The 57,208-nt window shown below is 69.6% G+C and carries 52 protein-coding genes, 2 tRNA genes and 1 pseudogene (2 of these 55 only partly in view); 34 read left to right on the plus strand and 21 right to left on the minus strand.

The annotated features are described in order from the left end of the window. The 4 genes in view from NAG42_RS20020 to NAG42_RS20035 are tightly spaced (at most 25 nt apart) and all read right to left on the minus strand, a layout consistent with a single transcriptional unit that may run on beyond the window. A protein-coding gene (locus tag NAG42_RS20020; protein WP_250031914.1) for a DsbA family oxidoreductase crosses the window boundary here: on the minus strand, positions 1-276 show its start. The gene continues 366 nt to the left of window position 1, outside the view; only the first 276 of its 642 coding nucleotides appear in the window; it begins with the start codon at positions 274-276; its stop codon lies off the left edge, out of view. 16 nt (positions 277-292) lie between these two features. Then, positions 293-727 (minus strand): SufE family protein, encoded by a 435-nt coding sequence (locus tag NAG42_RS20025; RefSeq protein WP_250031916.1) that lies wholly within the window; start codon positions 725-727, stop codon positions 293-295. Between the two features lie 25 nt (positions 728-752). Next, positions 753-1,145 carry a CBS domain-containing protein gene (locus NAG42_RS20030; protein ID WP_250031918.1) on the minus strand — a complete coding sequence of 131 codons (393 nt, stop codon included), beginning with the start codon at positions 1,143-1,145 and terminating at the stop codon, positions 753-755. 25 nt (positions 1,146-1,170) lie between these two features. Continuing rightward, entirely contained in the window at positions 1,171-2,904 is a 1,734-nt protein-coding gene (locus NAG42_RS20035) for a proline--tRNA ligase (protein ID WP_250031920.1), read from the minus strand. 138 nt (positions 2,905-3,042) lie between these two features. Here NAG42_RS20035 and NAG42_RS20040 point away from each other — a divergent pair, with 138 nt between their 5' ends. From NAG42_RS20040 to NAG42_RS20095, 12 genes are all read left to right on the plus strand, one after another. Then, the gene (locus tag NAG42_RS20040) at positions 3,043-3,813 is read left to right on the plus strand and encodes an SGNH/GDSL hydrolase family protein (protein ID WP_250031921.1); all 771 of its coding nucleotides are present in this window, start codon (positions 3,043-3,045) and stop codon (positions 3,811-3,813) included. Between the two features lie 28 nt (positions 3,814-3,841). Beyond that, a complete protein-coding gene (locus NAG42_RS20045) occupies positions 3,842-4,741 on the plus strand; it encodes a sulfurtransferase (protein ID WP_250031922.1) in 900 nt (299 codons plus the stop codon). 66 nt (positions 4,742-4,807) lie between these two features. Beyond that, a complete protein-coding gene (locus NAG42_RS20050) occupies positions 4,808-6,535 on the plus strand; it encodes an HSP90 family protein (RefSeq protein WP_250031923.1) in 1,728 nt (575 codons plus the stop codon). Then, positions 6,532-9,564 (plus strand): tetratricopeptide repeat protein, encoded by a 3,033-nt coding sequence (locus tag NAG42_RS20055; RefSeq protein ID WP_250031924.1) that lies wholly within the window; start codon positions 6,532-6,534, stop codon positions 9,562-9,564. The genes NAG42_RS20050 and NAG42_RS20055 overlap by 4 nt, the downstream gene beginning before the upstream one ends. Before the next feature lie 44 nt (positions 9,565-9,608). Next, the gene (locus tag NAG42_RS20060; RefSeq protein ID WP_250031926.1) at positions 9,609-10,214 is read left to right on the plus strand and encodes a TetR/AcrR family transcriptional regulator; all 606 of its coding nucleotides are present in this window, start codon (positions 9,609-9,611) and stop codon (positions 10,212-10,214) included. Positions 10,215-10,546: 332 nt separating this feature from the next. Further along, a complete protein-coding gene (locus NAG42_RS20065; RefSeq protein WP_250031927.1) occupies positions 10,547-11,881 on the plus strand; it encodes an acetyl-CoA carboxylase biotin carboxylase subunit in 1,335 nt (444 codons plus the stop codon). A gap of 7 nt (positions 11,882-11,888) precedes the next feature. Further along, positions 11,889-12,767, plus strand: coding sequence for a hydroxymethylglutaryl-CoA lyase (locus NAG42_RS20070; protein WP_250031929.1), 879 nt, complete (start codon positions 11,889-11,891; stop codon positions 12,765-12,767). Positions 12,768-12,913: 146 nt separating this feature from the next. Further along, a complete protein-coding gene (locus NAG42_RS20075) occupies positions 12,914-13,951 on the plus strand; it encodes a hypothetical protein (protein WP_250031931.1) in 1,038 nt (345 codons plus the stop codon). A 256-nt stretch (positions 13,952-14,207) separates the two neighbouring features. Beyond that, a complete protein-coding gene (locus tag NAG42_RS20080; RefSeq protein WP_250031933.1) occupies positions 14,208-15,572 on the plus strand; it encodes a chaplin family protein in 1,365 nt (454 codons plus the stop codon). Positions 15,573-15,803: 231 nt separating this feature from the next. Then, complete coding sequence (locus NAG42_RS20085; RefSeq protein ID WP_250031935.1) at positions 15,804-17,330, plus strand: acyl-CoA carboxylase subunit beta; 1,527 nt, start codon at positions 15,804-15,806, stop codon at positions 17,328-17,330. A gap of 13 nt (positions 17,331-17,343) precedes the next feature. Then, complete coding sequence (locus NAG42_RS20090; protein WP_250031937.1) at positions 17,344-18,501, plus strand: acyl-CoA dehydrogenase family protein; 1,158 nt, start codon at positions 17,344-17,346, stop codon at positions 18,499-18,501. 100 nt (positions 18,502-18,601) lie between these two features. After that, positions 18,602-21,040 (plus strand): ATP-binding protein, encoded by a 2,439-nt coding sequence (locus tag NAG42_RS20095; protein ID WP_250031939.1) that lies wholly within the window; start codon positions 18,602-18,604, stop codon positions 21,038-21,040. 296 nt (positions 21,041-21,336) lie between these two features. On the opposite strand, the gene NAG42_RS20100 is transcribed toward NAG42_RS20095, so the two are convergent. Further along, on the minus strand, positions 21,337-21,831 hold the full coding sequence (locus NAG42_RS20100) for a MarR family winged helix-turn-helix transcriptional regulator (protein WP_250031940.1): 495 nt from the start codon (positions 21,829-21,831) through the stop codon (positions 21,337-21,339). A gap of 94 nt (positions 21,832-21,925) precedes the next feature. Here NAG42_RS20100 and NAG42_RS20105 point away from each other — a divergent pair, with 94 nt between their 5' ends. Both NAG42_RS20105 and NAG42_RS20110 read left to right on the plus strand, forming a co-directional pair. Next, positions 21,926-22,504, plus strand: coding sequence for a YceI family protein (locus tag NAG42_RS20105; RefSeq protein WP_250031942.1), 579 nt, complete (start codon positions 21,926-21,928; stop codon positions 22,502-22,504). Between the two features lie 162 nt (positions 22,505-22,666). Next, entirely contained in the window at positions 22,667-24,130 is a 1,464-nt protein-coding gene (locus NAG42_RS20110; RefSeq protein WP_250031943.1) for a glutamate-cysteine ligase family protein, read from the plus strand. A 54-nt stretch (positions 24,131-24,184) separates the two neighbouring features. On the opposite strand, the gene NAG42_RS20115 is transcribed toward NAG42_RS20110, so the two are convergent. Next, positions 24,185-25,432, minus strand: coding sequence for a Hansenula MRAKII killer toxin-resistant protein 1 (locus NAG42_RS20115; RefSeq protein WP_250031945.1), 1,248 nt, complete (start codon positions 25,430-25,432; stop codon positions 24,185-24,187). Between the two features lie 358 nt (positions 25,433-25,790). Between NAG42_RS20115 and NAG42_RS44935 the strand changes: the two genes are divergently transcribed. Continuing rightward, positions 25,791-26,618: a Stk1 family PASTA domain-containing Ser/Thr kinase gene (locus tag NAG42_RS44935; RefSeq protein ID WP_250031947.1), complete on the plus strand. Its 828-nt coding sequence runs from the start codon at positions 25,791-25,793 to the stop codon at positions 26,616-26,618. On the opposite strand, the gene NAG42_RS20125 is transcribed toward NAG42_RS44935, so the two are convergent. After that, complete coding sequence (locus NAG42_RS20125) at positions 26,615-26,914, minus strand: hypothetical protein (RefSeq protein WP_250031949.1); 300 nt, start codon at positions 26,912-26,914, stop codon at positions 26,615-26,617. The two genes, NAG42_RS44935 and NAG42_RS20125, sit on opposite strands and share 4 nt — an antisense overlap. 391 nt (positions 26,915-27,305) lie before the next feature. Here NAG42_RS20125 and NAG42_RS20130 point away from each other — a divergent pair, with 391 nt between their 5' ends. From NAG42_RS20130 to NAG42_RS20140, 3 genes are all read left to right on the plus strand, one after another. Then, on the plus strand, positions 27,306-28,187 hold the full coding sequence (locus NAG42_RS20130; protein ID WP_250032149.1) for a helix-turn-helix domain-containing protein: 882 nt from the start codon (positions 27,306-27,308) through the stop codon (positions 28,185-28,187). Then, positions 28,157-28,375: a DUF397 domain-containing protein gene (locus tag NAG42_RS20135; RefSeq protein WP_374271526.1), complete on the plus strand. Its 219-nt coding sequence runs from the start codon at positions 28,157-28,159 to the stop codon at positions 28,373-28,375. The genes NAG42_RS20130 and NAG42_RS20135 overlap by 31 nt, the downstream gene beginning before the upstream one ends. A 157-nt stretch (positions 28,376-28,532) precedes the next feature. Further along, on the plus strand, positions 28,533-28,979 hold the full coding sequence (locus tag NAG42_RS20140) for a hypothetical protein (RefSeq protein WP_250031951.1): 447 nt from the start codon (positions 28,533-28,535) through the stop codon (positions 28,977-28,979). A gap of 7 nt (positions 28,980-28,986) precedes the next feature. Here NAG42_RS20140 and NAG42_RS20145 read toward each other — a convergent pair whose 3' ends face one another. From NAG42_RS20145 to NAG42_RS20155, 3 genes are all read right to left on the minus strand, one after another. Continuing rightward, complete coding sequence (locus NAG42_RS20145) at positions 28,987-29,583, minus strand: hypothetical protein (RefSeq protein ID WP_250031952.1); 597 nt, start codon at positions 29,581-29,583, stop codon at positions 28,987-28,989. A 96-nt stretch (positions 29,584-29,679) separates the two neighbouring features. Then, positions 29,680-30,504, minus strand: coding sequence for a WecB/TagA/CpsF family glycosyltransferase (locus NAG42_RS20150; protein ID WP_250031954.1), 825 nt, complete (start codon positions 30,502-30,504; stop codon positions 29,680-29,682). A 436-nt stretch (positions 30,505-30,940) separates the two neighbouring features. Then, positions 30,941-31,023 (minus strand) — tRNA-Leu (locus NAG42_RS20155). A 199-nt stretch (positions 31,024-31,222) separates the two neighbouring features. Here NAG42_RS20155 and NAG42_RS20160 point away from each other — a divergent pair. The 7 genes from NAG42_RS20160 to pknB all read left to right on the plus strand — a co-directional run bounded on the left by NAG42_RS20160 (position 31,223) and on the right by pknB (position 40,212). Further along, a complete protein-coding gene (locus tag NAG42_RS20160; RefSeq protein WP_250031956.1) occupies positions 31,223-32,026 on the plus strand; it encodes an FHA domain-containing protein in 804 nt (267 codons plus the stop codon). A gap of 5 nt (positions 32,027-32,031) precedes the next feature. Continuing rightward, positions 32,032-32,517, plus strand: coding sequence for an FHA domain-containing protein FhaB/FipA (locus NAG42_RS20165; protein ID WP_250031958.1), 486 nt, complete (start codon positions 32,032-32,034; stop codon positions 32,515-32,517). Next, complete coding sequence (locus NAG42_RS20170) at positions 32,514-33,974, plus strand: protein phosphatase 2C domain-containing protein (protein WP_250031960.1); 1,461 nt, start codon at positions 32,514-32,516, stop codon at positions 33,972-33,974. The genes NAG42_RS20165 and NAG42_RS20170 overlap by 4 nt, the downstream gene beginning before the upstream one ends. A 79-nt stretch (positions 33,975-34,053) precedes the next feature. Continuing rightward, positions 34,054-35,517, plus strand: a complete 1,464-nt coding sequence (locus NAG42_RS20175) for an FtsW/RodA/SpoVE family cell cycle protein (protein WP_250031963.1) — start codon at positions 34,054-34,056, stop codon at positions 35,515-35,517. Next, complete coding sequence (locus tag NAG42_RS20180; protein ID WP_250031964.1) at positions 35,514-37,010, plus strand: penicillin-binding transpeptidase domain-containing protein; 1,497 nt, start codon at positions 35,514-35,516, stop codon at positions 37,008-37,010. The genes NAG42_RS20175 and NAG42_RS20180 overlap by 4 nt, the downstream gene beginning before the upstream one ends. Before the next feature lie 2 nt (positions 37,011-37,012). Next, on the plus strand, positions 37,013-38,368 hold the full coding sequence (locus NAG42_RS20185) for a serine/threonine-protein kinase (RefSeq protein ID WP_250031965.1): 1,356 nt from the start codon (positions 37,013-37,015) through the stop codon (positions 38,366-38,368). Then, the gene (gene pknB, locus NAG42_RS20190; protein ID WP_250031966.1) at positions 38,365-40,212 is read left to right on the plus strand and encodes a Stk1 family PASTA domain-containing Ser/Thr kinase; all 1,848 of its coding nucleotides are present in this window, start codon (positions 38,365-38,367) and stop codon (positions 40,210-40,212) included. Before NAG42_RS20185 ends, pknB begins: the two co-directional genes overlap by 4 nt. Before the next feature lie 47 nt (positions 40,213-40,259). On the opposite strand, the gene NAG42_RS20195 is transcribed toward pknB, so the two are convergent. The 4 genes from NAG42_RS20195 to NAG42_RS20210 are packed head-to-tail and all read right to left on the minus strand — an operon-like array spanning position 40,260 to position 43,530. Next, positions 40,260-40,910 carry an aminodeoxychorismate/anthranilate synthase component II gene (locus NAG42_RS20195; RefSeq protein ID WP_250031967.1) on the minus strand — a complete coding sequence of 217 codons (651 nt, stop codon included), beginning with the start codon at positions 40,908-40,910 and terminating at the stop codon, positions 40,260-40,262. 1 nt (position 40,911) lies between these two features. Continuing rightward, positions 40,912-41,223: a hypothetical protein gene (locus tag NAG42_RS20200; protein WP_250031968.1), complete on the minus strand. Its 312-nt coding sequence runs from the start codon at positions 41,221-41,223 to the stop codon at positions 40,912-40,914. A 1-nt stretch (position 41,224) separates the two neighbouring features. Then, entirely contained in the window at positions 41,225-42,718 is a 1,494-nt protein-coding gene (locus NAG42_RS20205) for a class E sortase (protein ID WP_250031969.1), read from the minus strand. After that, positions 42,718-43,530, minus strand: a complete 813-nt coding sequence (locus NAG42_RS20210) for a DUF881 domain-containing protein (RefSeq protein ID WP_250031970.1) — start codon at positions 43,528-43,530, stop codon at positions 42,718-42,720. The genes NAG42_RS20205 and NAG42_RS20210 overlap by 1 nt, the downstream gene beginning before the upstream one ends. Positions 43,531-43,709: 179 nt before the next feature. Here NAG42_RS20210 and NAG42_RS20215 point away from each other — a divergent pair, with 179 nt between their 5' ends. After that, positions 43,710-43,973 (plus strand): cell division protein CrgA, encoded by a 264-nt coding sequence (locus NAG42_RS20215; protein WP_250031972.1) that lies wholly within the window; start codon positions 43,710-43,712, stop codon positions 43,971-43,973. Between the two features lie 163 nt (positions 43,974-44,136). Beyond that, positions 44,137-46,266, plus strand: coding sequence for a (Fe-S)-binding protein (locus tag NAG42_RS20220; RefSeq protein ID WP_250031974.1), 2,130 nt, complete (start codon positions 44,137-44,139; stop codon positions 46,264-46,266). A 3-nt stretch (positions 46,267-46,269) separates the two neighbouring features. Here NAG42_RS20220 and NAG42_RS20225 read toward each other — a convergent pair whose 3' ends face one another. Continuing rightward, positions 46,270-46,938: a GOLPH3/VPS74 family protein gene (locus NAG42_RS20225; RefSeq protein WP_250031976.1), complete on the minus strand. Its 669-nt coding sequence runs from the start codon at positions 46,936-46,938 to the stop codon at positions 46,270-46,272. A 100-nt stretch (positions 46,939-47,038) separates the two neighbouring features. On the opposite strand from NAG42_RS20225, the gene NAG42_RS20230 reads away from it, so the two are divergent. From NAG42_RS20230 to NAG42_RS20240, 3 genes are all read left to right on the plus strand, one after another. Beyond that, positions 47,039-48,373: a hemolysin family protein gene (locus NAG42_RS20230; RefSeq protein WP_250031978.1), complete on the plus strand. Its 1,335-nt coding sequence runs from the start codon at positions 47,039-47,041 to the stop codon at positions 48,371-48,373. Further along, positions 48,366-49,439 carry a hemolysin family protein gene (locus NAG42_RS20235; protein ID WP_250031981.1) on the plus strand — a complete coding sequence of 358 codons (1,074 nt, stop codon included), beginning with the start codon at positions 48,366-48,368 and terminating at the stop codon, positions 49,437-49,439. Before NAG42_RS20230 ends, NAG42_RS20235 begins: the two co-directional genes overlap by 8 nt. A 129-nt stretch (positions 49,440-49,568) precedes the next feature. After that, positions 49,569-50,435: a LamG-like jellyroll fold domain-containing protein gene (locus NAG42_RS20240; RefSeq protein ID WP_250031983.1), complete on the plus strand. Its 867-nt coding sequence runs from the start codon at positions 49,569-49,571 to the stop codon at positions 50,433-50,435. A 172-nt stretch (positions 50,436-50,607) separates the two neighbouring features. Here the strand turns inward: NAG42_RS20240 and NAG42_RS20245 are convergent, their stop codons facing one another. The 3 genes from NAG42_RS20245 to NAG42_RS20250 all read right to left on the minus strand — a co-directional run bounded on the left by NAG42_RS20245 (position 50,608) and on the right by NAG42_RS20250 (position 51,843). Next, positions 50,608-51,069: an HIT family protein gene (locus NAG42_RS20245; protein WP_250031984.1), complete on the minus strand. Its 462-nt coding sequence runs from the start codon at positions 51,067-51,069 to the stop codon at positions 50,608-50,610. A gap of 266 nt (positions 51,070-51,335) precedes the next feature. Next, positions 51,336-51,554 (minus strand): GNAT family N-acetyltransferase, encoded by a 219-nt coding sequence (locus tag NAG42_RS45330; RefSeq protein ID WP_369077101.1) that lies wholly within the window; start codon positions 51,552-51,554, stop codon positions 51,336-51,338. Further along, positions 51,538-51,843 carry a hypothetical protein gene (locus NAG42_RS20250; protein WP_250031986.1) on the minus strand — a complete coding sequence of 102 codons (306 nt, stop codon included), beginning with the start codon at positions 51,841-51,843 and terminating at the stop codon, positions 51,538-51,540. Before NAG42_RS20250 ends, NAG42_RS45330 begins: the two co-directional genes overlap by 17 nt. Before the next feature lie 489 nt (positions 51,844-52,332). Here NAG42_RS20250 and NAG42_RS20255 point away from each other — a divergent pair, with 489 nt between their 5' ends. Next, positions 52,333-54,078: a hypothetical protein gene (locus tag NAG42_RS20255; protein ID WP_250031988.1), complete on the plus strand. Its 1,746-nt coding sequence runs from the start codon at positions 52,333-52,335 to the stop codon at positions 54,076-54,078. 47 nt (positions 54,079-54,125) lie between these two features. On the opposite strand, the gene NAG42_RS20260 is transcribed toward NAG42_RS20255, so the two are convergent. Then, a complete protein-coding gene (locus NAG42_RS20260) occupies positions 54,126-54,377 on the minus strand; it encodes an HAD family hydrolase (RefSeq protein ID WP_308201164.1) in 252 nt (83 codons plus the stop codon). A 22-nt stretch (positions 54,378-54,399) separates the two neighbouring features. Between NAG42_RS20260 and NAG42_RS20265 the strand changes: the two are divergent. Continuing rightward, a pseudogene (locus NAG42_RS20265) lies at positions 54,400-55,170 on the plus strand (tyrosine-type recombinase/integrase); the annotation flags it as partial. Between the two features lie 90 nt (positions 55,171-55,260). Here the strand turns inward: NAG42_RS20265 and NAG42_RS20270 are convergent. Beyond that, positions 55,261-55,334: transfer RNA gene (locus tag NAG42_RS20270), tRNA-Gly, on the minus strand. Between the two features lie 51 nt (positions 55,335-55,385). Continuing rightward, complete coding sequence (locus NAG42_RS20275; RefSeq protein WP_250031992.1) at positions 55,386-55,886, minus strand: pyridoxamine 5'-phosphate oxidase family protein; 501 nt, start codon at positions 55,884-55,886, stop codon at positions 55,386-55,388. Between the two features lie 128 nt (positions 55,887-56,014). Here NAG42_RS20275 and dcd point away from each other — a divergent pair, with 128 nt between their 5' ends. Then, positions 56,015-56,593, plus strand: a complete 579-nt coding sequence (dcd, locus tag NAG42_RS20280; protein ID WP_250031994.1) for a dCTP deaminase — start codon at positions 56,015-56,017, stop codon at positions 56,591-56,593. A gap of 312 nt (positions 56,594-56,905) precedes the next feature. Then, on the plus strand, positions 56,906-57,208 hold the start of the coding sequence (locus NAG42_RS20285; protein ID WP_250031999.1) for an inositol monophosphatase family protein. It continues 513 nt past the right edge of the window; the window shows 303 of its 816 coding nt (coding positions 1-303); the start codon lies at positions 56,906-56,908; its stop codon lies beyond the right edge, outside the window.

The following is a 57,208-nucleotide window of genomic DNA, read 5'->3' on the forward strand; positions in this document are numbered from 1 at the left end:
CGCGGCGACGGCCCGGTCGAAGTCGAGCCGCAGACCGTCGCCGGCCGCGATCGAGGTGACGTGGGCCAGCATCTGGCCGGCGCGCTCGCGGCCACCGACCTTGGCCGCCATCGCCTCCCGGAGAAGCAGGCCACGGGGCACCGGGGACGGGTCGAGCTGGTAGGCCCGGAACGTCACGGTGACGTCGCCGCCGTACTGGGCGATCGCCGACCCCAGTCGCCGCCGGCCGAGGTAGCACCAGGGGCAGACGACGTCGGACCAGACCTGGATGTCCATCAGCGCTCCGGCGGGCTCAGCGGGTGGCCAGCTGGGCGGCGACCTGACGCTTCAGGCGGCCCAGGATGGCCGAGCCGCCGCGGATGCGCAGCGGGCTGATCGCCTGGGCCAGCCCCATCCGGGCGTAGAGGTCGTCCGGCACGGCCAGGATCTCGGCGGTGGTGGCGCCCTCCAGGCCCTCGGCCAGGATGCCGGCGAAGGCCCGGGTCGTCGGGGCCTCGGGCGGGCAGTCGAAGAACGTCTCGACGGTGTCGTCCGGCCGCACCACGGCCTTGAGGAAGAACTGGGTCTGGCATTCCGGCACCGACTCCATGCCCTCGTGCGCGGCCAAGCCGGCCGGCAGCGAGGGCATGGAGTCGGCGAACTCGAGCAGCATCTCGAGCACCAGCTCGCGCGGCGCCGAGGCGAACTCATCGACGATCTCGGCCAGTTTCGGCGGCATGTCGGTCACGCCACCGACCCTAACGCGGTCGCCGTCAGGCGTGTGCCGACGTCGGCAGCAGCGCGACGTCGCTGAGGCTCAGGATGCCGACCACCTTGCGGTCGGCGTCGCAGACCAGCAGCCGGCGGACGCCGCGCTCGCGCATGGCCTGCACGGCCTCGTCGACCGTGGCCGACTGCTCGACCATGATGAGCTCGTGCGAGGTGATGTCGCCGAGTGAGGTCGACCGGGGCGGCAGATTTTCGGCGATCGCCCGCACCACGACGTCGCGGTCGGTCACCACGCCGACCATGGTCGGGCCCCGGGTCACCACCACGTCGCCGATGGCGCGGTCGCGCATGACCTGCGCCGCCTCGTCCAGCATCGTCGCCTCGGGCAGATAGACCACCTGCCGGGTCATGACTTCAGCGACCGAAACCCGCGCCATGCGCTCACCTCCCGTGGTAGTGGCGTTACCCGAGTGCGGCAGTGATTACACCTGGTATGTCCGTGACGAGCACGTCCTGTCGTTCCCCGGTGCGGCGATCGCGAATTTCGGCGTACCCCTCGCCCAGACGGCGACCGATCACGACGGACCGGGCGATGCCGATCAGCTCGGCGTCGGTGAACTTCACGCCGGCCGAGACCTGGGGGCGGTCGTCGACGAACACCCGCAACCCGGCCGCCGCGAGCTCCCCCGCGAGAGTGAGGGCCGCCTCGACCTGACCGTCCTTGCCGGCCGCGACGATGTGCACGTCGGCCGGTGCCACCTCGTCCGGCCACAGCAGGCCCCGCTCGTCGTGGTGCTGTTCGGCGATGGCGGCGACCGCCCGGGAGACCCCGATCCCGTACGACCCCATGGTCGGCCGGATCGGCTTGCCGTCCACCCCGAGGACGTCGACCTGGAACGCGTCCGTGTAACGCCGGCCCAGCTGGAAGATGTGCCCGATCTCGATGCCGCGCCGGATGGTCAGCGTCCCCGTGCCGCAGGCCGGGCACGGGTCACCGGCCAGGACGACGGCCGCCTCGATCGTGCCGTCCGGCGTGAAGTCACGCCCGGCGGCCACGTTGACGGCGTGCCGTCCCGGCTCGTTGGCGCCGGTCAGCCAGGCCGTGCCGGGGGCGACGCGCGGGTCGGCCAGGTAGCGCGCCTCGAGACCCTGCGGACCGAGGTAGCCCTTGACCAGGTCGGGCCGGGACGCGAAGTCGTCGAAGAGGGTGGCGGTGGCCGGAGCCAGGGCGGCGTCGAGGCGCTTGAGGTCGACCTCGCGGTCGCCGGGCACGCCGATCACCAGCAGCTCGTCGCCGGCGCCGGGGCGATGCACGGTCACGACCACGTTCTTGAGGGTGTCGGCGGCGGTCCAGTCGGTGCGGCCGCCGAGCGCCCGGGCATTGGCCAGCTCGACCAGGGAGGAGATGGTCGGGGTGTCCGGGGTGTCGTGGACCTCGAGCGGCGGTGCCGTCACCGTCGTGGCCGGCGGGGCCGGAGTCACCACCGCTTCCGTGTTGGCCGCGTAGGCACAAGCCGTGCAGCCGACGAATGTGTCCTCGCCCACCTCGGCTGTGGCCAGGAACTCCTCGGAGGCCGAGCCGCCCATCGCGCCCGACATGGCCGAGACGACGGTGTGCGCCAGCCCCATCCTCGCGAAGGCCCGCTGATAGGCGGCCCGGATCGACGCGTACGTCTCGACGAGCTCCTCATCGGTGAGCGTGAACGAATAGGCGTCCTTCATCAGGAACTCGCGCCCGCGCAGCAGCCCGCCCCGGGGACGCGCCTCGTCGCGGTATTTGGTCTGCACCTGGAACAGCACCATCGGGAAGTCCCGGTACGAGCTGGTCAGGTCCTGGACCAGCAGCGTGAACATCTCCTCGTGGGTGGGTGCGAGCAGGTAGTCCGAGCCCCGCCGGTCCTTCAGCGTGAAGATGTCGTCGCCGTACTCGGTCCAGCGGTTGCTCACGTCGTAGGGCTCGCGCGGCAGCAGCGCCGGGAACGACACCTCCTGCCCGCCGACGGCCACCATCTCCTCGCGCACGATCGCGGTGACCCGGTCGAGCACGAGCTTGCCGAGCGGGAGCCAGGTGTAGCCCCCCGGAGCGGCGCGGCGGACATAGCCGGCGCGCAGCAGCAGCCGATGGCTCGGCACCTCCGCGTCCGCCGGCTCCTCACGCAAGGTCCTGAGCAGCAAGGTGGACATTCGCAGCAGCATGCGAAGCAGCGTAGGGAGGATCACCGGGGAAAGCAGTCCATTAACGGGGTGTCGCCACCGTCACGCTACCGGTGACTTCCATTCGGTGCTTATGTGTTGTTCACGAGCCAACACTGAGCGCGCGTTAAGGGGGCGGCGATGGCCTGGCAGAGCTTCGTTGCTATGGGGGACAGCTTCACCGAGGGCCTGAACGACGCCTACCCGGACGGCACGTTCCGGGGCTGGGCCGACCTGGTGGCCACCCGGCTGGCGGTCGACTCGGGACCGGACTTCGGCTATGCCAACCTCGCCATCCGCGGCAAGGTGATGCACGAGGTCGTCGACGAGCAGCTCGGGCCGACGCTGGCGATGCGGCCCGACCTCGTCAGCATCGCCGCCGGGGGGAACGACGCCTTACGCGTACGGGTCGATCCGCACGCGCTGGTGCGGGAGCTCGACGCGGTGGTGAGCCGGCTGCGCGACACCGGCGCCGAGGTGATCCTGTTCCGCTTCGCCGACGTGACCGTGAACCTGCCGGCCATCCTCGGCCGTCGGGCGGCCGTGCTCAACGACGGCGCCCGCCTGATCGCCAACCGCTACGGCGGCTGCCATCTGGTCGATCTCTTCGGTGACGACGGCTTCCGCAACCCGCACATGTGGGCACCGGACCGGCTGCACCTCTCGCCGGCCGGACACCGCCGGGTCGCCGGTCAGGTGCTCAACGTGCTCGGGGTCGGCGTCGACGAGGACTGGATGCTGGTGCCGCCCGCTCCCGAGCCGACGCCGTGGTTGCTCGCCCGCAGCGCCGACCTGCGCTGGGCCCGTGAGCACCTGGCGCCCTGGGTGAGCCGGCACCTGCGGGGCCATTCGTCGGGCGAGCTGGTCACGGCGAAGCGCCCGGAGCTCCTGCCGATCGGGAGCACTGAATAGCCGCCGGGGACGGGCTAGCGTGGCAGACATGTCTGTTGAGAACGATCCGGCGCCCGCACTGCAGGCCTACGCGCATCCCGACAAGCTCGTCACCACCGAATGGCTCGCCGCCCACCTCGACACCCCGGGCCTGGTCGTCGTCGAGTCGGACGAGGACGTTCTTCTCTACGACACCGGGCACATCCCGGGTGCGGTCAAGGTCGATTGGCACCTCGAGCTCAACGACCCGGTCACCCGCGACTACCTCGACCCGGCCGCCTTCGCCGCGATGTGTGAGGCCAAGGGCATCGGCCGCGACGACACGATCGTGTTCTACGGCGACAACTTCAACTGGTGGGCCTCGTACGCCCTCTGGGTCTTCAGCCTCTTCGGCCACCGCGACCTGCGCCTGCTCGACGGCGGACGGCAGAAGTGGGCGGCCGAGGGCCGGGAGCTGACCCGGGAGCGCACCGAGCGACCGGCCGCCACCTATCCGGTCCCGGTTCGCAACGACGCCGAGATCCGGGCGTTCCGCGACCAGGTCATGGGTCACATCAGCAGCGGTCGCCCGCTGGTCGACGTCCGCTCGCCGCAGGAATACACCGGTGAGCTGACCCACATGGAGGCGTACCCGCAGGAGGGCGCCCTGCGCGGCGGTCACATCCCGGGTGCGGTGAGCAAGCCGTGGAAGTCGGCGGCGAACGAGGACGGCACGTTCAAGCCGGCGGACGAGCTCGCCAAGATCTACCGCGACGAGCTGGGCCTCGAATCGGGCGACGACATCATCGCCTACTGCCGCATCGGCGAGCGGTCCAGCCACACCTGGTTCGTGCTGCGTCACCTGCTGGGCTATCCGCAGGTCCGCAACTACGACGGTTCCTGGACGGAGTGGGGCAACCTGGTCCGCGCCCCCATCGCCAAGGGCACGGAGCCCGGCGGCCTCAGCTAGCCGACGAGATCAACGGGGCGGGAGACCGCCCCGTTCTTGTCGGTCGTTCGCGGTACCTTCTCCGCCGTGAGCAACACGTTCCAGGTCGACCTCCGGGGCATCGTCGACCTCCTCAGCCATCACCTCTACGCGAGCCCTCGTGTCTACGTCCGCGAGCTGCTGCAGAACGCGGTCGATGCGATCACCGCAGCCGGCGGGCCCGGCCTGATCGCGATCACCACGGGCCCCGGCGAGCTGCGCGTGACCGACAACGGCGTCGGTCTGACCGAGGTCCAGGTGCACGAGCTGCTGGCCACCATCGGCCGCAGCTCCAAGCGTGACGAGCTCGGTTTCGCCCGCCACGAGTTCCTCGGCCAGTTCGGCATCGGCCTGCTCTCGTGCTTCCTGGTGGCCGACGAGATCCGGGTGCACACCCGCCGGGCCGGCGCCGAGCCGGTGCTGTGGACGGGTTACTCCGACGGTCGCTACGCCGTCGCCGCCGGCGACGACCGCGAGCCGGGCACGACGGTCACCCTGCTGCCGCGCCGCGGCTCCGAGCACCTTCTTTCCGGTACGACGGTGCGCGAGCTCGCCGAGCTCTACGGCTCACTCCTCCCGGTCCGGGTCGAGGTCGACGGGGTCGCGGTCACCACCGGCGCCCTGCCGTGGCCCGATGGCGACCTCCCGGCGTACGCCCAGGAGATCTTCGGTTTTCGCCCGCTCGACGTGGTGCCGCTCGACGTGCCCGAGGCCGGCCTGACCGGGGTCGCCTTCGTGTTGCCGACCCCGGTCAACCCGGCCGCCCGCGGCGGCCACCGCGTCTATCTCAAGAGGATGCTGCTGGCTGAGAACGTCGAGGGGCTGCTGCCCGAGTGGGCGTTCTTCGCCCGCTGCGTGGTCGACAGCACCGAGCTGCGGCCGACCGCGAGCCGCGAGGCGCTCTACGACGACAGCCTGCTCGCCGACACCCGCGAGGCGATCGCCGACCAGCTGCGCGGCTGGCTGGTGCGGCTGGCCTCGACCGACCCCCGTCGCCTGGGCGAGTTCCTGGCCATCCACCACCTCGGGGTCAAGGCCCTCGCCCTGCACGACGACGAGATGTTGCGGCTGGTCGAGCAGTGGGTGCCGATGGAGACGAACCTCGGCCACCTCACCCTGGCCGAGTTCCGCCAGCGGCACGGCGTCCTGCGCTACGCGGCCGGCGACGACGAGTTCCGCCAGCTCGCCCCGGTCGCCGCCGCCCAGGATCTGGGTGTGATCAACGGGGGCATCGTCTACAACGCCGACATCGTCGAGCGTCTGGCCACAGTGGATGCCGAGGTTCGGGCCGAGCGGCTCGAGCCGGCCGACGTCGCAGCCCGCTTCTCGGCCCTCGACGCCGAGACCGAGCTGCGGCTGCGCCCGTTCCTGACCGTGGCGCAGCGCCGCCTCGACCGGCTCGGCTGCGAGGTCGTGGTGCGCGGTTTCGACCCGGCCGGCGTCCCCGCTCTCTATCTGGTGAGCCGCGCCGCCGCCTTCAACGAGCAGTTCACCGCGAGCCGCGACGCCGCCGACGACCTGTGGGGCGGCGTCCTCGACGCACTGTCCCGCACGGTGCCGACCGACCGGCCGCAGCTGGTGCTCAACCACCGCAACGCCCTGGTCCGCCGGGTCACCGCGATCGGCGACCCCGAGCTGGCCGGCCTGGCCGTCGAGTCGCTCTACGGGCAGGCGCTGATGATCGGCCACCACCCGATCCGCCCGGCCGACGCCGCGTTGCTGACCAGTTCGTTCATGGGCCTGCTCGACCGGGCCGTCCCGGGGGAGGATCGATGAAGACCGCCGACGAGCTCTGGGATCTCTTCGAGCAAGCCCGCACACTGCCGCACGGGGCGGCCCAGATCGCGCTGACCGAGGAGGTGCTGCGGCACGCCGACACGACCGGCGACCCCCAGCTCGCCTTCGCCGTCCGCCAGCTGGCGACCAATTCCTACATCTACGGCGGCGAGCCGGCCAAGGCGTTCGTGACCTTCGCCTGGGCGCTCAACGACTTCGACCGCAACCCGGGCCCGCATCACGCGCAGGGCAAGCACACGCTGCTGTGGCACTTCAAGACCATGGTCAACGCGATGCTCAACTTCCCCGAGATCCCGCTGCCGCGCACCCGGGCCGTGCTCGACGACATGGAGCGGCGTTACCGCGAGGACGGCCACAGCCTGCAGGCGGTCTATAAACACCGCTACCTGATCGCCGACCACGTCGGCACCCCCGACGCCGACGAGTGGTTCGCCCGGTGGCAGGCCGCGCCGCGCGACGATCTCTCCGACTGCATCGGCTGTGACCCGTCGTCGGTCGCCGTCTTCTATGCCGAGCGCGGCCGGTGGGCCGACGTGATCGCCACCGCCGAGCCGGTGCTGGCCGGCGAGCTGAGCTGCAGCGAGCAGCCGCAGGGCATCCTCCGTCAGCTGATGGTGGCCTATCTGCGCACCGGCCGGCTCGACGAGGCAGCCGACGCGCACCGCCGGTCCTACCGTCTCGAGCGCGGCAACCTGGCCGACCTGTGGAATCTCGGCACCCACCTCGCGTTCTGCGCCCGCACCGGCAACGAGCACCGCGGCCTCGAGATCCTGCAGCGCCACCTCGACTGGCTCGACAAGGCACCGTCGCCCGCAGCCGAGATGCACTTCTCGGCCGACGCGGCGATGCTGTTGCGCCGGCTCACCGAGCTCGGGCACGGCGACGCGGTGATCCGCCGTCGTGACCGGGGAGACAGTTCCGCCGCCGAGCTCGGCACCGAGCTGTCGGCCCGGGCCATCGAGCTGGCCCAGCTCTTCGACAAGCGCAACGGCACCGACCACCAGAGCCGCTTGATCACCGCCGATCTCAGCACCGAGCCGTACGAGGTGACGCTGACGCTGTCGCCGACCGCCCGCCGCCCGGCCGCGGTCACCGTCCCGGCGCCGGCCGCGGAGTCCGCCGGGCCGTCGGCCGCGCTGGCTCCCGCTGTGCCGGCTCCCGCTGTGCCGGCTCCCGCGGTGCTGGCTCCGGACGTGCCGATTCCCGCTGAGGCCACCGCCGCCGAGCTGCTCGACCTGGCCCGACAGCTCGACCAGGCCGACGACGACGCGGGACTCGCCGCCGCCCTCGAAGCGCTCGACGCCCGCTTTCCCCAGCTCGCTTATGTGCAGCTCGGTGACGCGCAGGCTGATCACGTGCAGGGCGGTGACGCGCGGGCTGGTGACGTGCAGGGCGGTGACGCGCGGGCTGGTGACGTGCAGGGCGGTGACGTGCAGGGCGGTGACGTGCAGGGCGGTGACGCGCGGGCTGGTGACGTGCAGGGCGGTGACGTGCGGGGCGGTGACGCGCTGCTTGCCGCGCGTCGGGAGGTGCTGCTCGGCAATCAACTGCGGGCGCCCGGTCGTGACGACGCCCGCGGCCACTGGGACCGGGCGGTCGAGCTCTTCACCGTCGCCGGTGCGGCGGGTGAGGCCGGGGTCCTGCGGGCCCGCCTGGCGATGGAGGCCGGTTACGCCGGCGGCGAGGTCGACGACGACGAGCCGATCCGGGCCGACGTCGCCTATCAGGATGAGCACGGCGGCCCGCGCGAGCGCGCCCACGCCTGGTTGCGCCTGTCGATCCTGCACTTGATGCAGGGCCGGCCCGAGGAGGCGAACGAGGCAGGCGACCGCGCCGACGAGTTCGCCGCCCGGACCGGCGACGCGCGCCTGGTCGCCATGCACGCGATGTTGCGAGCCCGCAGCCGCATGGCGATGCACCGCCACGAGGAAGCCGTGGAGAGCGCCCGCGAGGCCTGGGAGTTCTACCGCCACCACGGCCCGGCCCGCCGGATCGCCGAGGCCGGCACGATCTTCGGCCACACCGTCGGCGATCCGGCCGAGCAGGTCGAGGCGTTCACCGCGGTGCTGGCCACCGGCGAGGCCGACAAGGCCCTGCCCGCACGGGTCGGCCGCGGCAACGCGTTGCTGCACCTCGGCCGGCCCGGCGAGGCGATCCCCGACCTGGTCGAGGCGGTGGCGTTGTGCGCCGAGGCGGGCCTGGAGGCCGGCGGTGCGCACGCGCGCGGTGATCTGGCCAACGCCTATCGCCTGGCCGACCGCCCGGTCGAGGCGGCCGAGGTGGCCGAGGAGGCGCTCGCGCTGTTCGAGCAGCTCGGCGATGACGACTCGGCCGACAACACCCGATATCTGCTCAGCGGGCTCTATCAGACGATCGGCGACAAGGACGGCGCCCTCGCGCTCTATCGCATCCTCATCGAGCATTTGGCCGGCAACCCGGCGGGTCGCGGCCAGATCGCCGAGGAGGCCGCCGGCTTGCTCTTCGACCTCGACCGCGACGCCGAGGCGGCCGAGACGTTCCGGGCTGCCGCCTCGGCCCTGCACGAGGCGGACGACCTGATCGGCGAGCTGCGGGCCTTGCGCCGGGGTGTGGCCGCCCTGCACTTCGCCGACCAGCCCGAGCAGGGTGAGAAAGCTCTCCGGATCATCGCTGAGAAGTTCGGCGCGCTGCCGCCCGAGCTGGCCGTCGATCCGAACGCGGTCTTCCAGTGGTCGATGACCGCGTTCGAGGCCGGTAACCTGTTCATGTCCCGGGGCCGATATGCCGAGGCGCTGCCGCACCTGCGCGGTGCTCCCGAGCGGTTGCGGGCCATCGGTGCCACCGACCAGGCCGATCGCGTCGAGGGCATGCTGGGTGAGGCGCTGTTGCGGGCCGGTCAGGCCGTCGAGGCCGAGGCGCTGCTCCGGGCGCTGATCGAGCGCCTGCCCGCTGACGCTCCGAGCCGCGAGGTCGCCGTCCGCGTGCACCAGGAGGCGCGGGCCGAGGTCGAGGGTCGTTCCACATCCTGAACGTGCGTTAAGGCGAAGGCTTGACAGAGGGATAAAGTGACCTCGTGACAACGGTTGATCAGCAGCAGCGTCCGGGTCCGCCCGCACCCCGGCGGCGATCGCGACGAGACGAGATCCTGGAGATCGCGGTGGGTCTGTTCGCGGCCCGTGGCTATCACGGTGTCTCGATGGACGACATCGGCTCGGCCGCCGGCGTGACCGGCCCGGCGCTCTATCACCACTTCGCCGGCAAAGAGGCGATGCTGGTGGCCGCGCTGATCCCGGTGAGCGAGAGTCTGCTGCACGGCGGCAAGACCCGGGTCGGCCATCACCCCGAGGACGCCAGTGCCGCGCTGGCCGACCTGATCGACTTCCACGTCGAGTTCGCCCTGGCCAACCCGGCGGTCATCGCTCTGCATCTGCATGAGCTCGACCGCCTGCCCGAGGAGCCGCGCCGCCAGATCCGCCGGCTGCAGCGCCTTTATGTCGAGGAGTGGGTGGGCGTGCTGGCCACGCTGCGTCCCGAGCTCGACGCGGCCGAGGCGCGGGTGCTCGCGCACTCGGCGTTCGGCCTGATGAATTCGACCCCGTTCCTCGGTGGCGAGGTCGACCGCCGCCGCCGCGCCGCCCTGCTGCGCGAGGCGACGATGCACGCCCTGACCGGCCGCTGACCCCGGCCGGTCGCCACCGGGAAACGACTACCCGACCCGCACCACCGCCGCACCCGAGGCGCGGCGGCGCACCACCCGCCCGCATCACCGCCGCACCCCAGGGCGCGGCGTCGCACCGCCCGCTCGCACCACCGCCGCACCCCAGGGCGCGGCGTCGCACCGCCCGCTCGCACCACCGCCGCACCCGAGGAACGGCGTCGCACCACCGCCGCACCCGAGGCGCGGCGGAGCCTCACCCGCCCGCACCAGGGCGTCGGCACCACCGCCCACCACCCCCGGGCAGAACCCACCGAGCGCCCCACCGGGCGACCACGAAGAAGAGAAGGTCAACGATGATCGACTCGCTGCTCATCGCCAATCGGGGCGAGATCGCCCGCCGGATCATCCGCACCGCGAAACGGCTCGGCATCCGGACCATCGCGATCCACTCCGAGCCCGACGCTGACATGCCGTTCGTCCGCGAGGCCGACGAGGCGGTCTGCGTCGGCCCGACCAACCCGGCCGAGAGCTATCGCAACGCCGAGGCCATCCTGGCCGCCGCGAAAGCCACCGGCGCCCAGGCCGTCCACCCCGGCTACGGCTTCCTCAGTGAGAACGCCGACTTCGCCCGTCTGGTCGAGGCCAACGGCCTGATCTGGGTCGGCCCGGGCGCCGACGCCATCGCCGCGATGGGCGACAAGATCAAGGCCCGCAACCTGATGGCCGCGGCCGGCGTCCCGGTCGCGCCCGGCACCCAGGAACCGGTCGGCTCGGTGACCGAGGCGATCGAGGCGGCCGGCGTCATCGGTTACCCGATCATGGTCAAGGCCGCCGCCGGCGGCGGTGGCATGGGCATGGCCGTGGCGAACGACGAGGCGGCCCTGCGTACCGAGTTCGCCAAGGTCGGCGCCTTCGCCGAGCGCATGTTCGGCAGCGGCGACGTGCTGCTCGAGCGCTACTTCCCCCGGGTGCGCCACGTCGAGGTGCAGATCCTCGGCCTGGCCGACGGCCGGGTGATCGCCCTCAGCGAGCGCGAGTGCTCCGTCCAGCGCCGCAATCAGAAGCTGGTCGAGGAAGCTCCCAGCCCCGCCGTCGGCGACGACCTGCGGGCCCGCTTCCTGGCCGCCGCGGTCCAGGCCGGTGAGGCGGTCGGCTATCGCAACGCGGGCACCGTCGAGTGCCTGCTCGACCCGGCGACCGGCGAGTTCTTCTTCCTCGAGATGAACACCCGCCTGCAGGTCGAGCACCCGATCACCGAGCTGCTCCACGGCATCGACCTGGTCGAGGAGCAGCTGCGCGTGGCCTCGGGCGAGGCGCCCACCTTCACCGCCGTACCCGAAACGACCGGCCATGCCATCGAGCTGCGCGTCAATGCCGAGGATCCGAAGCGTTTCCTGCCCGGCCCGGGCCGGGTCACCACCTGGGTCGAGCCGACCGGCGAGGGCATCCGGGTCGACTCCGGCTACGCCGAGGGCACGACGGTCGGCATGTCCTACGACTCCCTGATGGCCAAGGTGATCGTGGTCGGCGCCGACCGCGACGAGGCGATCGCCCGGGCCCGGGCGGCGGTGGCCGGATTCTCGATCGCCGGGCCCAAGAACAACCTGCCCTTCTTCGCCGAGCTGCTCGAGAACGACGAGTTCCTCTCGGGCGACTACGACACGGCCATCGTGTCGCGGATGAGGTGACCAGTCGATGACGCCCGTGAGCATCCGCGAGGTCGCGCCCCGCGACGGCCTGCAGAACGAGGACCCGATCCCGGCCGACTCCAAGGTCCGCCTGATCGACGCGCTGAGTGAGACCGGCGTGCGGCGGATCGAGGCGGTCTCCTTCGTCCACCCCCGGGCCATCCCGCAGATGGCCGACGCCGACGAGGTCTGGGCCCGGGTCAACCGCCATCCCGGCATCCGTTACTCGGCGCTGATCCCCAACACCCGCGGCGCGCAACGAGCGCTGGCCGCCGGCTTCCGCGAGATCGAGGTCGTGGTGTCCGCATCGGACACTCACAACCGGCGTAACCTCAACCGCTCGACCGACGAGTCGCTCGACGACATCGCGTCGCTGATCCCGCTGATCCACGAGGCCGGCGCCACGGTCGAGGTGATCGTGGCGACCAGCTTCGGCTGCCCGTTCGAGGGTGACATCGACCCGGACCGGGTGGCGGCCATCGTGGCTCGCGTCCGCGCCGACGGCGCTGACCGCATCGCCTTCGGCGACACGACCGGCATGGCGACTCCCCGGCGGGTCCGCGACCTGCTTTCGGCCGTACGCCCCGACCTGCTCCACTTCCACAACACCAGGGGTACGGGGCTGGCCAACGTCGTGACGGCGCTGGATCTCGGGATCACCGAGTTCGACGCCAGCGTCGGCGGGATCGGTGGGTGCCCCTACGCCCCGGGTGCGTCCGGCAACGTGGCGACCGAGGAGGTCGTCCACATGCTTCAGGACATGGGCATCGACACCGGAATCGACTTGGATCGCCTGATCGGTACGGCCGAGATGGCGGAGAAGTTGCTCGGCCGCACACTCCCGTCGGGTGTCCTTCGGGCCGGACCGCGCACCAGATTGGTGTGATTTCCGGAGGACGAACCGGCGATCATTTTTCCTATTTGCCCGCGTGACCGCTCATCCGTCGTGTCGTTACCAATACGAGTGGCCGATATCGCCGGTACGAAAGGCGGATCTGTCACCGGTTCAGCCGACACGACGAGGGGCGGATCATGACGGGATCGGGGGTCGAGCGCACGCTGCGCGCGGCGTACCCGTTGCCGGCGCCGCCCGCCGGTTTCTCCACGCCCTTGCCGCCTCCCATCCAGGGGGCGGAGCGGCGGCCGGAGAGCCGGGCGCGACACACCGGACGCCGGTGGGGTCTGCGCGTCCTCGTCGTCGGTGGCCTGGCCGGTGCGGCCTGGCTGCTCACCGGCTCCGCCGCCCAGGCAGCGGACCGGGCCGACGAGCCCGACGGCTCGTTGCTCGGATCCCTCGTGGGCGCCGACGCCACCTCGCCGGTCACCGGCCTCCTGCAGGCGGCCGCCCAGCCGCTGGAGTACACCGGTCCGGCACACCATGAACGCCATTTCGTACCCGACATCCTCGACCTACCCGAGCTGGTCCTGACCGGCCCGGTGACCATGGCCGGCGACGACGGGTACGACTCCTCCCGCGCCATTGTGGACGCCCTCCTCGGCGTCGACGAGGTCGCGGGAGAGGTCGCCGCACCACTCCGCCCCACCGGCGAAGCGGCGCCCGACCAGCGGCTCGGCGCCCTGACCGAGCCGGTCAGCCACGTCGAGCAGCCGGCCGACGCTGAGCTCCCGGCCCCAGAACCGGCCGACGAGCCTCCTGTCCCCCAGGAGACGGAGCAGACGGCTGAGCCGAGCCGCGCACCGATCCACCATGCCCTGCCCACCCCGGTCGCCGGCGGGCACGCCGTACCGGTCAAGCGCAGCGCTCCCTCCGCACCGTCCGCCCACCGGCAGCACCACCGCACCGCTCACGCGGTGCCGGCGAAGCCGGCGACGGAGCCGGAGGACAGCACCCCCGGCGGTGACGAACCGGCCGCACCTCTGCGGCTGCACCTCGGGGAAGTCAGCGGTATCCCGGCCGGTGGGCCGGGAGCTCCGACGGAAGGCAGCTCCGCGGCCTTCCTGCCGGCGGCGATCGCGAGGAGCACGATGGCGCGCCTCGTGCCGGCGATCGCGTCCGAGGTCGAGGTCCGGCGGCATGACGCCGAGGCTCCGACCGTCTCACCTGACTGAGTGAGGGCGCCCGGCACCGGCTTCGGTGCCCGCGTCCCGGCCCGATTCCCCAACCGCTTGCGAACAAGCGGCGAATCTTCCGGCGCCTGAATCACACGCACCGCACCGAAGCGCCAGATGGGCGCACGTCGACAAGCGGGGTCAGGGCACAAGAAAAGAGCCAGGGCACCGCTGCGCCCGAATGCATTCACGAAATCCCCCAATTGAATACGCAACACCTTTTGCCGAAACATTATGGAAAGGCATTTCTTTTCTCATGAAGACTTGGGTTCGTAAGACTCTGAGCGTGGGCGTCCTGGCCGCCGGCGCCCTGCTGTTCGCCCCGGGCGCCGCGCACGCCGACTCCCGTCAGGTCACCGGCAGCAACGTCGGCGCTCTGAACGGCACCCAGATCGCCGTTCCGGTGCAGGTTCCGGTCAACGTCGTCGGCAACTCGCTGGGCATCCTCGGTGTGGCCGACGCCCAGGGCGCCGGCGTCAACAACCTGGAGCACGGCCGTCGCGGCGACCGTGGCCGGGGCGCGGTCCAGGCCACCGGCAGCAACTTCGGCATCCTGAACGGCACGCAGGCCTACCTGCCGGTCAGCGTTCCGGTCAACGTGGTCGGCAACGCCGCCGCGCTGGGCGGCCTGGCCAGTGCGCAGGGCGTGGGCGTCAACCGCACCGAGAGCGGCCGGACGACCGAGCACCGTCGCAACGACGGCCCGAACCAGTTCACCGGGTCGAACTTCGGCATCGGCAACGGCACCCAGCTCTACGCGCCGGTCGACGTCCCGATCAACGTCTGCGGCAACTCGCTGGCCATCCTGGGCTTCGCGCAGTCCAGCGCGGTCTGCGCGAACGACGTCTCGGGTAACCGGGGCGGCCGTGGTTTCGGGCGTCACGAGAGCGCGCGGGGCGGCCACGACGCCACCCAGGTCACCGGCCGGAACGTCGGCATCCTGAACGGCACCCAGCTGTACGCGCCGATCAGCCTCCCGGTGAACCTCGCCGGCAACTCGGCCGCCCTGCTCGGCTCGTCGAGCAGCCGCGCGGTCGCCGTGAACGAGTCGACCCGCAACGACGACGTCACCCAGGTCACCGGCTCCAACTTCGGCATCCTGAACGGCACCCAGGTGGCCGTGCCGATCAACGTGCCGATCAACGCCTGCGGCAACTCGCTGGGCATCCTCGGTGCCGCCCACTCGGCTGCGGCCTGCGCGAACGGCAGCGGCGACGACCGTCGCGGCTTCCGGGGTGACGACGACTGGGACGGCGACCACGGTCACGGCCGTCCGGGCCACCACCACGGTGACCAGGACTGGGACGACAACGACGGTGATCACGGCGTCGTGGACGACGACGACGAGTACAAGGGCAACGGCGGCGTCAAGGACAACGGCTACGGCGGCCAGGACGACGTGAACGACGTCGACGACGTCGACGCTGACGACGACACCACCGTGGACGACGACGCGGACGTCTCGCCGGCCGCCGGCGACGGCTACACCAAGCCGGCCGCCGCCGGTTCGAAGAGCGGCTCGAAGGGTGGCCGTGCCGCCACCGAGTCGTCCCCGATCTCCAGCGTGACCGAGACGGTCAGCGGTGTCGGCGCCCTGGGCCTGCTCAACACCCTGCGCTGAAGCTCGCTCTCCCACGGGGGATAGCGGAAGACCGGGTCGTGCCGGTCCCGGGCGCGACCCGACCGGCGCCACGAGGCGTCGGGTAAGAACCGGTGCCCCTCCACGGCATCGGCGGCAGTGAAACGGACGGGAGTCTCCGCAACCAGCGGAGGCTCCCGTCCGTCGTTGCCGCCGTCGGTCTGATCGGATACCCTAACGCTCGTTAAGATTAACGACCGTTCAGGAGGCCCCGTGGCGACCGACGACGAGCTCGCGCAGGCCCGCAAGCGGGTGCTGGCCGGCGGCGCCGAGCGCTACCACGCGGCCAACGCCGCCAAGGGCAAGCTCTTCGCCCGCGAGCGGGTCGCGCTGCTGGTCGACGAGGGCACGTTCGTCGAGGACGGCCTCTATGCCAACAGCCTGGCCGACGGACTGCCGGCCGACGGTGTGATCACCGGAATGGCCCGGGTCGGCGGCCGCGAGGTCTGCCTGATGGCCAACGACTCGACGGTCAAGGCGGGCTCCTGGGGCGCCCGTACGGTCGAAAAGATCATCCGCATCATCGAGCGCGCCGTGCAGTACGGCGTACCGATGATCTACCTGGTCGACTCGGCCGGCGCCCGCATCACCGACCAGGTCGACCTGTTCCCGGGCCGCCGCGGGGCCGGCAAGATCTTCCACACCCAGGTCAAGGCGTCCGGTGCGATCCCGCAGGCCTGCGCGCTCTTCGGCCCGTCGGCGGCCGGCGGCGCCTACATCCCGGCCTTCTGCGACATCGTCGCGATGGTCGAGGGCAACGCGAGCATGTATCTCGGGTCCGACCGCATGGTCGAGATGGTCACCGGGGAGAAGACGACGCTCGAGGCGATGGGTGGCGCACGTGTCCACACCGCTGAGTCCGGTGTCGGCCACTTCCTCTGCAAGACCGAGCAGGACGCGCTCGACACCGTGAAGGCGTACCTGTCCTATCTGCCGTCGAACTGGGAGCTCGACCCGCCGGCGGTCCAGGCCCGGGCTTCCACCGGGGCGGATCTGGGCGCGCTGGTCCCGGCCAGCGAGCGCCAGGCCTTCGACATGCGGCGTTACGTCAAGGCACTGGTCGACGAGGGCTCGTTCTTCGAGATCCAGGCTTTGTGGGCCAAGGAGCTCACGGTCGGGTTCGCCCGTCTGAACGGCGAGGCTGTCGGCATCGTCGGCAACAACTCGATGTTCAAGGGCGGCGTGCTCTTCCCCGACTCGGCCGACAAGGCGTCGCGGTTCGTCCAGCTCTGCGACGCCTTCAACGTCCCGCTGCTGTTCCTCTGTGACGTACCCGGCTTCATGGTGGGCTCCGCGGTCGAGAAGCAGGGGATCATCCGGCACGGCGCCAAGATGATCACCGCGATCTCCGAGGCCACGGTGCCCAAGATCTGCGTGGTGGTCCGCAAGGCGTACGGGGCCGGTCTCTATGCCATGGCCGGGCCCGGCTTCGACCCCGACGCCACGATCGCGCTGCCCACCGCCAAGATCGCCGTGATGGGCGCCGAGGCCGCCGTCAACGCGGTCTATGCCAACAAGATCGCCGCGCTGGCCACCGACGAGGAGCGGGCCGCCTTCGTCGCCGAGCGCCGCGCCGAGTACGAGCAGGACATCGACATCATGCGGCTGGCCAGTGAGCTGGTCGTCGACACCGTCGTCGAGCCGGGCGACCTGCGCGACGAACTCATCCGCCGCTACCGCGCCGCCCACGGCAAGGACCGCGGCTTCGCCCGGCGCCGGCACGGCGTCACGCCCGTCTGACAGGAGCACAGCCATGGTCGACTTCCGGCTCGACGAGGAGCAGGAGGCGCTGCGCGTCACTGTCCGCGACTTCGCTCGCGAACAAGTCGCGCCGGTGATCGCCGAGCACTACGAGCACAAGACCTTCCCGTACGAGGTCATCCGCCAGATGGGAAAGATGGGCCTCTTCGGTCTGCCGTTCCCCGAGGAGTTCGGCGGCATGGGCGGTGACTACTTCGCGTTGTGCGTCGCGCTCGAGGAACTGGCCCGGGTGGACAGTTCGGTGGCGGTCACGCTGGAGGCCGCGGTCTCGCTGGGCGCCATGCCGATCCACCGTTTCGGCACCCCGGCGCAGAAGCAGGAGTGGCTGCCCCGGCTCACCACCGGTGAGGCGCTGGCCGCGTTCGGTCTCACCGAGCCCGGCACCGGCTCCGACGCGGCCGGCACGACGACCCGCGCGGTGTACGACGACGCCACCGACGAGTGGGTGATCAACGGGACCAAGGCGTTCATCACCAACTCCGGCACCGACATCACCTGCCTGGTCACCGTCATGGCGGTGACCGGTGTGAACTCCGACGGCTCCAAGGAGCTGTCCACGATCATCGTGCCGTCCGGGACGCCCGGCTTCACCGTGGCGCCGGGTTACTCCAAGGTCGGCTGGTGCGCCTCGGACACTCACGAGCTGTCGTTCGACGACGTCCGTGTTCCGGCGGCCAACCTGCTCGGCACGCGCGGCCGCGGCTTCGCCCAGTTCCTGCGCATCCTCGACGAGGGCCGCATCGCGATCGCCGCGCTCTCGGTCGGCCTGGCCCAGGGCTGTGTCGACGAGTCGGTCCGCTACGCCCAGCAGCGCGAGGCCTTCGGCCGGCCGATCGGCAACTACCAGGCCGTGCAGTTCATGATCGCGGACATGGAGATGCGGGCGCACATCGCGCGGGTCGGCTACTACGACGCGGCCGCCCGGATGCTCGCCGGCGAGGACTTCAAGCGCTACGCGGCGGTGGCCAAGCTGAACGCCAGCAACGCCGCGATGGAGAACAGCCGCTGGGCCACGCAGGTGCACGGCGGGTACGGCTTCATGAACGAGTCCGCCGTCGGCCGCTTCTACCGCGACGCCAAGATCCTCGAAGTCGGCGAAGGAACGTCCGAGGTGCAGCGCATGCTGATCGCCCGCGGCCTAGGGCTTTAGAAAGCTTGCGCGGCTTTTGACCGTTCCGATATCGGTCCGCAATCCGACAGGAGCGGATCTCTGCTCGCCGGGCCGCTTAACCCACCCTAAGTTCGGTGTCATGGGGGCAGAAAACGCGCCGGACCAGGACGGATCCGGGTTCGACGCCGTGCTGCGGCGGCAACGGCTGCGCGCCAAGCTGACCCAGGACGAGCTGGCGACCCGGGCCGGCATCGGGGTGCGCACGGTCCGCGATCTGGAGCGTGGCCGCTCGTCCCGCCCGCAACGCACCACGGTCGGTCTACTGGCCGACGCGCTCGGCCTCGACGGCGCCGACCGTGAGTCGTTCCTGGCCGCCGCGCGTGGACAGTCCACCGAGGAGCCCTTGCCGCCCACCGGCTTCCAGCGGGTGCCGCCGCCGGCCGACCTGATCGGCCGCGACGACGACATGGCCGAGATGGCGGCCCAGCTGGGCGCCGCGGACGGACCGCGCGGCATCACCCTGGTCGGTCTGGCCGGGGTCGGCAAGACCAGCCTCGCTTTCGCGGCCGCCCACCGGGCGGCCGCGGCCTATCCGGGCGGGGTCGCCGGCATCGTCGTCACCGACGGGTGCACGGCCGGCGAGATGCTCGGCAGCATCTCGGCCGAGTTCGGTGTCGGCCGGCCCGACGATCTGCCCGCCCGCTTCGGCGGCCGGGCCGCGCTGGTCTTCGTCGACGCCGTCGAGCGGTCACCGGACGCGACCGCCGAGATGCTCGACCAGTTGCTCGACCAGTTGCCGACGCTGCGATTCCTGGCCACCGGCCGGCACCCGGTCGGCCTGAGCGCGGAACGGGTCTGGCCGCTGGCTCCGCTGACGGCACCGCCGCCGGAGGCCGAGGAACAGGTGAGCGACCTGGTGACGTACCCGGCCGTGGCACTTTTTCTGGATCGTCTGGCCCGGGTGCGCCGGGTCGAGCCGGACGCCGACGAGATCGCGTCCGTCGCGGCGCTGGTCCGCCGGCTCGGCGGGCTGCCGCTGGCGATCGAGCTCGCCGCGGCTCGCGGACGGGTGCTGACCGTTCCCGAGATCCTCGACCGCTACGGCGACCGGGTGCTCGATCTCGACCGGCCCGGCTCGGTCTCGTTGCGCGACGCCGTGGCGGCCAGCTATCGCCTGCTCAACCCGCAGGAGCAGCGGGCGTTGCGACGTCTCGCCATGTTCCGCTACCGCTGGTCGATCGGCCTCGCCGAGCACCTGGTCGACGAGCCCCGCACCGACGTCGTGCACCTGCTCGATCGCCTGCTCGAGCTGGGCCTGCTCAGCGTGCGCGGCAGCCGCACGTTCCGGTTCCGCCTGCTCGACGTGGTGCGCGACTACGCCGCCGAGCGCGCTGCCGCCGAGGGTGAGCTGGCCGAGGGGCGGCGCCGGCACGCGTGGGTGATGGCCGACCTGGCCGAGCAGATCTGGCCCGACCTGACCGGCACCGCACTGCCCGAGGCGGCGAGCCGGCTCGACGACGTGGCCGGCGATTTCGGCACCGCACTGGCCCACGCGGCGGGCGACGACCCGCACACCGCCCTGCGCCTGGCCGCGGCCTTACCTCGCTGGTGGCGGTTCCGCGGGCGGGACGTGACCGGCCGTCAGTGGCTGCGCCGGTTGCTCGACGATCCGCGCACAGTGGACGCCGACCCGGCCACCCGGGCCTGGGCCCGCATCGGCCTGGCCCAGCTGGCCCGCGAGCACGGCGCCGGTGCCGAGGAGCTCGAGTCGGCGGCCGAGGCGCTGGCCGTGTTCGAACGGCTCGACGTGGTCGCGGGCCAGCTCACCGCGCATGCCCAGCTGGCCGCCCTGTGGATGAGCACCGGCGCCTACGACGAGGCCCGCGAGCACGCCGTGGCGGCATTGGAGCTGGCCCGGCTCGGTGGCCACGCGCGGGACATGGCGGTCGCCGAGAACAACCTGGTCTGGCACGAGATCCGCCGCGGTGACCTGGCCGCCGCGCGCTCCCGGCTGGCCGCGGTCGACAAGCTGGCCGGGCTCTGCGGCGAGCAGCGGTTGCGCGCGCTGGCCAAGGCCAACCTGGCCGAGGTGGCCCGGCTCGACGGGCGCAACGACGAGGCCGAGCGGCTCGGGCGCAGCGCCATGGTCGGGCTGGCCGGGCTGGGTGATCCCGGGCACCGGCGGCGGCTTCTGGCGACCATCGGCCTGGCCCTGGCCGAGTCGGGCCGGGTGGGGGAGGCGACCTCGGTGCTCGAGCAACTCGGGGCCGGTGACGATGACGTGCCGCCGGACGGACCGGCGGCAGTGGTCGAGGCGGCTATCGCGGCGCGGCGGGGCGAGCCGAAGCGGGCGGCCGAGAACTTCGCCCGGGCGGCCGACGCGTACGACGGCACGCATGATCCCCGGGACGTGGTGGAAGCCCTGGTCGGCCTGATCGTGAGCACTCCCGACCCGGACGAGCGGGCCGCGGCCGTCAGCCGGCTGGGAAAGATGTGCCGCTCGGGCGGGATCACGCTGTTGTACCGCGAGCGCGAACGGCTCGGGCCGTCGGCCCTGGCCGTGCTGCTCAGCGGCTGAGGGGTCCTGGTCGGCGTGGACGGCCGGCATTGCGTGCCCCCCACGCGCCGACCGTCAACACGCCGCCAGTTACGCGGCGAGAACGAAGCTTCCCCGTCAAGCCCCGCCGTCGCCTCGGTCGCGCCGCATCCCCCTGCGCGGATCACAGTAGCGGTGCGAGTCATCGAGGTGCGGGAGATTTGTCCGCTTCGACCGCCGAGACGCCCGATTCTGCCGGTACTTCTGCCGGTTTCCCCCAGAACTTTCGGCAAAGTGGTCACAGACCGCTTTGTGCCGACTCCGTAAGGCTGCGCCGGTCAGGCCGCGGCCTGCTGCTCGTCGGTGCCGGCCGTGGCGCACGGGTTGACCGCGTCGCGGATCTGGCGCAGCGAGCCGAGCATCGTGTCGAGCTGGGCCGGGGTGAGCTGGCCGATGAACCACTGCTGGAGCAGCTCGAGATGGCCGGGCAGCACCTGATCGAGCCGTTCCCGGCCGGCGTCGGTGATCACCGCGAACGAGCTGCGCCGGTCGCTCGGGCAGGCCTCGCGACGCACCAGGCCGTCACGGTCCATGCGGTCGACGACACGGGTCACGCCGCTGGTCGACAGGGAGGTCTGACCGGCGAGGTCGGTCATCCGGAGCCGTCGGCCGGGCGATCGGGCGAGACGCATGAGCACCTCGAACTCGACGCCGGAGAGGCGATGCTCCTCGAACTGAGCCGAGAAGCGGTTGGTCAGGCCGGTGAACGCCTCGGCGAACAGGCCGAACGCGGTGAAGCGGGGGTCATCCAGATCCGTACTCACGAGCACCATCGTACACCGGACCTTGACAGGGGGAATATTGCTTGGCATATTGTTGCTCCGTCAGACAAGCATCAACCCCGTGTCCTGGGAAGAAGGAACAGTCATGACCGAGTCCATCGCCACCACCCGTCCGTACGAGGGCCTGCAGATCCCCGCCGCCGGCACGTACGACTTGGATGCGGCGCACAAGCGTGTCGGTTTTGTGGCGAGACACCTCATGGTCAGCAAGGTTCGCGGCCAGTTCGCCGACGCCTCCGCGGTCGTCACGATCGGCGAGGACCCGCTGCAGTCGGCCGTCGAGGCCACGATCAACACCGCCAGCATCGAGACCGGCCAGGTCGACCGGGACAACCACCTGCGCAGCGGGGACTTCTTCGAGTCCGAGAAGTACCCGACGATGACCTACCGCAGCACCGGCATCAAGAGCCACGCCGGCGGCGAGTTCGTGCTCAACGGCGAGCTCACCATCAAGGACGTGACCAAGCCGGTCGAGCTGCTCGTCGAGTTCGAGGGCGCCGGCACCAGCCCGTACGGTCAGGCCGTCTTCGGCTTCAGCGCGACCGCCGAGATCGACCGCGAGGCGTGGGGCCTGACCTGGAACATGGCCCTCGAGAGCGGCGGCGTCATGGTCAGCAAGAAGATCAAGATCGAGATCGAGGGCGAGGCCATCCGCCGCGCCTGATCGACCACAGTCCACTGTCGAACCGCCGTCCGGAATCCCGGGCGGCGGTTCTGCGTCCGGTGGCGCGACCTCCGTACGGGATGGCAAGGTAGACCGAGCGCAAGCAATCGCTCACAGAGTGGTGATCGACGTCCGTCATGTCCTGGCCGCCCGGGAGGGTAAGTGGGCAAGGAGCTCGCGACCGTCGTCTTCGCCCCCGAGGATCGGATCACCTACCGCCACAAGGTGCGCCGATGCCTCGACGTCTTCGCCCAGATGTTCGACCGGGGCGCCTTCTCCAGTTCCGAGGGCATGATCGGGCTCGAGCTCGAGCTCAACCTGATCGACGGGGATGCCCGGCCCGCGATGCGCAACGCCGAGGTGCTCGCCCGGCTCGCCGATCCGGACTTCCAGACCGAGCTCGGCCAGTTCAACATCGAGCTCAACGCACCACCGCGGTCGATCGGCGGCCACGGCCTCGGCGACTACGAGCGTGATCTGCTCGACAGCCTGCGCCGGGCTACCGAGAAGGCCGGCTGCGGCATCGTGATGATCGGCATGCTGCCCACGCTGTCACCCGACGACCTGGTGCTCGGCAATCTCAGCGTCAACGAGCGCTACCGGCTGCTCAACGACGAGATGGCCGGTGCCCGCGGCGAGCAGTTCGACCTCGACATCCGGGGCGTCGAGCAGCTGCGCAGCGCCAGCGACTCGATCGCGCCCGAGGCGGCCTGCACGAGTGTCCAGTTTCACCTGGAGGTGCCGCCCGACCGTTTCGACCGCTTCTGGAACGCGTCCCAGGCCATCGCCGGAGCCCAGGTGGCGATCGGCGCGAACTCACCCTTCCTGCACGGCCGGCGGCTGTGGGCCGAGACCCGCATCGCGCTCTTCCAGCAGGCCACCGACATCCGCCCGGACGAGCTCAAAGCCCAGGGTGTGCGCCCGCGGGTGTGGTTCGGCGAACGCTGGATCACCTCGGTCACCGACCTCTTCGCGGAGAATGTCGACTTCTTCGAGCCCCTGCTCCCGATCCTCGACGACGAGGACCCGCACGAGGTGCTGAGGGCGGGCGGGGTGCCCCGGCTGGCCGAGTTGCGCCTGCACAACGGCACGGTCTACCGCTGGAACCGGCCGGTCTACGACGTGATGGCCGGCCGGCCGCACCTGCGGGTGGAGAATCGCGTGCTGCCGTCCGGGCCGACCGTGATCGACCTGCTGGCCAACGCGGCGTTCTACTTCGGCCTGGTGCGCGGGCTGGCCGACCAGGAGAACCCCGTCTGGTCGCGGTTGCCGTTCGAGGCCGCCCGCGACAACTTCCACGCCGGCGCGGTGGCCGGCATCGAGGCGACGGCCTATTGGCCCGGCCGCGGCGAGATCCCGGTGGCTGAGCTGGTGCGTTCGGTTCTGCTTCCGCACGCGTACGAGGGTCTGGACCGCTACGGGGTCGACCCGGCGATCCGTGATCGACTGCTGGGAATCATCGACGAGCGCTGCCGCCTGGGCCGCAACGGGGCGTGGTGGCAGACCGAGACCGTACGCCAGGCCGAGCAGCGCGGCCGGTCCCGGAGCGAGGCCCTGCGGGAGATGCTGCTGCGCTACACCGAGCTGCATCACACCAACGAACCTGTGCACACCTGGCCGCTCTGACGCCGCCGTCCCGCTCGACATGGCCCGCAGCCGCTCGGCCAGTACCGTCGCCCGTTATGGTTTCGGGTTGATTTTGGCGATGGTCGGCGCTGTGGGCGGCGGCGTCACAGTGGACTTCGGCGGCGGCGGCGGTGCTGCTGCGGCCTTCCGGGGTCGTGGACGAGGGCGGGCGGCCGACGCGATCTCGGCGTCGGTGATGATCGCCGCTGGGGCGGCCTTGCCGTTGTTGCCGCGCGGTGCGGCGTCGGGCTTCGGCTGAGGGCCGGGCGACGACTCGGGTGCGGCCCGGCCGGGCGCGGGCTGGTGCGGGATGGCTTGGTCCTCGGCGCGGGGTTTGGCGCTGGGTTCGGCGCGCGGCTTGGCGCGGCCGAAGAAGCTGGTCCTCGGCTTGGCCGGTGGTGGGGCGGTGGGGGGTGCCGCGGCCGTCCGGGAACGGCGGTTGGCCAGGGTGCGGGCGGTGGTCACGGCCAGGGTGGAGCCGGCCAGGCCGGCCAGGACCGCGTACGGGGCGATCAGGTAAGCCGATTCGATGGCACCCAGGCTGCCGGTCAGGCGGGGGGCCAGGGCCAGGAAGGCGATGGCCACCAGCAGCGGGCCGGCGATGCCGGAGGTGGCGGCCCCCACACCGAGGTCGCCCCGGCGGGCGGCGGGGGCGGCGGCGAGCACGCCGATCAGGAAGGCGGCGGCCAGCGTGAGCAGGGCGCTCGGCCAGAAGATGGTGCCGTAGCGGCCGCTGGTGGCCACCTCGGCGAACTGCCAGCTGGTCAGGTAGGTGGCCGAGTCGCGGTTGACGGTCAGCTCGACCACGATGGCGGCGATGGCGAGCGCCCACAGCCAGATCCCGGTGGCCGTCAGGTTGGCTGCGACCGGCCGGGACGACACCGCCCAGAACGCCACGACCAGGCCGAACAACAGGCCGGCGGCCGCGTAGCCGCCCGCGACGACCTGTGGCGAGAAGGTGTCCAGCCGTACGGCGGAACGGGCCGGAAGCGCGATCAGCGCGACCGTCACGAGGGCCCCGACGGCCGCGCAGGCGGCGAGGGCGAAGCGCCAGGCGGCGCTGGTCTGTGGACCCGGACCACCGCGGTATCGGCTGCCGAGCACGGCTCCGAAGACCGTGGCGCTCGCCGTGATCCAGAACGCCCAGCCCAGGCTGCCCAGCCAGGCGCTGTCGTCCGGGGTCGGCGTCACCGGCCACACCACGACGCCCAGACCGTAGCCCAGGCCCAATTGGGCGGCGCCCATCCCCGCGGCGGCGCCCGCCGCGGTGGCTATCCGCGCCGTCCAGCCCTTGTCCGCCATGCGCCGCACTGTAGCGGCACCCGCCGATGCCTGCGAATCGGTGCCGCGCTGCTCGTGGATCTCTGTCACCCGTAGCCACCTGGTGTGTTTGTCCTGCGGAGGCCAGACACGTCCCGCAAGATTCGATACGTTGACCAATGCTGGTGAACGAGCCCGAGGAGTGGCGATGTCCGACGAGAGCGACGAGACGCGACGTTTCTCGCCCGGCGACGACCCCTCGGAGCAAGCCGCCCCAAAGCACCCTGACCCAAAGCACCCGGACCCGGAGCACCCTGACCCAAAGCACCCGGACTCGGAGCCCTCTGGCACGGAGGCCCCTCGGCCTGACGGATCGGAACAGCCCCTGGATTCCACCCAGGTGGACGGCGCGCCGATCGACTCGACCGTCGGCCGGGCCACCGTGCCGGCGCCCGACGACGAGGACACCCTGCCCGGCCGGGGACCCCAGGACGACGACACCCTCGATGACGTACGCCACGTGCCGACGATCCGGGACGAGCCGACGGTGGTCACCGACCGGCCCGGTTCGACCGCGGTCATGCCGCCGGTGGGCGACGACGACTGGGCGCCGAGCCGGGCCAACCCCGCGTGGTCGGGGCGGGCCGAGGTACGCGCACCGCAGCCGGGGCGGGGGTATCCCGAGGTCGACTGGGCGGCGTCGTCCCCACCCCAGCAGCGCGACCGCTGGTGGATGCCGATTGTCGTCGGCATCATCGCGTTGGTCCTGCTCGCCGTGCTGGGCTGGGCGGTCTATCTGCTGGTGAACGATTCGGACGGCGATCAGGCACCGGCTCCGCCGGCCGCGAGCAGCGTGGTGGCCCCCGCCGAGACCACCGCCACGACACAGACGACGTCACCCAGCGCGACGCCGACCACCACCGCGCCGTCGCCGTCGCCCTCGCCGACCCCGACCACGTCCGAGCCGACCGGTGGCGAGCTCACCATCCCGGCGCTGCGCGGGCTGGCGTTGCCCGAGGCGCAGGCGGCGCTGCGGTCGACCGGCCTGAACTACCGGCTCATCTATCGCCAGGCGCCCGACGTGCCGGCCGGCACGGTGATCGACAGTGATCCGGTGGAGGGGCAGGAAGTGCCACCGGACACGACGGTCACTCTGGTGGTCGCGGCCGAGGCCACGGGCACACCGACGACCGAGCCCACGGAGGATCCGGGCGCGGGTCAGAACTAGCGGTTGGTGCGGACCGTCCGAGCCTGCACGGTGCCGCTGACCAGGCCGGGCTGACGGCCGTTACGGGCGCGGGGGTCGGGCGCCTTGCCGACGGCGCGGAGGCCGCTGACCTGTACGAAGATCGATCGCCGCTCCACCGCGTCGCCCGCTGCGTTCAGCTCGTATCCGTCCAGCCAGATCCAACCCTCGTAGGTCGGCCAGTCGTGGACCCGGATGACACGGAACAGCATCGGCGCTGCGAATTGGACGCTCGCCGCCTTCGTCACGTGGAGAACATCACCGGACCGAGGAAGCACGTCATCTCTCCTGCCCTGAAACTTCGTCGCGGGACGAACCTTGACACGAAAGCACCAAGTGTGCCCGGCAAAAACTGCAGTGCAAGCCCTGGATGATGCCAATCACCAAAAGCGTTGCACAACGTCACCATCACCGATCCCGGGACCGCCCGTAAGTGGATCAATCCACCCTGGACGGTTTATGAGATCAGCAACCGGTGAACAGTGGCGAATCGGTGTGTCTAGCGGGCCCCGGCCACGTCGCCCGTTAGGGCGCAGTGACGTCGGCCATACCGAAAAGATTGCACCACGAGTGCGGTCGATGCAAGTTGCATGTCAGCCCTTCGTGATTACCGATCGGTAGGCGACGGTCAACTTGAATCGTTAAATGATCGACAGGAGACTGGTTGTTGTGAATCAACATCGCAGTCCCACCATTCGCCGCCGCCGGCTGGGGGTCGAGCTGCGCCGGCATCGGGAGGCGGCCCGCGTCACGATCGACGTCGTGGCGGAGCGACTCGGTTGTTCCACGTCCAAAGTGTCCCGAATCGAAACGGGACATACGAGTGCCACGCCGAATGACGTTCTGGCCATGATGGACATTTACGGCGTAACCGACGAGATCAAGTCGGAACTTGTCCAAATTGCCCGAGAAGCACGGCAAAAGGGATGGTGGCACCCATTTTCCACGGTTCTGACCGGTGCGTATGTCGGACTGGAGGCGGCCGCGCGGGTCGTCCGCACGTATGAATCGCAGGTCATTCCGGGACTGCTGCAGAGCGAAGAGTATGCAATTGCGATGATTCGGGCCGCCCGACTGGGGGACAGTGACCAGGACATCGAACGGCGCGTGCGCGTCCGGATGGAACGACAGTCGTTATTGATTCAGGACGATCCGATCGATCTTTGGGTGGTGCTCGATGAGGCGGTGGTGAGCCGGCCGGTCGGCGGCGACAAGGTCATGCGTGATCAATTAGCCAGATTGATCACGACGGCCCGGTTGCCGAACGTCACGGTGCAGATCTTGCCCTTCGCGGCGGGCGCGCATGCTGGGATGGACGGCACGTTCGCCATTCTCGAGTTCGAGGAGGAGGGCGACGCCGACGTGGTGTTCACCGAGAACGCGACCGGTGGCCTGTTTCTGGAGAAGGCCGAGGAGCTCAGCAAGTACACCTCCATCTTCGAGACCATCAGGACGTCGGCCCTCCCACCGGGAGAGTCCATCGAGATGATTCAAATGCTGGCAGAGGAGCCATTGTGGAAATCGAAGCGAAGGGTCTCCGGGTCGATCTGAGCCGGGCGCAGTGGTTCAAGAGCACCCGCAGCGGACCGAACTCCGACAACTGCGTCGAGGTGGCGTTCGTGGACGAGGCGATCGCGGTGCGCGACTCCAAGAACCCACAGGGAGCGGCGTTGATCTTCACCGCCGCCGAGTGGGACGCGTTCGTCGGCGGGGCCAAGGACGGCGAGTTCGACCTCTGAACCCGTCTGGCCCCGCCACGGTGCGGCCGGCCCTCCCGTCCGGCGCGGGGGAGCCGGCCGTAGTCATTTCCAGGCTCGCCTCGTTGAACGCCAAAAGCGCGGACCGGACCGCGCACACCGGCGGGGTCAATTACCCGAACGAGGGCAAGGCAGACAGATGACGATTGGTTCGGAAAACCTCAGCAGCTCGACGACGGCGCAGGACCGGTTCAGCGGCGGGGTCAGCGCCTACCGGCAGAATCGGCGCGAAGCCGCGCTGGGCGACACCACGGACGGCGAACTGTTGTCTCGCGGCAGCTCCTCGGGCCTGCCCACCCGCTCGCCGGGCCGGTCCCACAGCATCGAGTCGTCCAGCCCGCTCGACCGTTCGGCCGGCCTGCCGTCGCTCGACCTGCCCGGGCTGACCGAGCCGGTCTTCCCGTCCAGTGGCTGGCCCGACGCGGGCTCGTCGCAGTCGATGGCCGACCACCCGCTGCTGCGCGGCCTGCTCCTGGAGTTGCCCGCCCGCGGCACCCTGCCCCCCTCGGACTGGCTGGACCGGTGGTTCGAGGCGGCGCGCTCGATCCTCGAGCTGCTCTATGTGCAGGAAGCCAAGAAGGGCTGAGCCCGGCTCATCGGGAGTCGACCGGGGCCCGCCGCCGGCTGCGGCCGATCGGGGCCAGGACCTGCACGCTGAGCCGGCTGTGCCGCAGGCCGGCGCGGATGCCGATGGCGAGCACGGCGACCCCGACCACGGTGATCGCGATGCCGGCCAGGTCAGCACCGGGAACGGTGACCAGGCCGCCCGCGATCGGCAGGCTGAGCAACGTCGCCAGACCGGTGACCTGCAGCGGCACCAGGATCAGCGGATGGGCGGCGGCCGCGCGCAGAGCGGGCGGCACCGGAGTCTGCGGCGCGGCGGCGAAGGCTCCCGCGCCCCGGCGCACCTGGGTCACCCGGCGCAGCGTGGCGACGAGCACGAACAACGCGGGAACGGCGGGCGCGAGAGCCGCCGCCGGAGCCGCCGAGTCGCCCGGCAGGAGACCGGTCACCAGCGGGATGGCGACGAACACGCCCGCACCCCCGGCAACCACCGCGGTGAGCAGGCCGGCCCGGCGGCGCAGGTCGAGCGCGGACCGGGCCGAGGGCAGCGCGTCGGCCAGGAGCCCGGCGGTGAGCCAGACGGCGACGAGGGCGCCGGCGAGAATGAGGTCCGCGACGATGTTCACAATCGACAGCGTTCACCCGATCGGGAAACCAGGAAACCGGGTTATCACCCCACCGGCCCCGTAGGGGAGGTGTCGTTGCCTACCCTGAGACGCTGGTTATACCGCGAAGGTCGTCACCGGCTCGGTGGTCGCCGGGGGCGGGGTGGCCTTCCACAGCCCGGTGCGCTGAGCGGCCAGGCGGGCCAGATAGGCCGGGTTGAGCAGCACATACCGCTTCCACAGCCGTTTCGGCTCGAGGCCCAGGCGCCACAGCCACTCCAGCGCGTACTTCTGCATCCACGCGGGCGGGTTCTTCAGCAGACCGGCGTGATAGTCGAACGCGGCGCCCACGGCGAGCAGCGGCATGTCAAGAAGCGGACGCATCGCGTACGTGAAGATCTCCTGCCGCGGGCAGCCGAGCCCGACCAGGACGATGCGCGCGCCGGACGCCTTGATCCGCTCGGCGATCTCCTCGGCCTCACCCGGGTGGGAGGTGCGGAACTTGGAGGCCTCGACCCCGGCGATCTTGAGGGCGGGGAACATCGCTTCCAGCGCCGGCACCAACCGGTCGAGGGTGGGCTGCGTGGAGCCGTACAGATAAAGAGGTAGACCCTCGGCGGCTGCCTGCTCGACGACCTTGAGCGTCAGCGTCGGCCCGTAGACCCGGTCGGCCAGGCCCGCGTGGTGCACGGTGTTCAACGCCCAGCGCACGGGCTGCCCGTCCGGCGTCACCAGGTCGAAGGAGTTGAGCCGGCGGTTGTGCGCCTTGTCCTGCACGCCGGTCATCACCCCGTGCACCGCCAGCGCTGTCACCGCGTAGGGCCGCCGCTCCCGGGCCGCCTCGAGGATCCGCGCCGTGGCGTCGGCGTAGTCGGTGACATCAACCAACACCCCCAGCACGCTGCGCTTGCCCGTCTGGGTCGCGGCCTGTTCGGCAGTCACGGTGCGGCTCCTGATGAGTGGTGTACCCCGGCGAATACCGGCGCCGAGCATAACGAGTCCCACAACAGGATGTTCCAGCCCCGCCACCCAGCCCGACAGATCCCCACACCCAGCCCCAAGGGCGACCAGCGCGAGACCAGCGCGACCAAGATCACCCGGGTCCGGAACGCGGCCCAAATCAGCCATCCGAGCCCCCCGAGCCACGCCCGGCCGACCTTGGCTCAGAGTTGGAACCACAACGTGACCAAGTAACACAGAGCCACATTCCACCCCGCCACGAGCGCAGCGAGTGGCCAAACGACAAGGCGTGAGATATCCCTCGCAGCGCACAAACGCACCGTGGGGTTTCAGGGGGCTCGGCCCCCTGAGTAAACATGAAGAGGCGCCGCGGTCCGCGCTTCTCAGCGGACAGGCGGCGCCTGCGACTCGTGACTCGTGGGGATGGGGGGAGTTGAACCCCCACGTCCTTTCGGACACACGGACCTGAACCGTGCGCGTCTGCCATTCCGCCACATCCCCGTGGCTTTATGAGACCAGGCTGTGGGCCTGACTTTTTGTTACGGGCTGCGACAGACTACGCTGTCGCACGTCACCAAGCGAGTTGATATCGCCCTTGACGCCAGGGAAGACTAGCACGGCGTCTACGGGTGTCATACGAGGGTCAGAAGTGCCGGTCGTCCTTGCTCTACGGATGCGCAAGCGGCGGCCGGATACCATCATGTCCTCGGAAGCCGAGGAGGAGCCGGTGAGCGTGCTGCAGCGCTTTGAAAAGCGATTGGAAGGCCTGGTTGAAGGGGCCTTCGCCAAGGTCTTCAAGGGTGTCGTGCACCCGGTGGAGATTCTGAATGCCATGCAGCGGGAGGCCGAGGCGCACAAGGCCATCCTTGCCGGTGGCCGGACGCTGGTGCCCAACCGCTATGTGATCGACCTGTCGCCGTACGACCACAGCCGGCTGGCGCCCTACGCCGCCGCGCTCGCCCAGGAGCTCGCCCAGTCGCAGGCGGAGTTCATCGGCGAGCAGGCGTGGACCGTCTACGGCGATGTGATCGTCGAGATCGAGCGTGGTGACGGGCTCGACACGGGCATGTTCCGGGTCACCGCCGAGGTCTACACCGGTGGCGAGGTCGCCCCGGTGCAGCAGCCGGCGTATGACGCCGGCCCGCAGTACCCGCCGTACGAGCAGCAACAGCAGCACGGCGGTGGCTACCAGCAGCACGGCGGCGGCGCGCCCAACGGGCGGGGCGGCGTGGGCCTCATCTCCGGCGACGGGCGCACCTACCCGTTGCAGATGGGCTCGACCGTGATCGGCCGTGGTGACCAGGCCAACCTGCGTCTGCCCGACGTCGGCATCTCGCGCCGGCACGCCCGGCTCGACTACGACGGCAACCAGGTCGTGCTGACCGACCTGGGCTCGACCAACGGCACGATGGTGAACGGCCAGCGGGTCTCGGCGGTGGCGCTCAACCCGGGCGACATGATTCAGCTGGGGACCACCACGCTGACGTTCCGAGTGGACGGCTAGGCACCTTGCCTGAATTCGTCCTCACCGTCGCCCGGTTCGGCTTTCTCATCCTGCTGTGGATCTTCGTGTTCACTGTCGTCGGGGTGATCCGCCGGGATCTCTTCGCTGGGGTCCGGTCCAAGAGCATCGTCGCCAGCCCTCGGGGGGTGGGTGGCGCGGTCCCCGAGGGCCGGCCGGCAGCGAAGGCGAAGCGCGGTAAGGCGGCCCGGCAACTCGTGGTCACCGCCGGCAACCTGGCCGGCACCCGCATCACGCTGGGCGAGGCTCCCATCACCATCGGCCGGGCCGAGGATTCGACGCTCGTCATCACCGACGACTTCGCCTCGGCGCGGCATGCGCGGCTAGTTCCGCGGGATGGCCAGTGGTTCGTCGAGGACGTCGGCTCGACGAACGGCACCTATCTCGACCGCGGTAAGGTCTCCGGACTTACTCCCGTCCCCCTTGGCGTGCCGATCCGCATCGGCCGCACTTCACTCGAGTTACGGCCATGACCCTGACCCTGCGCTATGCCGCTCAGAGCGACCGCGGTCTGATCCGAGACCTGAACCAGGACTCCCTCTATGCCGGGCCGCGGCTTCTCGCTGTCGCCGACGGTATGGGCGGCATGGCCGCTGGTGACGTCGCGTCCAACATCGTCATCGCCGCGATGGCGCCGCTCGACGAGGACGTCCCCGGGGACGCCATGGTCGACGCGCTGCGTCACGCCGTCGGTACGGCCAACCAGCACCTTCGTGACACCGTCGACGCCAACCCGCAGCTCGAGGGCATGGGCACCACGCTGACCGCGGTGCTCTTCTCGGGCAGCAAGTTCGGCATGGTGCACATCGGTGACAGCCGTGCCTATCTTCTCCGTAACGGTGAGTTCGCCCAGATCACCAAGGACGACACGTACGTCCAGATGCTGGTCGACGAGGGCCGGGTCAGTCCGGAGGAGGCGAGCAGCCACCCGCAGCGGTCGCTGCTCACCCGCGCGCTCGACGGCCGCGACATCGACCCGGAGTATTCGGTTCGCCAGGTGCTCAAGGGCGACCGCTATCTGATCTGCAGCGACGGCCTGTCCGGCGTGGTCAGCTCGGAGACGATCGGTCAGACGATGCGCGAGCTGGCCGACCCGCAGGCCTGTGTCGAGCGGCTGGTGCAGCTGGCCCTGCGCGGCGGTGGTCCCGACAACATCACGGTCGTGATCGCCGACGCGACCGACGCCGACATCGTCGAGCAGGCCCCGATCGTGGGAGGTGCCGCCTCGATCGACCGCGGCAACAACACGGTCGCCGACAGCTCGACCTCGGCCGCCCGGGCCGCCGCGCTGCAGGCGCCGCGCCCGGCTCAGCCGCGGACCGAGAGCGAGAGCTACGCCGAGCCGCAGCCCAAGGGTCATCCGGTGCGGGCCACGCTGCTCGTGCTGGTGCTGCTCGGGGTGCTCGGCGGCGGTCTGTGGCTGGGCTACGAATACACGCAGAAGCAGTATTACGTCGGGGCCACCGAGGCCGGGCAGCTCGCGATCTTCCGCGGTGTGCCGGGTCAGATAGCCGGCCTCGACCTGTCCAGCGTGAACGAGACCAGCCCGTCCCGGCTCGACGACCTCACCACGGTCGCGCAGGACCGGGTCAAGGAGGGCATCCACGCCGACGACCGGCCGGACGCCCAGCGGATGATCGCCGAGCTGACCGACGACGTACCGTCGAACCCGAACCTCAAGCCGCTCTGCATCACGCCCACCACCGCGCCGGCTCCCACGTCGGCACCGCCGGTCGCGCCCTCCACGGGGACGAGCGTCCGTCCGGGCAGCACCTTGGCCGGCAACTCCTCGGGTCGTCCGGCGATCGGTTCGCCCTCTCCGGGCAGCTCCGTCGCGGCGCTGCCGTCCGTGCCCACCACCACGCCGTCCGCTCAGGCGTCCGAGTCCGCGCCCGCTGCCGATCCGGTCGGGTGCCGGACCGTCAACTGAGCTTCGGCTCGACCATGTCTGGGGATTCTTCTTGACCGCGCCCGCCGTACCTGCTTCCTCGCCCGCTTCCACGGGCGAGATGGCGCGTATCCCGGGAATGAAGACCCAGCGCAATGCCGAGCTGGGTCTGCTCGCGTTCGCCATGGTGCTGGTGGCGGCCTACGGCGCCACTGTCGAGGCGGCCCGCATCGGCGAGATCACCGCGACTTTCTGGGTGCCGGCCGCTCTGCTGAGCGTGCTGTTCCTCGGTCTGCACGCGGTGGTGCGCTACACCGCGCCGTACGCGGATCCGGTGATCATCCCGGCCGTCGCGCTGATCAACGGGCTGGGCGTGGGGTTCCTGCGGCGGCTCGACATCGGCGACGCGCTGAGCGAGAAGCAGCCGATTCCCGGCATCTTCTCGGGCATCGGCGGCCGCCAGCTGGCCTGGACCCTGATCTCGCTGATCCTGGCCGCGGTGCTGCTGCTGGTGGTCCGCGATCACAAGGTGGTCTCCCGGTACGCGTACACCCTGGGTCTGACCGGCATCGTGCTGGTGATGATCCCGGCGGTGCTGCCGGGCAGCATCTCCGAGGTCAACGGGGCCAAGCTGTGGGTGCGGATCGGGTCGTTCTCGATCCAGCCGGGTGAGTTCGCCAAGCTGGCCCTGGTCTCCTTCTTCGCCTATTACCTGGTGCGCAAGAGAGAAGTGCTGTCGCTGGCCAGCCGGCGGGTGCTCGGCATCGACCTGCCCCGTGGCCGTGACCTCGGTCCGGTTGTCACGGTGTGGCTGCTCAGCCTCCTGGTCCTGGTCTTCGAGAAGGACCTGGGCACGGCGCTGCTCTACTTCGGTCTCTTCGTCGTGACGCTCTATGTGGCCACCGAGCGCGCCAGCTGGCTGATCATCGGTCTGCTGCTGTTCTTCGGCGGCGTCTACGTGGCCTACCTGCTCGGTGACACGGTGGGCGGGCCGTTCGCCAACTTCTACGACCGCGCCGAGGTCTGGCTCGACCCGTTCTCGTCGGCCAATTACAACCGGGAATTCGGCAGCAGCTATCAGCTGGTGCAGGGGCTGCTGTCGCTCGGCACCGGCGGGTTGTTCGGCTCGGGTCCGGGCGCCGGACTGCCCCGGTTCGTGCCCGAGGTGCAGAACGACTTCATCTTCGCCGGCATCGGTGAGGAGATCGGCCTGTTCGGTCTCTCCGCGCTGCTGGTGCTCTATCTGCTCATCGTCGAGCGGGGCCTGCGGTCGGCGCTGGCCGTGCGGGACTCGTTCGGCAAGCTGGTCGCCGGCGGTCTGTCGTTCACCCTGGGCTTGCAGATCTTCGTCATCCTGGGTGGTATCACCGGGCTGATCCCGCTGACCGGTCAGACGACCCCGTTCCTCTCGGCCGGCGGATCGTCGCTGATGGCCAACTGGCTGCTGATCGCCATGTTGCTGCGGATCTCGAACGCGGCACGCGGACCGGCGGCCGGTGGGGCCGGCGGCGACCGGGCCGGTGGCGGACCCAAGAAGGCACCAGCGCAGCTCCACGGCGCCATGACGGAGGTGATCAAGCCGTGAACGCACCACTTCGGCGGGCGGGCGTGGTCATCCTCGTCCTGTTCGGCCTGCTCTTCGCGAACCTCAACTGGGTGCAGGCGTACAAGGCCGACGACTACCGCACGAGCGACTACAACCGCCGGGTCGTGGTCGCCCAGTACGAGCGGCCGCGCGGCATCATCGAGGCCGGCGGCACCGGGGTGGCGACCAACCGTGCCACCGACGACGCCCTGAAGTACCTGCGCGTCTATCCCCGCAAGGAGGTCTACGCGCCGATCCTGGGGTACCGTCCGGTCGGCCTGGCCGCGACCGGCATCGAGCACTCCGAGAACGACTTCCTCTCCGGCGAGAGCGACAAACTCTTCGCCGACCGGGTCAAGGACATGTTCACCGGCAACAACACCGGTGGCGGCAACGTGCTGCTGACGATCAACCCCAAGGCTCAGGAAGCGGCCTGGAAGGAGCTCGTCAACAACGAGCGCGGTGTCCAGAAGGGCGCGGCGGTCGCGATCGACCCGCGTACGGGGGCCGTGCAGGCCATGGTCTCGATGCCCAGCTTCGACCCGAACACGCTGGTCACCCATGACGAGAAGGCCGCCTCGGCGGCCTACAGCAAGCTCAACAAGGACCCTGACCAGCCGCTGCTCAACCGGTCGACGGCCGAGACGCTGCCCCCCGGCTCGACGTTCAAGGTCATCGTCGCGGCGTCCGCCCTGCAGAACGGCTACACGACCTCCAGTGAGATCGAGGCGGGCCGCGAATACCGGGAGAGCGGCGCGGTCATCCGCAACGCCGAGGACGAGGTCTGCCCCGGCGGCCAGATCGACCTGAAGGAAGCGCTGACCGAGAGCTGCAACACCGGCTTCGCCCGGCTCGGCGTCACCCTGGGCCGCGACAAGGTGCTGGCCGCGGCCAAGGCCTTCGGCTTCTCCGACGACCAGCTGACCGTCGGCAACCTCGAGGGCAACGGCCTGCCGGTCGCCGCGAGCGAGACCGGCAAGATCACGAACCCGGACGGCAGCGTCGACAAGGGCGCGCTGGCCCAGTCGTCGATCGGTCAGCGCGACGTGCGGATGACGCCCCTGCAGGGCGCGCTGATCGCCGCGACGGTGGCCAACGGGGGCAAGCAACAGCGTCCCTACCTGGTGCAGAAACTGCTCACGCCCGATCTGCGGACGATCTACACGGCCAACTCCAAGACGCTGCGTACGCCGATCAACGAGCAGGTCGCGGCCGACCTCAAGGACATGATGGTCAGTGTCGTCGAGAACGGCACCGGCCGGCAGGCCCGGACCAGGGGCCTGGAGGTCGGCGGCAAGACCGGAACGGCGCAGAACGCCGAGGGGGCCGACCCGCACGGCTGGTTCATCGGCTTCGCCTACGACGACAAGGGTGAGGCGGTTTCCGCCGTCTGCGTCATGCTGGAGAACGTGCCCGGCGGTCACGCGAGTGCCGAGGCGGCCCGGATCTCCGGGCTCATCATGAAGGCCGCGGCGGGTCAGGGAGGGGACTGAGCATGATCAGCCCTGGGGTGACCCTCGGCAGCCGGTACCGCCTCGACGAGCGGATCGCCGGCGGTGGGATGGGTGATGTCTGGCGCGGCACCGACGAGGTGCTGGGCCGGACCGTCGCTGTCAAGATCCTGCTGCCCGCCCTGCTCGACGAGCCCGGCTTCGCCGAGCGGTTCCGGGGCGAGGCCCGCACCATGGCCACGATCAACCACCCCGGGGTCGTCGACATCTACGACTACGGCAGCGACCAGCAACTCGCGTTCCTGGTCATGGAGTATGTCGAGGGCGACGCCCTGTCCCGCACGCTGAGCCGGGTCGGCCGGCTCACCCCGGCCCGCACGATGGCGCTGATCGCCCAGGCCGCCGACGCGTTGCAGGCGGCCCACGCCAACGGCATCGTGCACCGCGACGTGAAGCCCGGCAACCTTCTCGTACGCCCCAACGGCACGCTCGTGCTGACCGACTTCGGGATCGCCCGCTCGGCCCTCGTCGGCCAGCTCACGGTGGCCGGCTCGGTGCTGGGCACGGCGTCCTACATCTCGCCCGAGCAGGCGTCCGGCGCGGTCGCCACGCCGGCGTCGGATGTGTACGCGCTCGGCGTGGTCGCCTACCAGTGCCTGTCCGGGCACCGGCCGTTCGACGGCGCCACCCCGATGGAAATCGCCATGAAGCACGTCCGGGAGACGCCCCGGCCGCTGCCCGGCGACATCCCGCCCCAGGTCCGCGTGATCGTCGACCGGGCGCTGGCCAAGGACCCGAACGCTCGCTGGCCATCAGCTTCCGCGCTCGCCGCAGTCGCCCGGCAGGCTGCCGCCTCACTGTCCTCGACCGCGCCGCAGCCGGCCGGTCACTCGGCGCACGTGGCCGGTCCGATCAGCCCGGCGGGCGTACGCCCACCGACCGGCGCCCCGATCTCGGGCTCACCGATGTCGGGCCCGGGCCGTCCGCCGTATCCTCCGGTTCCCCGCCCGGTCTCGGGCCACCGCGGCGCCGCGTCGGTGCCGTCCGGCCCGCCCGCGCCCAAGCCCGTGAGCCAGCCCGTTCAACCGCAGGCCTATCGCCAGCCGTATCAACCACAGGGGACGCCGGCGGCCAAGCCGCAGAGTTCGGGCGGCCGGCAGGTGCTGATCGTGCTCGCCGTGGTCCTGGCTCTGCTGGTCCTGCTGTGTGCCGGGGTCATCTCGTTCCTCTACAAGCAGGGCCAGGTCACCAGCAGCGGCAGCGGCGCGCCGATCAGCGCGACCGTCGTCCGCACGGGCGTCACCGGTGGGGATCCACAGGCGGCGTCGTACCGTCTAACCAAGCAGACCGGCGCGAACCCCGGCTGGATACGAGCTAACGAAGGACGACAGACGCTATGACGGCGCAGGCCCGCCTGCTCGGTGGCAGGTATCAGGTCGGCGAGCTCCTGGGCTACGGCGGCATGGCCGAGGTGCACCGCGGACGCGACCTCAGGCTCGGCCGGGACGTGGCGATCAAGATGCTGCGGACGGATCTGGCCCGTGACGCGACGTTCCAGGAGCGCTTCCGTCGCGAGGCGCAGAACTCGGCGGCTCTCAACCACCCGGCCATCGTCGCTGTCTACGACACCGGCGAGGAGATCTCGGCGACCGGCGAGAAACTGCCGTTCATCGTCATGGAGTTCGTCAACGGGCAGACCCTCAAGGAGCTGCTCGCGCAGGAGCAGCGCCTCCCGACCCGCCAGGCCCTCGAATACATCGCCGACATCTGCGCCGCCCTGGAGTTCAGCCACCGGCACGGGATCATCCACCGGGACATCAAGCCCGGCAACGTGATGATCACGCAGAACGGCCAGGTCAAGGTCATGGACTTCGGCATCGCCCGGGCCCTGGCCAGCGGCGCCACCACCATGACGCAGACCAGCGCGGTCATCGGCACGGCGCAATACCTCTCACCCGAGCAGGCCCGGGGCGAGGCGGTCGACGCACGCTCCGATGTGTACGCGGCGGGCTGTGTGCTCTTCGAGCTGCTGGTCGGCAATCCGCCGTTCGTCGGCGACAGCCCGGTCAGCGTCGCCTACCAGCACGTGCGCGAGGAGCCCAAGGCGCCGAGCGAGATCAACCACGACGTCCCGCCGGATGTCGACGCCATCGTGCTCAAGGCGCTGGCCAAGAACCCGCTCAACCGCTATCAGAGCGCGCAGGAGATGCGGGCCGACGCGCTGCGGGCCGTGGCCGGCCGGCCGGTCCTGGCCACCCCGGTGATGTCGCAGGCCGAGACGATGGCCATGCAGGGCCCGCCGCAGTGGCAGCCGCAGGGCGCCACGACGGTGCAGCGCACGATGCCCGGCGGCCCGCCGCGGCCGCCCGAGCGCCGGTCGTCCTCGTGGGTGTGGGCCGGGCTGGCCGCGCTCGGTGTGCTGGTCGTGGTGGTGCTCGGCGTCGCGCTGCTCAACGAGCGCAACAACGAGAACAACAACGCCGGCAGCCAGACCCCGTCGTCGGCCCCGGTCACCATCAAGATGCCCGACCTCTCGGACATGACCAACGCCCAGGCGCTCAAGGCTCTGCAGGCGGCCGGCATCCCCGGCTCCCGCATCGCGGCGGACGCGCCCACGTTCGGCTCGGACTGCAAGGGCACCGTGATCGATCAGGATCCGAAGGGCGGCGCCGCGGTCGACGACACCCAGACGGTCAGCTACCAGTTGTGCCAGAAACCGGAGAAGGTCAAGGTGCCGACCAACCTGGTCGGCTCGACCCGGGACAACGCGCAGAACCAGCTCAAGAGCCTCGGCTTCAAGGTGAACCCCGAGGAGACCGACAGCCTTGAGCCCCCCGGCATCGTGACCAGCGTCGAGAAGGAAGGGCGCCAGGTCGACCCGGGCACCACGATCACGATCAAGGTGTCCAACGGCCGCCTGGTCAAGGTCCCCGACGTGGTCGGCAAGCCGCAGGGGACGGCGACGGGCATCCTCGAGAACGCCGGCCAGTTCAACGTCGCCATCACGCTGGTGCAGGCCGAGGGTGAGCCGGGCACGGTCGTCGAGCAGAATCCCAAGGCGAACTCGACCGCCGAGAAGGGTGATCAGGTGACCTTGACCGTCATCGGCGAGCCCGACCCCGGCGAGACCGAGCCGAATCCGGACGACACCGAGTCGCCCGGCACGGGCGACGACGGGGGCGGCACGGGCGCCAACGGGTTGATCGGGAACTCGATCGGCACAGCCCGCCGGCCCCTCGGCTGAGAACGGACAACGGCCCGCCCTGACCCGGGCGGGCCGTTTTAGTTTTGCTAGGCGGTGGCGAAGGCGGCGCGGCGGCGGGTCTCGACCTCGGCGGCCAGCGGAGGCGCCTTCGCCAGTGCCTCGGGCAGGCCGCAGGCGGCGAGCCAGTTGGCCAGCATGGTGTGGCCGCCCTCGGTGAGCACCGACTCCGGGTGGAACTGCACGCCCTCGATCGGCAGCTCGCGGTGGCGCATCGCCATCACCACCCCCGACTCGGTGCGGCCGGTCACCTCGATCTCGTCCGGCAGCGTCTCGGGCACGACCGCGAGCGAGTGGTACCGGGTCGCGGTGAACGGCTCGGGCAGCCCGGCCAGCACACCGTCGCCGCTGTGCAGCACCTCGGAGGTCTTGCCGTGCAGCAGCTCGGGCGCGCGGGTCACGGTGGCCCCGAACGCGGCCCCGATCGCCTGATGGCCGAGGCAGACGCCGAACATCGGGATCTTCCCCGCATACGCCTGGATGACGTCCATCATGATGCCGGCGCGCTCCGGCGTGCCCGGCCCGGGCGACAGCAGAATGCCCGCCGCCCCGAACGTGCCGACGTCGGACACCCCGATCTCGTCGTTGCGCCGCACCTCGCACTCGGCGCCGAGCTGGCCCAGATATTGCACCAGGTTGAAGACGAACGAGTCGTAGTTGTCGATGACCAGGATGCGCATGTCAGTCACCCGGAATCTGGCCGCCGGTGGCGGCGTCGGAGGGATGCGGCTGGTTCGACTCGGTGCTGTACGGGATGTCCTCGGGGGCCTCGTGGTCGGGGTCGCCCGGGACGGTCACGTCGGAGTCGTCGGTGGTGGTGCCGATCTGCTCGGTGCCGTTGCCGACCTGCACGTCGTCGAAGGGCAGCAGCGGGGTGGCCCACGGGAAGACGACATACCAGAGCAGGGCGGTGGTGGCCGCCAGCAGGCCGAGCGAGCCGGTCAGCTTGCCCCAGAACCCGAACGGGAGCTTGCGCCAGATCCAGGCGTACACGTCAGGCTCCCTTGATCTCGGCCGGCATGCCGGCGTTGGGTTTGGCCTGTTCGCGCTTGCTGGTCGAGACCAGCTCGGCGTGGATGATGAGCCGCTCGTAGTTGTTGTATTTCGGGTTGCAGGTGGTCAGCGTGAGCAGCGCCTTCGTCGGCTTGGCCCGGGGCTTGTTGGGCACCGGCGCGACGACCTGGACCGCCGTCGGCTTGACGACCTCCTGGGTGTAGACGCGGTAGACGTACCAGTTGGAGCGCGTCTCCACCCCGATCACGTCGCCCGGCTTGAGCTCGTCGAGCCGCCAGAAGATCTTCTTGATCCGGTGGCCGGCCACCGAGAAGTTGCCGACCTGGCCCGGCTTGGCCGACTCCGGGTAGTGGCCGGGGGCGTAGCGGATATCGTCGGGCTGCACGCCGTCGACGACCACCCACTCCTTGTCGAACTTGGGGATGTAGAGCCGGCCGACCAGGTTGCTGCCGGGTGCCACCGGGGCCTTGGTGGCCGCCGCCGGCGTCGGGCCCACGGTCGGGTCGTTCCACACCTCGTCGAGCTGGGTGTCGAGGGCGTTCTGCTCGTCCTGCACCTTGGCCGAGTTGCCGAATACCTCGTAGCCGGCGAAGAGCAGCACGATCAGACCGAAGGTGATCATCAGCTCGCCGGAGACGCGGATCGCTCCGCGGATGCGGGATCCGACGGTCGGCCGGGTCATCTCGGAGTAGACGCTCTTGTAACCCTCGCCGGTCTGCTCGGGGCGCAGCTTGACGACCTTTTCGCCGCGTCGGGGCTGATCGGCCACCGGCTCCTCCTCGGCGCGGGGCCGCGGACCGCCCGGCGCCGCGGGGGAGACCGAGGCGGCGCCGAGAGCGGCATCGGGCTCGGCTTTCGCCTTCGCGGACTGGGCAGCCAGACCCGGGACCGCGGACAGGAGCGCGGTGGGTGACTGGACGGGATGCGGTTGCTCTTCCGGACGCTTCATCGCCGGGAGAACGCCGGTGGGGGCCTCCGAAGTACGGATGACCGCGGTCTCCCGTGGATCCTGGGGCGCAACCGGCGGACGGCCCTGAGCGGGGCTGGAAGGCGCCGGGGCGCCGAACCCCGACCCACCCTGGGGTGCGCCGTCAAAAGGGCGGCTGGAGGCCGCTGAAGGCGTCTGCGCCTCCTCGGCGGCGGCGAAGAAGTCGAACTCGTTGCGCGCGGACGGCTCGGCCCGGCGCGGTTCCGAGTGGGCCGCCTGGCCGCTCGGCCCCAGCGGGTTGTGCGCGATGCGCTGGTGTACCTCTTCGTCGGTGCGCAGCACGGCCGTCTCGGCGGCGGAGGGAGGCGGCGGGGGCGGCGCGGCCGGCGGGCTGCCCAGACCGAGCTGCGGGGCGAGTGGACCACCGGGGACGCCGTCGGGTGACGCGTCGGTGATCCGGGGGATGTACGCCGTCTGGCCCTCGCCGTCGGGCGCGCGATGCCGCCCCGACCCGGGACCCGTGGCCGGCCGATCCGGAGCGGCCATTACCCGGCGACCCGCGCGGATCGGAGGTCACTCGACCCGTCGTACGCCCGCACTGTCACGTTCCTCTCGACGGTTTCCGTATAACCGAGGCCGAAGTCAGCGACTGCATCCTTGAATTGCTGGACTCCGTCCGCGGACTCCAACGCGCGACGCAGCGCTGTGGGTTCGCCGATCGCTGTGATCCTGAACGGCGGCGAGAAGACTTGGCCGTGAAGTAGCAGCGTGTTACCGACACAGCGTACCGCGCTGGTCGAGATCACGCGGACATCCATGATCGACATTGCCTCGGCCCCACCAGCCCAGAGAGCGTTCACGACCGCCTGAACGTCACCCTGGTGGACGACGAGATCGTCATTGTCCGGAGCATTGGCCGCCACGAAATCGTTGCTGCGGCGTGACGAGTCGTCGAGGCTGACCGTGACGCCGGGGCCCTGCAGACCGGTGAACCCGGCCGGGGACCGCAGCTTGTCGGCGCCCTCACGGGCCTGCTTGACCGGACCGTCGACCTCGGCCAGGCGGGCCGTGTCCTGATCGACCGCGGCACGAAGTTTGGCCGCGGTCTGCTCGCGCGCGTCCAGGCGAGCCCGTTTGTCGGCGATCAGCTGGGCCAGCTGGGGACGGCGGTCGTCGCGCAGGGTCGTGCCGTCCGCCGTCGTCGCCGACGTGGTGAACAGCAGGCCCGCGGCCAGGGCGATCAGGGGCACGACAACCGACCAGCCGCGCATGCGTTGTAATGGTCGGCCGGGTCGCAGACCTGACCAAGCGCGGCGCAGAACGAGCCGCCACGAGGGCGTGCCGGTGGTGTATTCCACGTCCTCGTCTCCCCCCGAAAATCGCACCGGACATATTTCCTTGCCCGGCGGGTGCCAGTCTTCCCGCCGACTTGACTACGCTAGCTGTCGAACATTAATCGCCACGGGCAGCATTCGGGGTCTCCGGAGCCGCTCAGCGGTGGGGTTGTTCACCACTTGTTGCCCTTCAGGAGTGCACCGTGCCGAAGTCCCAAGTTCGCAAGAAGAAGGTCTACACGCCGCCGACGGACATCCGTCCAGCGGCAGCCGCGGCGTCGAGGAAGCCCAGCCCGATGTGGCTGCCGATCAGTGCCGTGGCACTGATCGTGATCGGCATCGCCTGGCTGGTCGTGTATTACCTGTCGTCCCAGCAGTACCCGGTCGAGTCGTTGCGGTACTGGAACCTGGCGATCGGCTTCGGGTGCATGGTGGCGTCGCTCGGCCTTCTGTCGCGCTGGCGTTAGCCTTTTTGCCCGCTTTGACGCGGGTAGTGTGACTTTCGCCGGTGCTCAGCGCACCCCACGTTGGTCGGGGTGCGCTTTCGCTTGACCCTGCGGCGTGCGCCCGTAGATTACTCGTGGGTAACATGGGCGCGGCGCACCGCCGAAGCGAGGAGGCACGACGCAGATGGGCACAGCGCAGATAATCGCCACTGTTCTGGCCGGCGCGGTCACCATCACAGCCGTCGTGCTGGCGGTGCGGGCCGTGCTGGCCATCACCGCGGTGATCCGGCAGGGGCAACCCGACCCGGCCCGGTTCGCCGACCGGGGCACGCGGACCAAGACCATGCTGGTCGAGACGCTCGGTCACACCCGGATGCTGAAGTGGTCGGCGATCGGTGCCGCCCACTGGCTGGTCATGGTCTCGTTCATGATCCTCGTCCTGCTGGTCGTGGAGGCGTACTTCGAGGTCGTCGACCCCGCGGGCGGACTGCCGATCATCGGGCACTGGGTCGTCTACGGCTTCGTGACCGAGTGGATCGGCATCCTCGGTCTGGCCGGCATCCTCTATCTGATCTTCGTGCGGCAGCGCGAGATCCGGCGCAAGCGCAGCCGGTTCCTGGGCTCGACGATGTGGCAGGCCTATTTCGTCGAGGCGGTCATCCTCGGCGTGCTGGTCTGCGGGTTCCTCATCCGCGGGTTCAAGGTCGCCAACGACACGTTCGAGTACCCGGGCTGGGCGACCCCGTTGTCGCACGGCGTGGGCAGCCTGCTGCCGGCGGCCGCGGACGGGCCGACCTGGGTGGCGCTGGTCAAGCTGCTCATCTCGATGGGCTGGCTGATCACGATCGCGCTCAACCCGACGATGGGTGTGGCCTGGCACCGGTTCCTGGCGTTCTTCAACATCTTCTTCAAGCGCGCCCCGGAGAAGCCGGCCGGCTCGGGCCTGGGTGCGCTGCGCCCGATGACGAGCCAGGGCAAGCCGCTCGACTTCGAGGAGGCCGACCCCGAGAAGGATCAGTTCGGCGTCGCCCAGGTCGAGCAGTTCACCTGGAAGGGCCTGCTGGACTTCTCGACGTGCACCGAGTGCGGCCGCTGCCAGTCGCAGTGCCCGGCGTGGAACACGGCCAAGCCGCTGTCCCCGAAACTCCTGGTGCTGTCGCTGCGCGATCACGCGTACGCGAAGGCTCCTTACCTGCTGGGCGGCGGCGGCAAGGATCTGACCGGTGAGGAGAAAGCCACCGAGGCCCAGCTGGCCCACATGGACGTGCTGGCGCTGGCCGAGGGGAACCGCCCGCTGATCGGCACCGCCGAGGAGCAGGGCGTCATCGACCCGGACGTGCTGTGGTCGTGTACCACCTGCGGCGCCTGTGTGGAGCAGTGCCCGGTCGACATCGAGCATGTCGACCACATCGTCGACATGCGCCGCTACCAGGTGCTGATCGAGTCGTCGTTCCCCAGCGAGGCCGGCGTGATGCTGCGCAACCTGGAGAACAAGGGCAACCCCTGGGGCGCGCCGCAGAACACCCGCGAGGACTGGACCAAGGGCCTGGACTTCGAGGTGCCGCGGGTCGGCGAGACCGAGGACTTCGACTACCTGTTCTGGGTCGGCTGCGCGGGAGCGTTCGAGGACCGGGCCAAGAAGACCACGCAGGCGGTGGCCAAGCTGCTGCACGAGGCCGGCGTCAACTACGCGATCCTCGGCGAGGGCGAGACCTGTACGGGTGACCCGGCGCGGCGCATCGGCAACGAGTTCGTCTTCCAGATGCTCGCCCAGCAGAATGTCGAGACGCTGCAGGAAGCAAACGTCAAAAAGATCGTGGCCACCTGCCCGCACTGCTTCAACACGCTCGGCAACGAATACGAGCAGCTCGGCCTCAAGGTCGAGGTCGTGCACCACACGCAGCTGCTGCAGCACCTGGTCGCCACCGGCAAGCTCACCCCGGTCCAGCCGATCGAGGGTGACGTCACCTACCACGACCCGTGCTACCTGGGCCGGCACAACCGGGTGTTCGACGCCCCGCGTGAGGTTCTGGGAGCGGCGGCCACCGTGATCGAGATGCCGCGCAACTCCGAGCGGTCCTTCTGCTGCGGCGCCGGCGGCGCGCGCATGTGGATGGAGGAGAAGATCGGCAAGCGGATCAACGTCGAGCGCACCGAGGAAGCCCTGGCCACCGGGGCCAAGACGATCGCGGTGGGCTGCCCGTTCTGCTACACGATGATCGGCGACGGCGTGACCGGTAAGGGCGAGCAGGGCAACGTCGAGGTCGTGGACGTCGCGACGGTCCTCCTGCGCTCCCTCAAGCAGGAGGTCTAGGCCTCAGGAGGGCGTGCCGGCGGTGGCCGCGGTGGTCGAGGCGACGATCGCCACCATCACGGCCACCTGGATCTCGTCGATCGCCTTCTTGACGGCCGTGGCCGCCCACGCGCCCTCCCCGATCTCGCGAAGTCGCGCCTGCACGACCTTGCGGTCGAGGTCGGCGAAGACCTTCTTGTCCAGGTCGGTCGCGGCGACCAGGGCGCACAGAGCGGCCGTACGGGGTTCGACCTCGCCCGTGCCGAGCACGGCGTGCCGCATCCGGTCGCGGGCCGCGGTCTCCTGCACGGGCTCGACGCCGTGAGCGGCGGGATACCGGGTGCGGGGGAACACCCAGAGCACCTTGTCCTTCTCGGTGCGCAGGATGCCCTCGGCCACGAGCCGGTCGAGAACCTGTGGCCGGGTGTCCCCGGCGAACTTCGTCAGCCAGTGTCCGGGCTTGCGAGGCTTGTCGTCGGCGATGATCCGCATCAGCGCGCTGTCGATCAACGGGTCACCGGTCGGGCTCTGATCGAGTACGACCACCTTCTTGTCGGCGACGTCGACCCGGCCGGCCATCGCCAGTTCGAGAAGCAGCCCACCGGCCAGACCGTGATCCAGGTGGGTGCCGTCGGTCAGCGGAGTGCCGTCGTCGTCATACGCGAGCAGCGTGAACTCTTCGACCAGGTTCATCCCCTGACGGTATCCAGTTTCACGGCGTGCCAATCCTCACTTCCGGTGGGCACGCCGGACTCGCCCCGTTCCGGCACAATGAGACCGAGGTGAACCGATCATGGACGGCCTGCTCCTGACCGCGGTGCTTCCGTTGGCGGCGTTCGCGCTGCTCACGGCGGGCAACGCGTTCTTTGTGGCTGCCGAGTTCGGGCTGGTCACCGTCGATCGCGCCGACATCGCGTCCCGGGCCCGGTCGGGCGATCGCCGGGCCCGCACGGTCGAGCACGCGCTGCACGAGCTCTCCTTCCAGCTCTCCGGCACCCAGCTCGGCATTACCCTCACCGCCCTGCTCACCGGCTATCTGGCCGAGCCCGCGCTGTCCAGGATCTTCGCGCCGGTGGTCGAGCCGATCGCCGGGGACGCCACCGAGGGCATCACCCACGCGATCGCGCTGGTGCTGGCCACCCTGATCTCGATGCTGTTCGGCGAGCTGGTGCCCAAGAACGCGGCGCTGGCCCGGCCCATGCGGGCCGCGCTGGCCACCGCGGCCCCGCTGCGCACGTTCTCCAAGACCTTCAAGTGGGTGATCGGGGGCCTCAACGGCTCGGCCAACTGGCTGGTCCGCCGGATCGGCATCGAGCCCCAGGAAGAGCTGGCCAGTGCCCGCTCGCCCGAGGAGCTCGGACTGCTGGCCGCGATCAGTGCCCGCGCCGGTGCGCTGCCGGCCGAGACGGCCACGCTGCTGCGCCGCACGATCCGCTTCGGCGAGAAACGGGCGGCCAAGGCGATGACCCCGCGCGTCGACGTGGTCGGGCTCAAGACGACGGCCAGCGTGGCCGAGCTGATCGCCGTGGCCCGCGAGACCGGGCACACCCGCTTCCCCGTCTACGAGAACACGATCGACCTGGTCATCGGCGTGGTGGGCGTGCCCGACGCGCTGGGTGTGCCGCCCGAGCGCCGCGGCGTGACCCAGGTCGCGACGATCGCCAGGGAGCCGGTGTACGTGCCCGAGAGCCTCAGCCTCGACAAGGTGCTGGCGGCGCTGCGGGCGGCCGACGCCGACCTGGCCATCGTGGTCGACGAGTACGGCGGCACGGACGGCGTGGTCACCGCCGAGGATCTGATCGAGGAGCTGGTCGGGGAGATCGCCGACGAGTACGACGTCGAGCCCGCCCAGACCTCGACCCAGGACCTCACGGCCCCCGACGGTGAGAAGAGCTACCTGGTCGACGGGCTGCTGCGCGAGGACGAGCTGACCGAGCAGACCGGGTTCGCGCTGCCCGAGGGGCCGTACGAGACGCTGGCCGGGTTCCTGCTGGCCCGTCTCGGGCACATTCCGGTGGTCGGCGAGTCGTACGAGACGGATGGCTGGGAGTTCACCGTGATGGCTGTCGACCGGCACCGCATCGAGCAGGTGCGCGTCGTGGCGCCGACGGAGCCCGGCGATGACTGAACTGCTGATCACCGCGCTGCTGCTGATCGGGAACGGGCTCTTCGTGGGGGGCGAGTTCGCGCTGATCGCGTCCCGGCGTACGGCTCTGGAACCGCTCGCCGCGAGCAGCAAACGCGCCCGGTGGGCCCTGTCGGCGATGAGCCAGATCCCGCTGATGATCGCCGGCGCCCAGCTCGGCATCACGATCTGCTCGCTCGGTCTGGGCGCGCTCGCCGAGCCGGCGCTGGCGCACTTCCTCGAGGTCCCCTTCCACAGCATCGGCCTGCCGGAGAACGCAATCCACCCGGTGGCCTTCGTGCTCGCCCTGGCCATCGTGGTCTTCCTGCACACGGTCATCGGCGAGATGGTGCCGAAAAACATCACGCTGGCCGGGCCGGAGCGGGCCGCGCTCATCCTCGGCCCGTTCATGCTGGTCTTCTGCACGGCGACAAAGCCGCTGCTCAACGCGATGCGCTGGGCGGCCCGGCTGGTCCTCAAGATCTGGTCGATCGAGGCGACCGACTCGGTGAAGACGGTGTTCACCGCCGAGGAACTGGCCGGCATGGTCACCCAGGCCCGCAGCGAGGGTCTGCTGGGGACGGAACAGTACGCCCGCATCCACGCGGCGCTCGAACTGCACGGGCGCACGGCGGGCGACACGTTGCGCCCCTGGTCGAGCGTCACCACGATCGCCGACGACGTGTCCCCGGCGACGGTCGAGGCGATGGCCACCCGGACCGGCCGGTCGCGGTTCCCGGTCGTGCAGCGCGAGACGCGGCGGGTGCTGGGCTTCGTGCACGTCAAAGACATCCTGGGGTACGGCACCGACCGCCGGACGATGCCGATCCCACCCGAGATCATCCGGCCGCTGGCGGTGGTGTCACCGGACCGTACGCTGGCCGACCTGCTGCTGGTGATGCGGCGCGACCGCCTGCACATCGTCCTGGTCAGCGACGGCCGGCGCCCGCTGGGCGTGATCACCTTGGACGACGTGATCCACGCGGTGGTGGGCGAGCCGGCCCACCCGGTGCAGACCACCGCGACCACCGCACCCACCGCACCGGCCCAGCCCCGACCGGTCAGCTGATCGTCCCCGCGACGCCTTACGGGGGAAGTCGGGTGGTCGGATGACCGCGATCGGGTTGTTTCTCCGATGTTCGGCGGGTTTCGCCGGTCTGGCTGGCATCATCACGCGGCCATTTCCGACAATAGTCCTATGTCTCGCAAACAGTGGTTGGTTGTCGCGGCCGGGGCATTGCTCTTCGCCGGCCTTGCTGTTTACGCGCAGCGGCCGTCGACCCCACCGGCCTTCGCCGTCGGTCGTCCCGCGATCGCTCCACCGGATCAGATCGACGAACCCCGGCTCGCCGGCGCGCTGGCCGGCCTGCTCCCGCTGCAGGCGCCGTCGTCGTCCGCGCCACCCGGTCGCATCAAGGTCGCTCCCGGCCCGGTGACCGTGCGCTACACCTTCGACGGCGGGGTGGGCCGTCCGATCACCGACCACCTGGGCGGCCACGAACTGCGGCCGCTCGGGCAGAACGGCGGCGCTCTCCACCTCGTACGCCAAGGGTCCGGCCTGGCCGTCTCCTACCCCGACCGGTGCCGCCTGGCCAAGCCGGGGGACTGCCCCCGGGCGATCCTCGAAGGCGACCGCGACGACAACCTCAACCCCGGGACAAAACGCCTCCGGTACGGGGCTGAGGTCCGCATGACGGCCTCCGACCTGGCCGATGGCGCCAACGTGGTGCAGAAGGGCTATTCGGTCGGCAAGATCAGCCAGTACAAGCTGCAGGTGGACCACCGCCTGGGCCACCCGAGCTGCGTCCTGGCCGGCGACGGCGCGATCCACCGGGCGGAACCCGGCGTCAACGTGGCCGACGGCCGCTGGCACACCCTCGAGTGCACCCGCGCCGGCGCCAAACTGACCCTCTCCATCGACGGCGTCCCGGCCGCCACCACACCCGTACCCCCGACGCTGTCCATCGCCAACGCCGAGCCGTTGCGGGTGGGCGGCAAGGGCACCAGCAAGGCCAACGACCAGTTCGCCGGCGAGATCGACAACGTCTTCGTCCAGATCGGCTGAGAGCCCGGCCGCTGCCCGCCTGCCGTTCTTGCTGTCCGGACCGGCGTTCTCGGTGCGGGCGTAGCTCGGGTTGCGCCCCCACCGCGGGTACACGACGGCCGCCCTCGTCTGCCCCCACCGCGGGCATACGACGGGCGCCTTCGTTTGACTTGGCGTCCGCCGGAGGTGACCGCTACGCCGTGAGAAGCGCATCGCGGAGGCCGGCGGCGTCGGCGCGCCACTGTGGCTCCGGCATCTCCACGTTCTGTCCGTGCGGGAGCGGAACGCCCGGCGCGGGATCGTCGCGGTAGCGGGCGGTCACGTGGGTGTGCAGATGCGGCACGATGTTCCCCGCCGTCATGTAGTTGATCTTCACTGGCCGGAAGTACGCCTCGATGGCCCGTCCGAGCCGCATCACGTCGGCGTTGTACTGCCGGGCTTCCTCCTCCGCGAGATGATGCAGCTCAACAACATGCCGACCCCGCCACACCACGATCGCGTAACCGCGCACCAGCGCCCGCCGCGGAACATAGATGTCGGTGACCGCGCTACCCCCGACCCGAATCTTGCGCGGCGTCTCCTCCGGCCGTCCCTCAGCACAGTGCGGGCAACCGCTGCCGTCGACGAGCGCTTCCCAGTTGTCGCCCCACCCCATGGACACCCTCCTCAACGCCGAGATGCACCATAAGCAAGAAGTGTCGATGCGTGAATGCGGCATTCATCCCCTCTCATCACACCGCGGGTTCGGTCAGGTGCCTTGCCGCCGTAGGGGGTCTGACACTTACGGTTATGACGTGAGCCGGATGTAGCTGCTGCTCTACTGCGGACTCGTCGGTATTCACATGCGAAACGGCACCCGTCTTGCCACGGATGCCGTTTCAGATCACCTGCCCCAGAGTTCCCGACCCCAGGAAGGCATCCTCACACTTCGCTGATTGGTGCGGATAGTCGCTTGCACAACAAGGTTCCGCCAGGAAGTTCCTCGGACCGTCGCCAACCGCAGCGTTCGTAGTACGCGACCGCTGGTGGCCCGGTTGCCACCCGCACCGCCGGGTAGCCGCGATCCACAGCGAAGCGTTCCATCTGTTGCAGCAACCGTCGTCCGACGCCGCGTCCGCGAAGATCAGCACGCACCACCATGCCCCCACACGCAGGGCGTTAACTCCGGGTAACCCGGCACGTCGCTCGGCCCGAGCGCCACCGCCCCGAGAGCCGTGCCAATCTCATCGACCGCCACCCAAGTAACCGGCAGGTCATTACGGCCGGCTTCGCGCCGGGTGGTCGAGATCCACTCGTCCACCCTGTCCGCGCTGTCCCACTCCGCGCATCGCAACCTGCCAATCGGCTCGATCAGGTCGGGGACGTCGGCCAGCAACCGCACCAAAACCCTCACCCGGACAGTTTTCATGGACAGCACACCCAGTCGCACGTGGCACCCACGTCCTTCAGACTCGGCAATCCTGGCGACCGATCGTTCCTCTTGGCCCCGGCCCAACTACGGGATCCGCTACCGGAGCAAGCGTCGGAGTTCTTGGGCTTCGACATCCAGAGCATGGCTTCGTCGTCGCTTAATTCGAACGGCTCCGTAACGGGCACGGCGGCAAGAAGAAGCGCTAGACGTGGATGAGGGCCAGGCCGGAAACATCTCCTGACCTGGCCCTCCACGTGGAGCGGGTGACGGGAATCGAACCCGCACTGTCAGATTGGGAACCGTACAAAGCTGCTCGGCGATCACCGTTGAGGGCTGTTAGATGAGTGGGTGAGTGGCCTGGAGCGGCCTACGGCAGCCCGCCGTAATGGCCCGCTAATGGCCCAATCTCGATCGATCTGCCGCCCACGAAGGGTGAGCCATGCAGGGGCACATATCCTTCACTGCGGTCAAACCGGGCGGGATGCGGCTACCGGCTAGCCTAGGCATGTGAGTGAGGATGCGGGCAGCGTTGCACCCCAAGCAGCACCCGGGAACCATGAGCCTGTGAGTGGCGCCGACGAAGTCGATGCCTTCTCGGCTACGGGTGATAACCGATCACGCGACTCACGACGTCAGAGATTGATGGCAGGGTTCACGAGGATCTGGGCTTCCTCCTTCCTGGTATCGCGTCTAGCTTCGGAATACTTGCTTATATACATACAACGGAAAACGTTTAAAAAAGAACACCTAAAGATCAGCGAGAGGCGATCTCGTTGGGACGACGCGCGCCAGAATTCTTGGCGGATTCCGGACGGAGAGCGTGTCGAAATTCCGGCTATCTGGTTGGTCGAGGTATTTACACCATCCAACCAATCTCAGCTGCGGTATGCGCTGCGGCGACTCGGCTGGGATCGGCAGTCTCGGTTCGAGCAAGATACCGTCATTGAGTTTCTCGACGACATGAGAAGTAGTTCCGCGCCAAGATGGTTGAACGTCGGCGTGATTTCGCCTCCGGGCGGATATGATGTTGCATTTGTCGATCACTATTCGCCCTTGCCGGATGGCGTTTCGTTTCTCACGGCGCGACTACACTGGATGGGACCGAGTACCACCGCAATAATGATCGGCTTTCATCTCGATCCTGAGCTTAGGTCCAGTCTGATGAACACGCTTCGACGTGATGACTACACCTCGTTCATTCGAAGTAGTCTTCGGCCGAAACTGTTTCCAGCCCTGAAACTCCTGCTGACTGCTACGGGTCGTAGTCGGCTTCGGGCCAGCAGAGATCTGACCTACACGTCCGAGGTGGGGCCAGCGCGTCAAAGGGAGAAAGAAATCAATGAGCGGCAGGAGGAAATTTTCGACCGATGCAAGTCGTGGATGAGAAAGTACTTCAAGGGTGAGTTCTCCACAGGACTCTTAGAGGGTCTCTACCCCGCAGCAAAGTTGCTGGTGACCGACATGCTTCCACCGTTCTCTGGCGACTATTCGCTTTCCCCCATGCAACACCTTAACTATGCGTCCGGATGGGGCGTTATAGAGAATGTCATTACGCCGGAGCTTAGACTCAAGGCCCCATCTAGCGAATACCAGGCAACGAAACAGGACCAGATAACAATAACCTTCGGCTTTAGGCGGTCTGATTCAGTCAAGCTTGGCTTCGATATAGATCCGGATGCTGACTACGTTAATGAACTGATCTCAAGGCACGTTGCCGACCACCTGGCCCCAGGTGCGCTGTCTTGCACTGTCCCAAGTAATGTGTTACTCGGTTTCGAAGGGCGCTTGGCCAGATACAGGGATGCCCTGGCTAGGTATCACGGAGCTGGCCGGGAAACCACCCGACAGCTTAGGGAATTGCGCTCCGATATATCTGCGCGACTAGGCGATATGCAAGCCGCGCTTTCTGACATGCGAATCTATGCCGATCTCCAAAAGAACTCAATCCTGAAAAAGGAAATAGCCAAATGGCGTCCAGTAAAGGACGGTGGCTCGAACTATCTTGAGGCGGTGCGCGGCTCGCTCAGTGATCGCGCCGACACTGTCGCCCGCAGTCTTAATGAATACCTCGGTCGAGTGGGAGCCGTGGCTTCGCTATCCTCGGCTACGGGGCAATTCAGGGTTGCGATCTACGCCTTGGTAGTAGCAATAATTTCGCTTTTCGCCGCCATGCTTTCCTTGCTTGTCGCCGCATTGGCTATCGACTCGCAGAAAGCCATGGAGGCGTTCCATGATTTGTCGAGACTGCTCTAGGGCCAGGAGCCCGAGCGTTCGCTTCGTGTCCCCACCGTTTCCGCAGCTCAATCCCTGTCGGGGGACACCGGGGACACTGGAGACAGCGCCTCGGCTATCTCGCCCATCGACGTCACAACGATGTCAGCCGAATCGAACGCGTTAACCTCCCAGCGCTTGTTGGCGTAGCCGATCGCGGCGGTCCCGGCGGCACGAACGGCCTCGATGTCGGAGAGCGAGTTGCCGACCAACACGCAGGCGGCCGCCTCGGCTCCGAGGGCATGCACCGCCTTGAGCACCGGCGCAGGGTTCGGCTTCATCCGCCTCGGATCTCCGTATGCCCGGCTGCTGCGGGCGGTCCTGATGACCGCTGTGAAGGAGGACGAACTGATCCGGATCAACCCGTGCCGCGTCGTGGGTGCCGACCAGGAGAAGCCCGCAGAGCGGCCGGTCCTCTCCGTCCCGCAGATCTTTGCTCTGGCCGAGCGGATGCCGGACCGCTTCCGGGCGTTGATCCTGGTCACGGCATTCGGATTCCTGCGGTGGGGTGAGGCCGTCGCGCTGCAACGGCGCGACGTCGACCTGTCGGCCGGCACGGTGCGGGTGCGACAGGCGTTCGTCGAGCATCGCGGCACCGGCCTCATCCTTGGGCCGCCGAAGTCGAAGGCGGGCGTGCGGACCGTCCCCCTGCCCAAGGTGGCCCTGCCCGTGCTGAAACAGCACATGAGCGCGCACGTTGGCGAGGCCGCCGAGGCGTTCGTCTTCACCGGCGAGAGCGGGCGCAACATCAGGCGCGGCAACTTCAACAAGCTGGTCAAGTGGCCCGACGCGGTAACGGCGATCGGCGCGGCCGGGCTGCACTTCCACGACCTGCGGCACACCGGCAACTCGCTCGCCTCACGCGCGCTGGGCGCGAGCCTGCGGGACATCATGGCGCGGATGGGCCACGACAGCCCGCGTGCCGCGTTGATCTACCAGCACACCAACTGGGAGGCCGACCACGGGATCGCCGACGCGATCGACCAGGCGGTCAAGGCGGCCCGGCGCAAGCCGAGCAAGCGCAAGCCGAAGCGGGCCGAGAAGGGCGACGAACCGGCCGCCGAGGCGAGCTAATGGCCCGCTAATGGCCCATCCCTGTTTCAGCATTGCCCAGAACGACGAAAGCCCTGGGGGACCATTGGTCCTGACCAGGGCTTCTGTCTGTGGAGCGGGTGACGGGAATCGAACCCGCACTGTCAGCTTGGGAAGCTGATGTTCTGCCATTGAACTACACCCGCGGCGGCGCTCACTCTACCTGATCTGTGAGGTCTGTGGCGGGACGGGCCCGGTCAACTCACCGCTGCCAGGGGGCGTGGTAACTCGGCGCGCCAGGTGCGGGTCAGCGGGGCCACCATCGGGGTCATGGCCAGGGGAAGGGCGCCGGCCGGGCCGTGGGTGCGGAGGATGGCGGACTCTATCGAGAGCTCGAACAGCCGCCAGTCGACGCTGGGCGAGGCATGCAGGTCGGCGGCCAGCCGGGCGATCACGCGCGGGCTGCGGACGGGGGTGGCCCGGCCGGTGAGGATGGCCTCGTCGTCGTTCTCCTCCGGGGGATAGGAGTGCAGCGCGTAGCGGCCGTCGTGCTCCAGATCGCGGCGTTTCGGGGAGCTGACGATGAAGCAATACAGGCCCTGGTCGGTGATCACCGGGGAGACCGGATGAAGGCGGGGGGCGCCGTCGGCTCGCACGGTGGCCAGGTAGGCCAGGCCAGGACCGTACTGCTGCAGGAGCGCGCGGATGCCCGCGGCGAGCGTGGGCTCGGCGGCGGCGAAATCGGACCAGGAAGCCATGCGGTGATTCTATCGAACATACGTTCGACACGCCTACGAAAACACGCCGATCGGGTGATCGGGAAACGGACGGTCCGGGAGGTATGTGCGGCAACGGCCGGGCGGCGGACGCTAGGTATGGTGTTGCGATGCTGCTCTCCGACCGCGACCTGGTCTCCGAGATCAAGGCGGGCGACCTCGCGCTGGCCCCCTTCGAGCCGGAGCTGCTGCAACCGTCCAGCATCGACGTGCGGCTCGACCGGTTCTTCCGGGTGTTCAACAACCACCTCTACACCCACATCGACCCGGCCGAGCAGCAGGACGACCTGACCGCGCTGGTCGAGGTGGCCGACGGCGAGCCGTTCGTCCTGCATCCGGGTGAGTTCGTGCTGGCGTCGACACTTGAGGTCATCACGCTCGGCGACCAGCTGGCCGGCCGCCTCGAGGGCAAGAGCAGCCTCGGCCGCCTGGGTCTGCTGACCCACTCCACCGCCGGCTTCATCGACCCGGGCTTCTCCGGCCACGTCACGCTCGAGCTGTCCAACGTGGCCAATCTGCCGATCAAGCTCTGGCCGGGCATGAAGATCGGGCAGCTCTGCATCTTCCGCCTGTCGAGCCCGGCCGAGCACCCTTACGGTTCGGCCGTCTACGGCTCCCGCTATCAGGGTCAGCGCGGCCCGACGCCCAGCCGCTCGGCGCAGAACTTCCGCCTCTGGCCCACAAGCTAGCCGGAAGACGAGTCGAAGATCGAAAGCTGGATGTCGTAGCGGGGTGGTGGGTGCGGATCGCTGCTCACGCCGAGGACCCGGCCGAGCCGGGCAGGGCGCTGCGCGCCCAGAACGCCCAGCGCGACCGGGCGACGTGCGTGAGTGGTCGCGCCCGAAAACCAACGACGAGCTGTGCATCGCCCAGCCGTATCTTCCTCATGCGCGAGGCGTCGATCCCCCACAATGGTGATCAAGAAGCGGTGGCCCTCAGCAGGGGTTGTACTCCGTCTTCGAGCGCATCTTCGACGAGCTCTGGGACGGTGGACAGCCTCGGTGACCGAATACGCTGATTTCCTGCCTGTCGCGCACCAGGCGGTTGACCTGGCGAGCAGGATCATGCGCAGCATGCAGCCGGGCGTTTTGACCGCCAAGGGCGACCGGGACATGGCATCCGAGGCCGACTTCGCCATCGAGGAGCAGGTGCGGGCCTTCCTGGCCGAGGAGACGCCAGACATCGCTTTCTTGGGTGAGGAGAACGGTTCGAGCGGTGATACCGACGGGTTGATGTGGGCGCTGGATCCTGTTGACGGCACGGTCAACTTCATCCATGGGTCGCCGCTGTGTGCTGTCTCTCTG

Source organism: Paractinoplanes maris, from assembly GCF_023544465.1.
Taxonomy (GTDB): Bacteria; Actinomycetota; Actinomycetes; order Mycobacteriales; family Micromonosporaceae; genus Actinoplanes; species Actinoplanes maris.

Excerpts from the sequence above, each read along its gene's own strand:
- NAG42_RS20030 (WP_250031918.1), bottom strand. The coding sequence starts at position 1,145 with ATGGCGCGGGTTTCGGTCGCTGAAGTCATGACCCGGCAGGTGGTCTAT.
- NAG42_RS20035 (WP_250031920.1), bottom strand. The coding sequence starts at position 2,904 with ATGCTGCTGCGAATGTCCACCTTGCTGCTCAGGACCTTGCGTGAGGAG.
- NAG42_RS20040 (WP_250031921.1), top strand. The coding sequence starts at position 3,043 with ATGGCCTGGCAGAGCTTCGTTGCTATGGGGGACAGCTTCACCGAGGGC.
- NAG42_RS20045 (WP_250031922.1), top strand. The coding sequence starts at position 3,842 with ATGTCTGTTGAGAACGATCCGGCGCCCGCACTGCAGGCCTACGCGCAT.
- NAG42_RS20055 (WP_250031924.1), top strand. The coding sequence starts at position 6,532 with ATGAAGACCGCCGACGAGCTCTGGGATCTCTTCGAGCAAGCCCGCACA.
- NAG42_RS20065 (WP_250031927.1), top strand. The coding sequence starts at position 10,547 with ATGATCGACTCGCTGCTCATCGCCAATCGGGGCGAGATCGCCCGCCGG.
- NAG42_RS20070 (WP_250031929.1), top strand. The coding sequence starts at position 11,889 with ATGACGCCCGTGAGCATCCGCGAGGTCGCGCCCCGCGACGGCCTGCAG.
- NAG42_RS20075 (WP_250031931.1), top strand. The coding sequence starts at position 12,914 with ATGACGGGATCGGGGGTCGAGCGCACGCTGCGCGCGGCGTACCCGTTG.
- NAG42_RS20080 (WP_250031933.1), top strand. The coding sequence starts at position 14,208 with ATGAAGACTTGGGTTCGTAAGACTCTGAGCGTGGGCGTCCTGGCCGCC.
- NAG42_RS20090 (WP_250031937.1), top strand. The coding sequence starts at position 17,344 with ATGGTCGACTTCCGGCTCGACGAGGAGCAGGAGGCGCTGCGCGTCACT.
- NAG42_RS20095 (WP_250031939.1), top strand. The coding sequence starts at position 18,602 with ATGGGGGCAGAAAACGCGCCGGACCAGGACGGATCCGGGTTCGACGCC.
- NAG42_RS20100 (WP_250031940.1), bottom strand. The coding sequence starts at position 21,831 with ATGGTGCTCGTGAGTACGGATCTGGATGACCCCCGCTTCACCGCGTTC.
- NAG42_RS20105 (WP_250031942.1), top strand. The coding sequence starts at position 21,926 with ATGACCGAGTCCATCGCCACCACCCGTCCGTACGAGGGCCTGCAGATC.
- NAG42_RS20115 (WP_250031945.1), bottom strand. The coding sequence starts at position 25,432 with ATGGCGGACAAGGGCTGGACGGCGCGGATAGCCACCGCGGCGGGCGCC.
- NAG42_RS20140 (WP_250031951.1), top strand. The coding sequence starts at position 28,533 with ATGACGATTGGTTCGGAAAACCTCAGCAGCTCGACGACGGCGCAGGAC.
- NAG42_RS20160 (WP_250031956.1), top strand. The coding sequence starts at position 31,223 with ATGTCCTCGGAAGCCGAGGAGGAGCCGGTGAGCGTGCTGCAGCGCTTT.
- NAG42_RS20170 (WP_250031960.1), top strand. The coding sequence starts at position 32,514 with ATGACCCTGACCCTGCGCTATGCCGCTCAGAGCGACCGCGGTCTGATC.
- NAG42_RS20175 (WP_250031963.1), top strand. The coding sequence starts at position 34,054 with ATGGCGCGTATCCCGGGAATGAAGACCCAGCGCAATGCCGAGCTGGGT.
- NAG42_RS20185 (WP_250031965.1), top strand. The coding sequence starts at position 37,013 with ATGATCAGCCCTGGGGTGACCCTCGGCAGCCGGTACCGCCTCGACGAG.
- pknB (WP_250031966.1), top strand. The coding sequence starts at position 38,365 with ATGACGGCGCAGGCCCGCCTGCTCGGTGGCAGGTATCAGGTCGGCGAG.
- NAG42_RS20195 (WP_250031967.1), bottom strand. The coding sequence starts at position 40,910 with ATGCGCATCCTGGTCATCGACAACTACGACTCGTTCGTCTTCAACCTG.
- NAG42_RS20205 (WP_250031969.1), bottom strand. The coding sequence starts at position 42,718 with ATGGCCGCTCCGGATCGGCCGGCCACGGGTCCCGGGTCGGGGCGGCAT.
- NAG42_RS20220 (WP_250031974.1), top strand. The coding sequence starts at position 44,137 with ATGGGCACAGCGCAGATAATCGCCACTGTTCTGGCCGGCGCGGTCACC.
- NAG42_RS20225 (WP_250031976.1), bottom strand. The coding sequence starts at position 46,938 with ATGAACCTGGTCGAAGAGTTCACGCTGCTCGCGTATGACGACGACGGC.
- NAG42_RS20230 (WP_250031978.1), top strand. The coding sequence starts at position 47,039 with ATGGACGGCCTGCTCCTGACCGCGGTGCTTCCGTTGGCGGCGTTCGCG.
- NAG42_RS20235 (WP_250031981.1), top strand. The coding sequence starts at position 48,366 with ATGACTGAACTGCTGATCACCGCGCTGCTGCTGATCGGGAACGGGCTC.
- NAG42_RS20240 (WP_250031983.1), top strand. The coding sequence starts at position 49,569 with ATGTCTCGCAAACAGTGGTTGGTTGTCGCGGCCGGGGCATTGCTCTTC.
- NAG42_RS20245 (WP_250031984.1), bottom strand. The coding sequence starts at position 51,069 with ATGGGGTGGGGCGACAACTGGGAAGCGCTCGTCGACGGCAGCGGTTGC.
- NAG42_RS45330 (WP_369077101.1), bottom strand. The coding sequence starts at position 51,554 with ATGGTGGTGCGTGCTGATCTTCGCGGACGCGGCGTCGGACGACGGTTG.
- NAG42_RS20260 (WP_308201164.1), bottom strand. The coding sequence starts at position 54,377 with ATGAAGCCGAACCCTGCGCCGGTGCTCAAGGCGGTGCATGCCCTCGGA.
- NAG42_RS20275 (WP_250031992.1), bottom strand. The coding sequence starts at position 55,886 with ATGGCTTCCTGGTCCGATTTCGCCGCCGCCGAGCCCACGCTCGCCGCG.
- dcd (WP_250031994.1), top strand. The coding sequence starts at position 56,015 with ATGCTGCTCTCCGACCGCGACCTGGTCTCCGAGATCAAGGCGGGCGAC.